The organism is Stenotrophomonas sp. JAI102 (assembly GCF_013409105.1).
GTDB classification, from domain to species: domain Bacteria; phylum Pseudomonadota; class Gammaproteobacteria; order Xanthomonadales; family Xanthomonadaceae; genus Stenotrophomonas; species Stenotrophomonas maltophilia_AA.
Genome location: NZ_JACCCI010000004.1, coordinates 1 through 57671, shown reverse-complemented (window position 1 = coordinate 57671; position 57671 = coordinate 1). Strand labels below are relative to the sequence as shown.

At 67.9% G+C, this 57671-nt stretch carries 40 protein-coding genes and 1 riboswitch (1 of these 41 running past the window's edge); of the genes, 4 read left to right on the top strand and 36 right to left on the bottom strand.

Going from position 1 to position 57671, the window contains the following annotated elements:
- The 8 genes from ribB to HDC96_RS15200 form a co-directional block, all read right to left on the bottom strand.
- Positions 1-1004, bottom strand: partial view of a 3,4-dihydroxy-2-butanone-4-phosphate synthase gene (ribB, locus tag HDC96_RS15235; RefSeq protein ID WP_179460751.1) — the 5' portion only. 112 nt of this gene lie to the left of the window's left edge; only the first 1004 of its 1116 coding nucleotides appear in the window; the start codon lies at positions 1002-1004; its stop codon lies beyond the left edge, outside the window.
- Positions 1001-1633, bottom strand: coding sequence for a riboflavin synthase (locus tag HDC96_RS15230; protein ID WP_179460750.1), 633 nt, complete (start codon positions 1631-1633; stop codon positions 1001-1003). Before HDC96_RS15230 ends, ribB begins: the two co-directional genes overlap by 4 nt.
- A gap of 75 nt (positions 1634-1708) precedes the next feature.
- A riboswitch (FMN riboswitch) is annotated at positions 1709-1852 on the bottom strand.
- A 188-nt stretch (positions 1853-2040) separates the two neighbouring features.
- Positions 2041-3123 carry a bifunctional diaminohydroxyphosphoribosylaminopyrimidine deaminase/5-amino-6-(5-phosphoribosylamino)uracil reductase RibD gene (gene ribD, locus HDC96_RS15225; RefSeq protein ID WP_179460749.1) on the bottom strand — a complete coding sequence of 361 codons (1083 nt, stop codon included), beginning with the start codon at positions 3121-3123 and terminating at the stop codon, positions 2041-2043.
- 69 nt (positions 3124-3192) lie between these two features.
- A complete protein-coding gene (gene nrdR / locus HDC96_RS15220; protein WP_019182518.1) occupies positions 3193-3714 on the bottom strand; it encodes a transcriptional regulator NrdR in 522 nt (173 codons plus the stop codon).
- Positions 3715-3822: 108 nt separating this feature from the next.
- Entirely contained in the window at positions 3823-4266 is a 444-nt protein-coding gene (locus HDC96_RS15215) for a hypothetical protein (RefSeq protein ID WP_179460748.1), read from the bottom strand.
- Positions 4267-4269: 3 nt separating this feature from the next.
- Positions 4270-4695: a hypothetical protein gene (locus tag HDC96_RS15210; protein ID WP_179460747.1), complete on the bottom strand. Its 426-nt coding sequence runs from the start codon at positions 4693-4695 to the stop codon at positions 4270-4272.
- A gap of 1 nt (position 4696) precedes the next feature.
- Complete coding sequence (gene glyA / locus HDC96_RS15205; protein WP_179460746.1) at positions 4697-5950, bottom strand: serine hydroxymethyltransferase; 1254 nt, start codon at positions 5948-5950, stop codon at positions 4697-4699.
- A gap of 202 nt (positions 5951-6152) precedes the next feature.
- On the bottom strand, positions 6153-6623 hold the full coding sequence (locus HDC96_RS15200; RefSeq protein ID WP_179460745.1) for an RcnB family protein: 471 nt from the start codon (positions 6621-6623) through the stop codon (positions 6153-6155).
- Positions 6624-6859: 236 nt separating this feature from the next.
- Here HDC96_RS15200 and ettA point away from each other — a divergent pair, with 236 nt between their 5' ends.
- Entirely contained in the window at positions 6860-8524 is a 1665-nt protein-coding gene (ettA, locus tag HDC96_RS15195) for an energy-dependent translational throttle protein EttA (protein ID WP_176990420.1), read from the top strand.
- Positions 8525-8676: 152 nt separating this feature from the next.
- Positions 8677-9993: an NCS2 family permease gene (locus HDC96_RS15190; RefSeq protein WP_179460744.1), complete on the top strand. Its 1317-nt coding sequence runs from the start codon at positions 8677-8679 to the stop codon at positions 9991-9993.
- Positions 9994-10030: 37 nt separating this feature from the next.
- Here the strand turns inward: HDC96_RS15190 and bcsZ are convergent, their stop codons facing one another.
- The 26 genes from bcsZ to purL form a co-directional block, all read right to left on the bottom strand.
- On the bottom strand, positions 10031-11194 hold the full coding sequence (bcsZ, locus tag HDC96_RS15185; RefSeq protein WP_179460743.1) for a cellulose synthase complex periplasmic endoglucanase BcsZ: 1164 nt from the start codon (positions 11192-11194) through the stop codon (positions 10031-10033).
- Positions 11178-14759: a cellulose synthase complex outer membrane protein BcsC gene (gene bcsC, locus HDC96_RS15180; protein ID WP_179460742.1), complete on the bottom strand. Its 3582-nt coding sequence runs from the start codon at positions 14757-14759 to the stop codon at positions 11178-11180. Before bcsC ends, bcsZ begins: the two co-directional genes overlap by 17 nt.
- A 1-nt stretch (position 14760) precedes the next feature.
- On the bottom strand, positions 14761-17142 hold the full coding sequence (bcsB, locus tag HDC96_RS15175) for a cellulose biosynthesis cyclic di-GMP-binding regulatory protein BcsB (protein WP_179460741.1): 2382 nt from the start codon (positions 17140-17142) through the stop codon (positions 14761-14763).
- A complete protein-coding gene (gene bcsA / locus HDC96_RS15170; protein ID WP_179460740.1) occupies positions 17139-19757 on the bottom strand; it encodes a UDP-forming cellulose synthase catalytic subunit in 2619 nt (872 codons plus the stop codon). The genes bcsB and bcsA overlap by 4 nt, the downstream gene beginning before the upstream one ends.
- Positions 19754-20515, bottom strand: a complete 762-nt coding sequence (gene bcsQ / locus HDC96_RS15165; protein WP_218842291.1) for a cellulose biosynthesis protein BcsQ — start codon at positions 20513-20515, stop codon at positions 19754-19756. The genes bcsA and bcsQ overlap by 4 nt, the downstream gene beginning before the upstream one ends.
- Complete coding sequence (gene bcsR / locus HDC96_RS15160; protein WP_179460739.1) at positions 20512-20718, bottom strand: cellulose biosynthesis protein BcsR; 207 nt, start codon at positions 20716-20718, stop codon at positions 20512-20514. The genes bcsQ and bcsR overlap by 4 nt, the downstream gene beginning before the upstream one ends.
- Positions 20718-22337 (bottom strand): cellulose biosynthesis protein BcsG, encoded by a 1620-nt coding sequence (gene bcsG, locus HDC96_RS15155; protein WP_179460991.1) that lies wholly within the window; start codon positions 22335-22337, stop codon positions 20718-20720. Before bcsG ends, bcsR begins: the two co-directional genes overlap by 1 nt.
- A 5-nt stretch (positions 22338-22342) precedes the next feature.
- Entirely contained in the window at positions 22343-22531 is a 189-nt protein-coding gene (gene bcsF / locus HDC96_RS15150; protein WP_179460738.1) for a cellulose biosynthesis protein BcsF, read from the bottom strand.
- Positions 22528-24066: a cellulose biosynthesis protein BcsE gene (gene bcsE / locus HDC96_RS15145; protein ID WP_179460737.1), complete on the bottom strand. Its 1539-nt coding sequence runs from the start codon at positions 24064-24066 to the stop codon at positions 22528-22530. The genes bcsF and bcsE overlap by 4 nt, the downstream gene beginning before the upstream one ends.
- A 164-nt stretch (positions 24067-24230) precedes the next feature.
- Positions 24231-25412: a nicotinate phosphoribosyltransferase gene (pncB, locus tag HDC96_RS15140; RefSeq protein WP_179460736.1), complete on the bottom strand. Its 1182-nt coding sequence runs from the start codon at positions 25410-25412 to the stop codon at positions 24231-24233.
- A 108-nt stretch (positions 25413-25520) separates the two neighbouring features.
- Positions 25521-26357, bottom strand: a complete 837-nt coding sequence (locus tag HDC96_RS15135; RefSeq protein WP_179460735.1) for a glycosyltransferase family 2 protein — start codon at positions 26355-26357, stop codon at positions 25521-25523.
- Positions 26354-27220 (bottom strand): glycosyltransferase, encoded by an 867-nt coding sequence (locus HDC96_RS15130; RefSeq protein ID WP_179460734.1) that lies wholly within the window; start codon positions 27218-27220, stop codon positions 26354-26356. The genes HDC96_RS15135 and HDC96_RS15130 overlap by 4 nt, the downstream gene beginning before the upstream one ends.
- Positions 27221-27335: 115 nt before the next feature.
- Positions 27336-29534 (bottom strand): type II secretion system secretin GspD, encoded by a 2199-nt coding sequence (gene gspD, locus HDC96_RS15125; protein WP_179460733.1) that lies wholly within the window; start codon positions 29532-29534, stop codon positions 27336-27338.
- Between the two features lie 9 nt (positions 29535-29543).
- Positions 29544-30341, bottom strand: coding sequence for a general secretion pathway protein GspN (locus HDC96_RS15120; RefSeq protein ID WP_179460732.1), 798 nt, complete (start codon positions 30339-30341; stop codon positions 29544-29546).
- A complete protein-coding gene (gene gspM, locus HDC96_RS15115; RefSeq protein ID WP_257018777.1) occupies positions 30331-31089 on the bottom strand; it encodes a type II secretion system protein GspM in 759 nt (252 codons plus the stop codon). Before gspM ends, HDC96_RS15120 begins: the two co-directional genes overlap by 11 nt.
- A complete protein-coding gene (locus HDC96_RS15110; RefSeq protein WP_179460730.1) occupies positions 31064-32212 on the bottom strand; it encodes a PilN domain-containing protein in 1149 nt (382 codons plus the stop codon). Before HDC96_RS15110 ends, gspM begins: the two co-directional genes overlap by 26 nt.
- Positions 32209-33072, bottom strand: coding sequence for a type II secretion system protein GspK (locus HDC96_RS15105; RefSeq protein ID WP_179460729.1), 864 nt, complete (start codon positions 33070-33072; stop codon positions 32209-32211). The genes HDC96_RS15110 and HDC96_RS15105 overlap by 4 nt, the downstream gene beginning before the upstream one ends.
- Positions 33069-33707 (bottom strand): type II secretion system protein J, encoded by a 639-nt coding sequence (locus HDC96_RS15100; RefSeq protein ID WP_179460728.1) that lies wholly within the window; start codon positions 33705-33707, stop codon positions 33069-33071. Before HDC96_RS15100 ends, HDC96_RS15105 begins: the two co-directional genes overlap by 4 nt.
- Positions 33704-34123, bottom strand: coding sequence for a prepilin-type N-terminal cleavage/methylation domain-containing protein (locus HDC96_RS15095; protein WP_179460727.1), 420 nt, complete (start codon positions 34121-34123; stop codon positions 33704-33706). Before HDC96_RS15095 ends, HDC96_RS15100 begins: the two co-directional genes overlap by 4 nt.
- Positions 34120-34539 (bottom strand): GspH/FimT family pseudopilin, encoded by a 420-nt coding sequence (locus HDC96_RS15090; protein ID WP_257018782.1) that lies wholly within the window; start codon positions 34537-34539, stop codon positions 34120-34122. Before HDC96_RS15090 ends, HDC96_RS15095 begins: the two co-directional genes overlap by 4 nt.
- A gap of 90 nt (positions 34540-34629) precedes the next feature.
- Positions 34630-35061, bottom strand: a complete 432-nt coding sequence (gene gspG, locus HDC96_RS15085) for a type II secretion system major pseudopilin GspG (protein ID WP_176990440.1) — start codon at positions 35059-35061, stop codon at positions 34630-34632.
- Between the two features lie 48 nt (positions 35062-35109).
- Positions 35110-36330: a type II secretion system F family protein gene (locus HDC96_RS15080; protein ID WP_179460725.1), complete on the bottom strand. Its 1221-nt coding sequence runs from the start codon at positions 36328-36330 to the stop codon at positions 35110-35112.
- A 37-nt stretch (positions 36331-36367) separates the two neighbouring features.
- Positions 36368-38101 (bottom strand): type II secretion system ATPase GspE, encoded by a 1734-nt coding sequence (gene gspE / locus HDC96_RS15075; RefSeq protein ID WP_179460724.1) that lies wholly within the window; start codon positions 38099-38101, stop codon positions 36368-36370.
- Positions 38102-38221: 120 nt separating this feature from the next.
- Positions 38222-40075, bottom strand: a complete 1854-nt coding sequence (locus HDC96_RS15070) for a S8 family peptidase (RefSeq protein WP_179460723.1) — start codon at positions 40073-40075, stop codon at positions 38222-38224.
- A gap of 157 nt (positions 40076-40232) precedes the next feature.
- Positions 40233-47804: an ESPR-type extended signal peptide-containing protein gene (locus HDC96_RS15065; RefSeq protein WP_179460722.1), complete on the bottom strand. Its 7572-nt coding sequence runs from the start codon at positions 47802-47804 to the stop codon at positions 40233-40235.
- Positions 47805-48254: 450 nt separating this feature from the next.
- On the bottom strand, positions 48255-52139 hold the full coding sequence (gene purL / locus HDC96_RS15060) for a phosphoribosylformylglycinamidine synthase (protein ID WP_179460721.1): 3885 nt from the start codon (positions 52137-52139) through the stop codon (positions 48255-48257).
- A gap of 290 nt (positions 52140-52429) precedes the next feature.
- Here purL and HDC96_RS15055 point away from each other — a divergent pair, with 290 nt between their 5' ends.
- Entirely contained in the window at positions 52430-54538 is a 2109-nt protein-coding gene (locus HDC96_RS15055; protein WP_179460720.1) for a glycosyl hydrolase family 18 protein, read from the top strand.
- 113 nt (positions 54539-54651) lie between these two features.
- On the opposite strand, the gene HDC96_RS15050 is transcribed toward HDC96_RS15055, so the two are convergent.
- Positions 54652-55431 carry a thioredoxin fold domain-containing protein gene (locus tag HDC96_RS15050; protein ID WP_179460719.1) on the bottom strand — a complete coding sequence of 260 codons (780 nt, stop codon included), beginning with the start codon at positions 55429-55431 and terminating at the stop codon, positions 54652-54654.
- 104 nt (positions 55432-55535) lie between these two features.
- Positions 55536-56513, bottom strand: coding sequence for a site-specific tyrosine recombinase XerD (xerD, locus tag HDC96_RS15045; RefSeq protein ID WP_176990448.1), 978 nt, complete (start codon positions 56511-56513; stop codon positions 55536-55538).
- 59 nt (positions 56514-56572) lie between these two features.
- Here xerD and HDC96_RS15040 point away from each other — a divergent pair, with 59 nt between their 5' ends.
- Complete coding sequence (locus tag HDC96_RS15040; protein WP_179460718.1) at positions 56573-57061, top strand: RDD family protein; 489 nt, start codon at positions 56573-56575, stop codon at positions 57059-57061.
- Positions 57062-57671: the final 610 nt, after the last annotated feature.

The following is a 57671-nucleotide window of genomic DNA, read 5'->3' as shown; positions in this document are numbered from 1 at the left end:
AGGTCGGACAGGATCTGCGCCCCCGCGCCGTTGCGGCGCCACTGGCTCACGTCCTTGTCCTTGCCGGGGGCGACCGGCGCCGGCTGCTGGCGCAGGCGGGCCAGCAGGCTGTTGGTATCACGCGGCGCGGACAGCACCACCATCACGCCGCGCTCGGCGGCGGCAATGGCGCGCAGGGCGTCGGTGGACGCCACGCCGAAATCGTCACGGCGCCAGTGCAGCAGGTCGGCCAGCGGGTTTTCGACCTGCACGCGGACCAGGGTCGGCTCGGCATCCGGGGTGCCGCGGACCAGGGCGAAGTGCAGGTCGTGGGCGATCCGGTCGCGGTAGGTGACCAGGGTGAACGGTCCGAACTCGGTCTCGATCCCGCGCTCGTCGACGCGCTCGACGGTCTTCTCGGTGGCCAGGCGGTAGGCGATCAGGTCGGCGATCGAGCCCATCTTCAGGCCGTGCTCGCGGGCGAACACCTCCAGCTCCGGGCGGCGCGCCATGCTGCCATCCGGGTTCAGGATCTCCACCAGCACACCGGCCGGCTCCAGGCCTGCCAGCAGGGCCAGATCGACGCCGGCCTCGGTATGCCCGGCGCGGGTCAGCACGCCGCCCGGCTGGGCGATCAGCGGGAAGATGTGGCCCGGCTGGTGCAGGTCGGCCGGCTTGGCGTCCGGTTTCACCGCAGTGCGGATGGTGTGCGCACGGTCGTAGGCCGAGATGCCGGTGGTGACCCCTTCGGCGGCCTCGATGCTGACCGTGAAGTTGGTCTGGAACTGCGCGGTATTGGCCTGCACCATCGGGGCCAGGCCCAGGTCGGCGGCGCGCTCGCGGGTCAGCGGCAGGCACACCAGGCCCCGGCCATGGGTGACCATGAAGTTGATGTCCGAGGGCTTGACCAGCTCGGCGGCCATGATCAGGTCGCCTTCGTTCTCGCGGTCTTCGTCATCGACGATGACGACCATGCGGCCGAGGCGGATGTCCTCGAGGATCTCGGGGATGGGGGCGAAATTCATGCGCGTGCTCCTGCACCTTGTAGCTGCTGGCCGTTGGCCGGCATTCCGATCAGACGCTCTACATAACGGGCAACCAGATCGATCTCGAGATTGACCGCACTGCCGACGGCCGTCGCGGCGAAGGCGGTGTTGGCCACGGTGTGCGGGATCAGCGCGACCTCGAAGCCCTGCTCGTCCACTTCGTTGACGGTCAGGCTGACCCCGTCCACGCAGATCGAGCCCTTCTTGGCGATGTAGCGCAGCAGCGCGGCCGGCGCAGCGAAGCGCCAGCGCTGGGCACGCGCATCGTCATGCACCGACAGCACCTGGCCGAGACCATCGACATGGCCGCTGACCAGATGACCGCCGAGGCGATCGGTCGGGCGCATCGCGCGTTCGAGATTGATGACGGCGCCGACGGCCAGCTGACCCAGCGTGGTCAGGCCCAGCGTCTCGGTCGAGGCGTCGGCCTGGAAGCGGGTGGCGTCGTGCGCGATGACGGTGAGGCAGACCCCGTTGATGGCGATGCTCTCGCCCATCTGCACGTTCTCGAACGGCAGGGTGCCTACGTCAAAGGTAAAGCGGACATCGCCGCCAAGGGTGTCGCGTGCGGCCAGACGGCCGACGCCTTCGATGATTCCAGTAAACAAGGAACGTTCTCCGCGGAAAGTGAGCGAAAAACGCCGCAAGGCATATAGGTGCACGCCGAGCGCAAGGCCCGGCCGCACCGTCTTCTTTCATCCGGACTATACCGTCGGCTCCGGCATCGGACCGGATCTGCTGACCTTCCCGGGAACGGGAAGCGCTCGCGGGCTCGTGCTTGCGCACCTACCGCCGGTGGGGAATCGCACCCCGCCCTGAAGACGTTTGTGTACCGGCGAACCGGCCCGGCTAGTGTAACAGGGCACCCTGACTGGGGGCTTTAAGTTAAATAAGTGTTAAGCTCGCCGACTGAGCGCTGCGCCCTTGGAGAGAGGGGTGCCTGCGTCGGTTACTGATCGGGCCGCGGCGTCCGCGCCGCGCCATGATCGAACGGGTCCCGCAAGGGACCCGTTTTTTATGGGCGCAGCAGCAACCGCAGGTCGCCGCCCACCTGGCGCTGATCCACCACGCGCATCCGGCGCTGATCGTCCATCGCGTGGATGCCCAGGCCCGACAGCAGCGGCAGGCCATGCTCGCCGAGCAGCGTCGGGGCCTGGTAGAGCAGCAGTTCGTCGACCCAGCCGCCGGCCAGCAACGCGCCCGCCAGGGTCGCGCCGGCCTCGGTATGCACCTCATTGATGCCGCGTTCGGCGAGCAGGGCCAGCATCGCGCCCAGATCCAGTCGCCCGTCATGGCTGGGCACGCTGGCGAATTCGGCGCCGGCAGCCTCCGGCGGACGGACCGCGGCGTCATGCAGATACAAGGTCGGCGCCCCGCCCTCACGCACGCGCGCGCAGTCCAGCGAGCGCAGCCGCGCATCGAGCACGACGCGCAGCGGCGGCAGCACCTCGGTATCGGTCAGCCTGACAGTCAACATCGGGTCGTCGGCCAGCACCGTGGCGGCACCGGTCAGGATCGCGCCGGCACGCGCGCGCCAGTGCTGGACGTCCTCGCGGGCGGCCGCACCGGTGATCCATTTGGAGCGGCCATCGGCCATCGCCGTGCGCCCATCCAGGCTGGCGGCGAGCTTCACCCGCACCCAGGGACGGCCGCGTTCGATGCGGGAGAGGAAGCCCTGGTTGAGTTCGCGCGCCTGCGCGGCCATCAGCCCTTCGGCCACCGCGATGCCGGACTCGCGCAGCAGCACGAAACCGCCGCCGTCGACCTTCGGAAACGGATCGCGCATCGCCGCGACCACCCGGCTCACGCCCGCCTCGATCAAGGCCAGCGCGCACGGCGGGGTACGGCCATGGTGCGCGCACGGCTCCAGGGTGACGTAGGCGGTGGCGCCACGCGCCTGTTCGCCGGCCTGGCGCAGCGCGAACACTTCCGCGTGCGGGCCGCCGGTGCGCTGGTGCCAGCCCTCCCCCACCACGACCTCATCGCGTGCGATCACGCAGCCGACCATCGGATTGGGCCGCGCGGTATACGCGGCGCGCTCGGCCAGGCGCAGCGCATGCGCCATGTGCTGGTGGTCGAGAGCGGTGAAGTCAGTCATGGCGGTGGGCGTCCGGCGGCAGGCAGCCGCGATGGTAGCCCAGCCGTGGCGGCCGTGATGCGGCGCGGCTCAGCCTTTCTTTTTCTTGGTCAGCGCGATCACATCGCCGAGCAGCTGGAGCTGTTCGGTGCTGGAGGGCAGTTCGCGCTCGAGCTTCTCGATCTCCTCGCGGAAATCGGCCACGTCCTCGAAGCTGCGGTACACCGAGGCGAAACGCACGTAGCCCACGTGATCGAGCTTGCGCAGTTCGTTCATCACGAACTCGCCGACCTTGATCGAGGGGATTTCACGTTCGCCGCAGATGCGCGCCTGCTGCATCACCGCGCGCACCGCCAGTTCGATCTTGTCTTCGGGCACCGGCCGCTTCTGCAGCGCGCGGTCGAAACCACTGCGCACCTTGCGGGCGTCGAAGGCCTCGCGGCTGCCGTCGCTTTTCACGATGGCCGGCAGTTTCAACTCGATGGTTTCCAGAGTGCTGAAGCGCTCGTTGCAGGCCTCGCACTCGCGGCGACGCCGGATCGTCGCGCCGTCTTCGGAGACGCGCGAATCGATCACACGGGTGTCGGCATGCTGGCAGAACGGACAGTACATGGAACGCCTTGCATCAGGAAAACGTCATGCCGTGGTCACGGCAGCGTCGCAACGGTACCTGAGAGGGACCGGCTACAGCAAATGGACAAGGGGAGAGGCCAGCCCTGTCTAGCGGGCCCGCAGATGCAACCACAGCAGGTGCGCCGCGCAGGAGAGCAGCGGAAGCCCCGCCACCAGGACCAGGGCAGCCGCTGGCAGGGCCGCATCGGACAGATGAAGGTGGAAGATCGACCGCACCAGGCCGGTCCAGGCAATGCCCGTTGCCACCAGGGCGAGCAGCAGGCCTGCCCACCAAGCCGTGGACGCCGCCGGAACCGTGCCGGGGCCGCCCTGCCACCACCGCCGGGCAAGGGTGAGCCAGGTCATGACGATGAGGCTGGCGGTCCCGAACCACGCCGCTGCCCAGCCCGGCGCGTCGCCCGCCCCACCGTACTGGTGGAGCACGTCGCGCAGGCAAAGACCCACCAGCACGAACGCGGCCACGGCATGGGGGAGTCCAAACAGACCGAGGTGCAGCAGCAGGGCACGCTGCTGCCTGCGATGAAGCGTCATCCGTCAGTGGCCCCGGCTGCGCCGCAGCCGCACCAGCATGACCGCAGGCAACATCAGCGGCGGCCCCGCCAGCAGCAGGACCAGTGCCATCGGACTCGCGGTGGCCTGCCAGAACGCCATTCCCACGACCGCCACGGCGGCAAGCGCGCCGAGGGCCAGCGCACCCCACGCCCAGCGCCCGCTGTCCTGCAGACCTGCGCGGCCGTGCCGGAGATAGCGGCTGCTCAACCACAGCCAGCCACCTACCCCGATCAGCCCCGCCGCGCCCCAGCCGCCGATCAACAGGCGCGAGGCCCGGTCCAGATAGGCCGGTTCGACGAACGCGACCCAGACCCCGATGGCGGCGAAGGTGCCGCCGCCGGCCATCCCCACGATGCCGCAGACCAGGGCCAGCACGGCGTAGGTACGCCGTTGCCGGCCCGCGTCCATATCAGCCGTAGACCGGATACTTGCGGCACTGCGCGCTGACCGCGTCGCGGACGCGGGCGATCACGGCCTCGTCGGCCGGGGCGTCGAGCACGTCGGCGATCCAGTTGGCCAGGTCCACGCAGTCCTGTTCCAGGTAACCGCGCGTGGTGACCGCCGGGGTGCCCAGGCGCAGGCCCGAGGTCACGAACGGCGAACGCGGGTCGTTCGGCACGGAGTTCTTGTTGACGGTGATGTGGGCCAGGCCGAGCGCGGCTTCCGCATCCTTGCCCGAGACATCCTTGCCGATCATGTCGACCAGCATCAGGTGGTTCTGGGTACCGCCGGAGACGATCTTGTAGCCGCGCGCGATGAGCGTGTTGGCCATCGCCTGGGCGTTCTTGACCACCTGCTGCTGGTAGGCCTTGAAGCCCGGCTCCAGCGCTTCCTTGAAGGCCACGGCCTTGCCGGCGATGACGTGCATCAGCGGACCGCCCTGGATGCCCGGGAACACGATGGACTGCAGCTTCTTCTGCAGTTCTTCGCTTGCCCCCTTGGCGATGATGATGCCGCCACGCGGGCCGCGCAGGGTCTTGTGGGTGGTCGAGGTGACCACGTGGGCGTGCGGCAGCGGGCTCGGGTAGACGCCGGCGGCGACCAGACCGGCCACGTGCGCCATGTCCACGAACAGGTAGGCACCGACCTTGTCGGCGATCGCACGGAAGCGCGCCCAGTCGATGACCTGCGAGTAGGCCGAGAAGCCGGCGACGACCATCTTCGGCTTGTGCTCCAGGGCCAGGCGCTCGACCTCGTCATAGTCGATCAGGCCGGCTTCGTCGACACCGTACTGGACGGCGTTGAACAGCTTGCCCGAGGCATTGACCTTGGCCCCGTGGGTCAGGTGGCCGCCATGCGCCAGGCTCATGCCCAGGATGGTGTCGCCCGGCTGCAGCAGCGCGAAGTACACGGCCTGGTTGGCCTGCGAACCGCTGTGCGGCTGCACGTTGGCGTAGTCGGCATCGAACAGCTGCTTGAGGCGGTCGATGGCCAGCTGCTCGGCGATGTCCACGTAGTCGCAGCCACCGTAGTAGCGCTTGCCCGGATAGCCCTCGGCATACTTGTTGGTCAGCTGGCTGCCCTGGGCTTCCATCACCGCCGGGCTGGTGTAGTTCTCGCTGGCAATCAGCTCGACATGGTCTTCCTGGCGCTGGGTTTCGGCGGCAATGGCCTTGGCCAGTTCGGGATCGTAGCTTTCGATGCGGACGTCACGCGGGAACATCGGTTACTCCAGGCAGGCAGAGGGGGTACAGCGCGAGCCTTGGATTGTAGTCCGCGGGGGCGGGGCTGACCAATGGCGCCGCCCACCGGCGGCAGCGCCGCATGCAGACCAGGACGCCAGCCGCAATGGCCCGCCGGCGAAACCAGAACGGCGCCCCGAAGGGCGCCGTTCCTGTTCACTACCGCAGGGACCTGACCCGGCCTTACCGGTTGTTGATCACGTAGTCGGCAATGATCCCGGTGGCGATGGCGACCAGCAGCAGGTTGCCGCGGTCGTCGCGGATCCAGTGGTGATCGCGCGGCGGGCGTCGTACCGAGTAACGGCTGTAATCGTTGACCACGTACACCGGGCCGCCGTAGTACTCACGGTAACGGTGGCCGCGGGCCCACCCATACGAACCGTACCCGGGGCCCGGGCGATAGACCACGCGCGGCGGCGGTGCCGGGCGGTAGTAGCCGCGGTTGTCGTAACGATGATCGTAGCGGCGGTCATGACGCACTTCGCGGCGGTCGTCGCGCCAGTGGCGGCGATCGTGGCGGTTGTCGCGGCGGTCATCACGCCACTCCCGGCGGTCGTGACCGCGGCCACGGTGGTCATCGGCAAAGGCCGGGGCCACGGTGCCCAAGGCCAGCAGCGAGGCAACGGCCCCGACTACAAATCGATTCATGCGCATGACTGGCCTCGCTTGGTGGGTTGATGGCTCCATCATGCGGACGGCGTCTGAACGGTCTCCGGCTGGAAACGGTTTCCAATTCAAGGGCTTTGACCCCGCATTCAGGCGGCGGCAAGCCCCAGGGCCGGTGGCTCCCGGCGGTCCTGATCGCTTCCGGCTATAATCGGGCCATCCTTTTCTTCCATCTGTTCCTGTTCCGTATGGAACGGGCGCAGGGTTGCGCCTTCGGAGACCTCATGTCCTCGCAATACATCTACACCATGAACCGCGTCAGCAAGGTGGTCCCGCCCAAGCGGCAGATCATCAAGGACATCTCGCTGTCGTTCTTCCCGGGTGCCAAGATCGGCCTGCTGGGCCTGAACGGCTCGGGCAAGTCGACGGTGCTCAAGATCATGGCCGGCGTGGATACCGACTTCGAGGGCGAAGCCCGTCCGCAGGCCGGCATCAAGGTCGGCTACCTGGCGCAGGAACCGGAGCTGGACCCGACCAAGACCGTGCGCGAGTCGGTCGAGGAAGGCGTAGGCGAGGTGCTGCAGGCCCAGGCCGCGCTGGACGCGGTGTACCTGGCCTATGCCGAGGAAGGCGCCGACTTCGACAAGCTGGCCAAGGAACAGGAGCGCCTGGAGGCGATCCTGGCCGCCGGCGACGCGCACACCCTGGAAAACCAGCTGGACGTGGCCGCCGATGCGCTGCGCCTGCCGCCGTGGGAAGCCGTGGTCGGCACCCTGTCCGGTGGTGAAAAGCGCCGCGTGGCGCTGTGCCGCCTGCTGCTGCAGAAGCCGGACATGCTGCTGCTCGACGAACCGACCAACCACCTGGACGCCGAGTCCGTGGAATGGCTGGAACAGTTCCTGGCGCGCTACACCGGCACCGTCGTGGCGGTCACCCATGACCGCTACTTCCTGGACAACGCCGCCGAGTGGATCCTGGAACTGGACCGCGGCCGCGGTATTCCGTGGAAGGGCAACTACACCGACTGGCTGACCCAGAAGGACGACCGCCTGCGCCAGGAAGACAACCAGGAAAAGTCCCGCCAGAAGGCGATCCAGAAGGAACTGGAATGGTCGCGCCAGAACGCCAAGGGCGGCCGTACCAAGGGCAAGGCGCGTCTGGCCCGCCTGGAAGAACTGCAGTCGGTGGATTACCAGAAGCGTAACGAGACCAACGAAATCTTCATCCCGCCGGGCGAGCGCCTGGGCAATGCGGTGATGGAGTTCAAGAATGTCTCCAAGAAGTTCGGTGATCGCCTGCTGTTCGACGACCTGAACTTCCTGGTGCCCGGTGGCGCGATCGTCGGCATCATCGGTCCCAACGGTGCCGGCAAGTCGACCCTGTTCAAGATGATCACCGGCCAGGAAAAGCCGGATACCGGCGAGATCGTGGTCGGCCCGACCGTCAAGCTGTCCTACGTGGACCAGAGCCGCGACGCGCTGGAAGGCAACCACAACGTCTTCCAGGAAATCGCCGGCGGCCTGGACATCCTCAACATCAATGGCGTGGAGATCCAGTCGCGCGCCTACATCGGCCGCTTCAACTTCAAGGGCCAGGACCAGCAGAAGCTGGTCGGTTCGCTGTCCGGTGGTGAGCGTGGCCGCCTGCACATGGCCAAGACCCTGCTGCAGGGTGGCAACGTGCTGCTGCTCGATGAGCCGTCCAACGATCTGGACATCGAAACCCTGCGTGCGCTGGAAGATGCGCTGCTGGAGTTCCCGGGCAACACCTTCGTCATTTCGCATGACCGCTGGTTCCTGGATCGCATCGCGACCCACATCCTGGCCTTCGAAGGCAACTCGCACGTGGAGTTCTTCCAGGGCAACTACCGCGAGTACGAAGAAGACAAGCGCCGCCGCATGGGCGACGACGCCGCGCCGAAGCGGCTGCGCTTCAAGGCGCTGAAGTAAGGGGATGAAGAACGGCCGCGCACTGCGCGGCCGTTTGCATTCCGGTAGGTCACGACCGTGGGTCGTGACGCAGACGCGCACCGCGCGGCTGTTTTGCATTCTGGTAGGTCACGACCGTTGGTCGTGACGCCTTATCGCCACGAGATTCCACCATGTCCCTCCCCGAACGCCTGTTCCAGCTGCAGCAGCACGGCACCACCGTGCGCACCGAGTTGCTGGCCGGCCTGACCACCTTCCTGACGATGTCCTACATCGTCTTCGTCAACCCGGACATCCTGGCCACCACCGGCATGGACCCGGATGCCGTGTTCGTCGCCACCTGCCTGGCCGCCGCGCTGGGCTCGCTGGTGATGGCGTTCGCCGCCAACTTCCCCGTCGGCATGGCCCCCGGCATGGGCTTGAATGCGTTCTTCGCGTTCACCGTGGTCGGCGCGGCCGGCCTGCCCTGGCAGCAGGCACTGGCCGCCGTCTTCATTTCCGGACTGGTGTTCCTGGTGCTGTCGCTGACCGGCGTGCGCGCCTGGCTGGTGGCGGGCATCCCGCCCTCGCTGCGGGCGGCGATCGTGGCCGGCATCGGCCTGTTCCTGGCGATCATCGCGTTGCAGAAGTCCGGCGTGATCATTGCCAACACCGACACCCTGGTCGCGCTGGGCCCGCTCAATACCGCACCGCCGCTGCTGGCACTGGCCGGTTTCCTGCTGATCGCGATCCTGGAAGCGCGCAAGGTGCGCGGCGCGATCCTGATCGGCATCCTGGCGGTAACGGGCGCCGCATGGGCCTTGGGCGAGGTGCAGTACACCGAGCTGATCTCGCTGCCGCCGAGCCTGGCCCCGACCTTCCTTCAGCTGGATCTGCCCGGCCTGCTGCACCACGACGGCGGCGCGCCGATGGCGGTGCTGCTGCAGGTGGTGCTGGTGTTCGTGCTGGTGGAAGTGTTCGATGCCACCGGCACGCTGTACGGCGTGGTCGGTCGTGCCGGCCTGCTCAAGCTGCCGGGCGCACAGAAACGCTTCGGACGGGCCCTGTTGGCCGACAGCACCGCGATCGTGGCCGGCTCGCTGCTCGGGACCAGCAGCACCACCGCGTTCGCCGAAAGTGCCTCGGGCGTGCAGGCCGGTGGCCGCACCGGCCTGACCGCACTGGTGGTGGCCGCGCTGTTCCTGGCGGCGCTGCTGTTCTCGCCGCTGGCCAAGATGGTGCCCGGTTATGCCACCGCGCCCGCCCTGCTGTTCGTGGCCGGGCTGATGCTGCGCGAACTGGTGGACGTGGACTGGGGCGACCTGACCGAGTCCGTCCCGGCTGCGTTGTGCGCGTTGGCGATGCCGTTCACCTACTCGATCGCCAATGGCCTGGCGTTCGGCTTCATCGCGTATGCGGTGCTGAAAGCCGGCACCGGGCGCTGGCGCGAAGTGCATCCGGCCGTGTGGCTGGTGGCCGGGTTGTTCGTGCTGCGCTACGCGCTGGAATGAGGATGGGCATGCCGAGCCATGATCGGCATGGGGCGGATCAGGCCCAGGACGGCCGCAATTGGCCGTCCGCGCGGAAACGGTAGCGGCGGTCAAACCAGCCACTTCCGAACAGGAGCAGATTGTGTGAGTAGTACGCCGGCGGATCGGCGCGGAGTCGGGCCACCTCCGGCAGCGTCGCGCGTAGTCGCGTCGCCAGTGCGCTTTCCCCCTGCGCCTGCAGGTAGGGCAGGACCGCGGCGGTGAATCCGTAAGGCCCGGTGCCGGTCTGGGTGCCCGCGCGTGTATCCACGCGCTCAACCATCGTCGCCTGCTCACGCAGCCGGGCCAAGGGGCCATGCAACGCGGCCAGCGTTGGTTTGAACGCTGGATCGCGCGGGTCGGTCATGCCTGCCCACAGGTACACGCGGATCGCATCGTAGCTGCCCATTGCACCTTTTACGGGATCGGCGAAGAAGCCGCTGGAGCGCCAAGCCGTCCAATCCGGGGCGAACCCTTTCGGGGCCGTGTCCCGCAGCATGCGCAGCGAATTTCGTGCGATTGTCGGCCACGGACCACGGGTGTCGACCCCCGCGAAACGGCGCAGGAGCGGCATCGGCAGATAACTGGGGTTGAGACGCCAGTAATCATCCTCGACAAATCCCTGCGCCCCCGGAAGGAGCATCGGCCCCAGGCCGGGCAGGTCGACGATCTCGCGCTCGCGCACCTGGGCCAGCATGCCCTTGGCCACCTCCAGCAACCCGGGTCGGCGCCACAGCCGGGCCGCTTCAATCAACGTGTAGGCCAGCCACAGGTCAGAATCGGAGGCAGGGTTGTCGTCCAACACCCTCCAGCGCCCTGCCTCGTCGCGTCCCCACAGCCAGGCCGGCAAGCGCCTGGACATGTCGCCCCCGGCAAGGTTATCCACCGTCCAGCCAAGGATGCGGTCGAATTGCGCCTGATCGTTGCTGACCAGTGCGAAGAACAGCGCGTAGGACTGCCCCTCTGAGGTTGTCCGCAGGTCCGATGCGCTACGGTCGATCATGCGTCCGTCGCTGCTCAGACTGGAATCGGCCAGGATCCCCCATTCCAGCCAGGCAGCCTTCCCACGCGCCGACCCCGTTGCTGCGCGCAGGTCCGGGAGGTTGGCAGCAACGCCCACCGCAGCGATCGCCTGCATGAGACGACGGCGGCGCAGACTCGGAAATTCAGCGGAATTCGCCATAGGGCACCAGTGGCGCAACCGGAAGCGGCAGGTTTCCCTGCCAAGGATTGAAGGTATACCGCAGGTAGAGCTGGAACGTGTTCGGCGCGAAATCTTCGCTGCGCTGGAGGGTGCCGGCCGCGCCCAGTACCAGATGGTCGCCGAGCCGGCGTTCGACCGCCGCATAGAATCGGTAGCCGGTTCCACGGCTGCGGCTTTCGCCGGTATACAGCCCGGAGGGATCCAGGGTTACCGGACCATAGGTGTCGGCCAGTCCGGCCAGGATCGCGTCCATCAGTCCCACCTCTGGATAGCGACTGTAGCTGTCGGTTCGCGAGCGTGACCAGCTCACCGAGCCATCCAGGCGCACCGACCAATCATCATTGCGCCAGGCGAAACTGACCGGCAGGCTGAGGGAGGTGTACTGCTGCGGGCTGTAGTAGCCGCCCTGCCCCAACGAGTAGCCGCCCAGATCGTGCCGATAGCGCCAGTACATCGCGGTCACTCCAGCGTCCAAGCGCATGTCGGTGCGCACGATCAGCTTGTGGTACCACCCCGCCATGGCGCGCGCACGGTCATTGTCGGCAACGTTCTCTCCCAGCAGGCGATGCCAGCTCCAGTTCGACCACACGCCGTTGCGCCCGCCACGGTCGTAGCCAAGGCTGAAGGTCGCGCCGTTGGCTGTGACGCCGCCCCAGCGGATGCCGCTACGCGGGTCCACCGCCCCGGCCTGCGACAGCAGGGAGTTGGTCATCGGTCGCCGGGATGCCGTGGCAGACCAGCCCAGCACGCCGAGATCCCCCCCTACCGTCACCCCCCCGAGCCAATTGCCGACCGGATAACCGGATGCGGTGTGCCCGACGTCAACGCTGAAGGTATCGTCCAGCGTGCGCCACCCCACCGCGAGTCCCGCGCCGGAATTCATGCGCTGGTGGACGTTGCGATTGCATCCCGGAGCCCGCACGCGGGTACCGTCCGCCTGTATCAGATCAAGTTGGCAGGTCCCGTAATCTTCGTCGTAGCTACCGTCGGCGTCTGTCTGGAAGCTGCGGGCGTTCAGCGACACCTGTTCGATCCGTGCGAAGCCCAGGCCCTGTGCGACAGGCGCGTCCAGATGCACGATGCGGGTATCACGGGCCAGTCGCGAGATGCCGGGCGTGCCATCGCTGCGGCGTCCGGAATCCTGCATCACGGTCAAGGTAGGATTCTGCTGCTGGTACAAGGTTTCCACATCGCTGCGGATGCTGCGCCGCAGCCAGTCGTCCTGTGCGTTCTCGCGGGATGCCAACGTCAGCGCGCGGTCATCGCGAGGAAGTGCCTGGGCCGGGGCAAGCACTCCGTTGTCCTGCATGGACAAGGCATACAGATCCAGCGATTCGCTGGGTGCGCCGCGGCGTACCAAGCGTGCAGTATCACGGTATGTCTGCGCGTCCGGTCCGGCCTTGCGCTGGATCAGCTGGCGCAGAATCGCCAAGGCCTTTGCATTCTCATGCAGGTCGGTCCAGATACCGGCAAGTTGACGCTGCTGTCCAACCGCATCGTCGGCCACGGCCGGTGGTGTGCTGGCCATCGCCTGCCGCGCCCTCGGCAGGTCGCCGATCCCTATCCAGGCCTGGATGCGGCCCAACTGCGCATCGACGTTTTCCGGCTCAGCCTCGAGCACCCGCGCGTAACGCGCCGACGCGGCCTCGAAGTCGCCGCGTTCGCGCGCCCAGTCGGCCAGGATCAGCAGGTTATCCGCGCTCGGCGGCTGCGCTTCCAACAGGGCAATCGCCTCCGCCTCACGGCCGCTGCCACGCAGTGTCCATACGGTGTCGATGAGCTGTTGGCGGCGCAGCCGTGAATCCAGTGCTCGAATGTCCTCATCCCACGCCGTGGCGGGGACCTGGGCCAGAGCCGCCAAGGCGGCATCGAGGTGGCCGATGGACGACAAGTACAACGCCTGCGCATAGCGCGCGACCGGATCGCCGGCCGTGTGTGACAGCATGTCGGTGATCACCGCGTCGGCGTCGGCATCTTCACCGACGGCGCGCAGATCGTTGGCCAGCCGATAGGCCAGCCACGGATCTGCGGGCCGCTGCAGGCGCATCTCACGCCCCAGAACGATTGCCTCCCTCACCTCGCCCTGTGCGTGCGCGAGGTCCAGCCGCTGCTGTAGTCGCTGCAGGCGCAACTGCAGCAGATCAGCGGTGTACAGCGTGCGCTGCGATGCAGGCAGCTGTGCGATGTACGTCTCCAGCCGGTCCGGATCGGTGCGCCCATACAGTTGCACCAGCTTGCGGATCACATTGGCATCTCGCGGCGCGGTGCGCTGAGCAGCCAGCAGCTGACGCTCGGCCCCAGCATCGTCCTGCTCTGCCACCGCGACGTCGGCCAGACCCAGCATCGCGTTGACCTCGCGTGGCTGCCGGCGGTGCGCCTGGGTATAGAGGCTGCGCGCGCTCGCCGTATCGCCGGCGGCCATCGCGGCATCCGCCCGCTCCAGCAGCAGCCAGTAGCGCGTGCTCGCGATGAGGTCCTGCCATTTTCCGCTGGCGCCATCGGTGACCGCGCGCTGCGCCTGCTGGAAGTAGTCCAGGGCCTGGCTTCGATCTCCTTGGCGCATCAACGCAAGGCCCAAGCCACCCAGAAAATCGGCTTCCCGCGGATAGCGCTTCAATGCCTCGCGAAAGCCTGTCTCTGCGGCAGCGTTGTTCCCGCGTTCCAGCTGCTGCTGGGCTCGAAGGCCGGCCCGCCAGGCCGGGTCGCTGACCAGTTTGTTCTGCTCGGCGTAACGCTTTCGCGCGTCGTCCAGCTGCGCCCAGGCCGGATACCGGGTAATGAAGGCGCGCAGCAGCCGCACACTTCGCTCGGTCGCCGGCTGCGAAGACAAGTACGACCACTCGCTCTGGGCAGCCAGGGTGCGGGTCTCAGGATTTCGTGAAATGCGTTGCAGCACGGCCAGGGCTTCATCATCGCGACCGGCGTTGAACAACAGCTGCGACAGGATCTGCAGCACGTTCGTGTTGCCCGGGTAGCGCGCATCGAGTGCAGACAACCGGGTGATCGCCAGGCTTCGTCCCGTGGGCTGGGCGCCGCGCAAGCGCCAGTACTCGATGCCCAGCTGCAGCCCGGGCGGGTTGTCGTCGAACAGGCGTCGGTAAATCACCATGGCCTCGTCCGTCCGCCCGCCGGTGGCGAGCAGGCGCGCTTGCTGCAGTTCCTGCTGCAGGTCGCCGCGATAGGCACGCCACAGGCGTTCGGCAGAGGCCAATTCCGCAGTGCCGGCACCGATCTGGCGCAGTCGCTGCAGGGTTGCGGTGGCATCATCGACTTTCTGTTGCGACAACTGGACTTCCACGATCGCGAGCAGTGTGTCGCGATCATCCGGGGCAAGCATCCGCAGACGAGCCAGCGCATCTTCGATCAGCGCCTGGCGGCCGGTCGCCTCGCCCACCCGCACCTGCTGCAAGAGCCACTGGCGTTGTTCGGCGAGGGTGCCGTTGACCGGTAGCGGAGCATCCTGCCCCCACGCCATGCCAGCACCGGCCAACCCCAGGAAGACCAGGCTACCGGCAACGGCGAGCGGTCGTGCGGCTGGCTTCATCTCACGGCTCCGGATTCAACCGGCGCAACGACACCCAACGCAGCAGACGCCACAGCAGGAACGCAGCCAGCAGCACCACCACCGTGGCGAGTACGGCCAGCAGGGCAGGATGGTCGGCCAGGTGATACCAAAGCAGCAGCCACCACGGTAGCGAGCCCACGTAATAGTGCTCGCCGACGAACTGACTGTGGATGCCGGAACTGCGAAGGATCGCCACGGAGCCGGCGATGGCCGCACGCTTGCCGATGTCGGTCAATGCGTCATCCAGCAGCGCGTAATCGGCCGACTGGTTGGCCGCCAGCGACACGATACTGCGCTGTGGATGGGTCGGTGACTGCATGCCGATGATCGCCGCGAAAGGAGCATCGGCAGTGACCGCGACCCGATTGATGGGCGCGTCCGCACCGCGGCTGCCCTGGCGCGCCTCGGCCACGGCAGTCTGCGGCGACGGTACGCGGCCGTTGAGCAGCGTACTGCGCTGATTATCGATCAACAGCGACAGCTGGTCGCTGCCACGCAGGTTCTCAGGCAATGTCCCCAGCACCAGCAGGTCCGCATCCAGCGTCACAGCCTGCTTCCAGTCATCGCTCACACGCAGCGCGTAAGCCGGATATCCGCTTTGCACGCCAAGGCCGCCGACCGCATTGAGCAGCATCCCGACCTGAGCGGCGTTGGCCTGCGGCGGCACCAGCACCACGGTCTCGGAGAGATCGGCCATGCGCGTGAAAGGAAAGCCGCTCAGCGCAAATGCCGACAGGTCCGGAAGCCCGATGTAGTGGTGGAAGCCGGAGAAATCGATGGTCGAGTCTTCTTCGATCGCCGCCTGCAGATTGGGGGGCAACGTGGTCTGGCAATGATCGCGCTGCGCACTGCCCATGACACTGGCAAAATTGAAATCGAAGCGCAGTTGGTTGCGGTTGCCGATCTTCAGCGCCGGAATCAACAGACTGCCGTCGCCGCTACCCGCATCGCTGCCCATGACAGGCAGACGGATCTCTTCCAGCCCCTGTTTCCCGGTGCGCTTGATCAACGGAAAACTGGAGATGAACTGGTCGTTGATGCTGACCCCGAGCCGCGACTCGTCACTATTGAAAGGCGGGGTATAGCGATAACGCAGGTTCAACGGAATGCCCTGGTTGCGCCAGATGAACAGATCCGGCGGCAGGTTGAGGTTGAGCGTGATCGGCTGTGGGGATACCCCTTGCACCCGCAGCTGCTGCGGGTAGTCGAGCAGGTCGGCGAAGCGTACGGCGCGGTCCGTGCGCATCCAGTTGGGCGCATCGTACGGTTTGCGCGGCGCCAGCGCCTTGACCTCGTCGACCTTGACCACGTTGCCACGGAACAGTGCATTGCCTGCGGCCATTGCCGCCACGGCCGTCTGCAGGTCCGCATCATTGCGACCCAGCACCAGCAACAGCTTGCGCTCCGGATCCGAAGGAAGCGAGACCAGCTCGATCACCGGTCCCTGCACCGGTGCATGCCCGGCGATGACGGAGGGGAACCTGCCATTGACCGCAAACACCACGGCGTGGCCTTTCTCTGGCAGTTGGTCGAACGACACGGGGAATCGCGCCTGTCGCCACCACCCTGCCATGCTGCCGAAGTAGGACGCCATCACGGCTGCGGCGCGTTGCTGCTGCAGCGACGGCGCACCGGCAAACAGCACGGGCAGCTCCAGCCGCGCGCTGTCGCGCGGGTCAAAGAACGGCAGCGGGAAGTTGGCCAGGTCATCCTGCATTGCCAGCGGCTGGCCGCCCAGGCGCACCACGCTGCTGCTGGCCACGTTTACCCAGAGTGAGCTGTGGGTCGGCTCTTCGCAGATGTCGGTGTAGTGACCGACAAACTCCAAGCGCAGTTGATTGAAATCGCCGATCAACCGAGCGTCCAGTGCCACTTTTGCCTGGACTGGCTTGCCCAGTTGGCTGTCGCTGATCGGTACAACGTCCATCAATGCATCGTTGAGGAATACGCGCAGATGCGACAGGGTCGGCAACAGCGCGGGCGAGGGAGTGAAACTCAGATCCAGTTCCGCATCACGGGCCAACCGATCCCGACGGACCTGGAACTCGTACGTCGCCGCATTACGGACGCCGGACAGCATGACATCCTGTCGTCGGCCGAGGTCAGCGAAACTGCTCGCACGCTGCCACGGCCACGCCTGACCTCGCCAGCTCTGCGCCTGCGCCGCCACCGTTGACGTTGGGGACGCAGGGACCGACGCAACAGCGACCGGCGTTGAAACTGCGGCCGGGGCGGAGGTGGACTGATCAGCCGCAGGGGCGGGGCGCGCGGATGCCGGGGCAACCGGTGCGCTGCTGCCGTTGGCAATCGGCAATGCCAGCAATGGCAGCAGCAGCCAGCGCAGGGAGGTAGGCAAGCTCATGGACGGGGCCCTGTGTGGACGGCTGGGTCAGCCGATGGAGAAGGAAGTGGTCGTTGCGGTGCGAAGCTGGCCAGCCACTGGAGAGCGTTACGTGTCCAGTGCACGGGGCGCTGAGCATCAAAGGGCGCGAATTCACCCATACGGCGATAGCCTCGCCAGCCGAGCGAGAGAACGCTCCACAAGCTGCGCGGCAGGCTCATCGCTTCATATCCGGCGTGCCAGTCCAACCAGGCATCGGCACGGGCGAAGGTGCATTGGGCGAACTGCACCCGCTGCTGCTCGGTATCGAAGCGCAACAGGATGCCCAAGCGCTGACCGACGTTGCGCTGGACGATGCCGGGGAACGCGAACTCCCGTCGGCCACGACCCAGCAACAGGGTGACTTCACTTCCGTCGGCGAGGCCCACCGGCTCGGAAAGCTCGATACCAACACCGTCGTTGGAATAGTCGCGCAGCACGCCCGTGCAACGGCGGCCACCTGGGAGCTGCAACGCCGCGGGCAGATCGGTGGTGACCCGATGCGTCTTGCGTACCTGCTGCACCTCGGCTGCCACCGCGAGCGCGCCGCCGATGATCAGGAGGTTGTAGAGCACCCAGAGTGAGCTGACCACCACCGTACCGCGCTCATCCACCGGCCCATCCAGGAATCGCCACACCGCGAAGCAAAGGCCGGCGACATTCAGCAGAGCCAGCACCAGATAGGGACGCGCGACCCGCCAATCGAAGGTGTCCTGGGCCTGCATGCCGCCCTTGTCAGTGACGTTGAACTTGCCACGGCGGGGACTGAACAGCGCAACCGTGGTGGGCCGTGCGATGTACCACGCCAGGACCGTTTCATACACCTCGCCCCAGAACGGCCGACGGTACTTGCCTTGAATACGCGAGTTGGTAAGGCTGGCATGCGCCATGTGTGGCAACACAAACAGCATGATCGCCAACGCGGGCGCATAGATGATGTAGACATGCATCAGCAGGAACGCCAGCGGGGCGGTCAGGAACACCAGGCGTGGGATGCCGGCCATGAAATGCAGCATCGCATTGGCGTAGCAGAAGCGCTGGAACAGTGACAGACCTTTGCCGAGCAGGGGATTGTCAATGCGGAAGATCTGCACCATGCCGCGGGCCCAGCGGATGCGCTGGTTGACGTGCGCACCCAGGCTGTCGGTCGCCAGCCCGGCCGCCTGTGGGATGCGCAGATAGGCCGAATTCCACCCATTGCGGTGAAGACGCAATGCGGTATGTGCGTCCTCGGTGACGGTTTCTGTGGCAAAGCCACCGATGGCATCGATCGCCTCTCGACGCAGAACCGCGCATGAGCCGCAGAAGAACGCGGCATTCCACAGATCATTGCCATCCTGGACCAGGCCGTAGAAAAGCTCGCCTTCGTTTGGATCGCGACGGAATACCCGCAGGTTGCGCTCGAAGGGATCCGGCGAGAAGAAGTGATGCGGCGTCTGCACCAGCGCCAAGCGCGGGTCGCGGCGGAACCAGCCGGTGGTGATCTGCAGGAACGAACGCACTGGCAGGTGGTCACTGTCGAAAATCGCCACCAGCTCGCCATCTATCTGGGTCAGGGCATGATTGAGGTTGCCGGCCTTGGCATGCTCGTTGGTGCTGCGGGCAATGTAATTGACACCGACGCGCTCGGCGAAGGCGCGGAATTCGGCGCGCCTGCCGTCGTCCAACACATGGATGCGCAGCTTGTCCGCGGGCCAGTCAAGGCCCATGGCGGCGTAAACGGTATGTCGCACCAGGGCGAGATCTTCGTTGTAGGTCGGGATCAGCACATCTACCGTCGGCCATTGCGACGTGTCGGCCGGCAGGGGCGCCGGCTTGCGGTTCAACGGCCACGCCACCTGCACGTAGCCCAGCATCAGCACCAGCCAGGAATAGGTTTCAGCAGCCAGAAGGATGACGCCGCAGATGAGATCGAAGGTGCTGTTCCAGTTCAGCGTCGCTGTGTAGCGCCACCACAGGTAACGACACGACACGGTGATCGACAGCACGACCAGAATCAGGGTGGCATACCGTCCCGGCATGCGCCGCACCAGCAGAGCGATACCCCACAGCAGCAGCACGAAAACGAACTGCGCCATGTAATTGAACGGTTGGGTGATGCACACCACGGCGAGGACGGCGGCAAGGCCGCCGATCAACAGCGTGATGATCCGGCGTGCACGCGGCGAAAGGCGGTTGAGCCGCGCCCAGAGCCATTGCCAGGGAGCACTGTTCCACAGACTGGGGGGCGCGTCCTGCATGGTCCGCAGGTAACGCAGGCGGCCACGCCCGGCGACACCACGCAGGCGCGCAAGACGCTTCCGCTGTGCCAGGCGCAATCGTGTCCGCCGCGGTGACATCTTTGGCGTGATACGAACCAGCGCGATCCAAGCGGCCTGGATAAGCAGACGCAATGGATCGCCGACACGCCAGTAGCGCTTCTCACGCAGCTGCGGAAATCCACGTTTGACCAGCGCCGCCTGCTGTTGCCAGGCAGGGCCCTCAAGGCGCAGGAACAGCCAGCTCACCTGCTGCAGCAACCACAGCCACCACAATGTCGGACGACTGGCGCTGACGTTGCGGCGCAGGTGCGCGTAGGGCAGGTAATGCAGATTCATCCGCGTGCCTCATCCGGGTCCAGGTTGGCACGGGTCAGGCACCAGACCGCCAGGCTGTCCAGGTCCGCAGCGGCAAGCGAGGCCGGTGCATGCCGACGGATCGGCAGCTTGCTGGCCAATGCCTCCGGCGCACTCCCGTCCTCATGCACAGGCTGCGGCACCAAGCGCGCGTCGAAATCGTGCAGCCACAGCTGCATCAGGTCACGCTGCAGCTGCCTGCCGGGATCGTAGCGATTGACCAGCAGCCAGTCCTGCGCACGATCGCGCAGCTCGGGACGCTGCAGCAGCGCATGGCTTCCACTGTCTACGTTGACCACCTGCAGCCCCATATCGCAGCGCGCGTGGCGGAGGATCGAGGCCGCGTGGGCGGGCAGATGTGACGGCAGGTCGAACAGCAACCAATCCACGTCGGCGGACAATGCCTCAATGCGTTGGCCCCACAGCTCGGGGCGCGCAGCCAGCTGTTGTTCGACCGCCGAGATGCCGCCCAGGTCCAGGCGTCCATAGGGCACCACTGTCAAGCCATCTTCCACGGCGAACGCGGCATCGCGCCAATCGCTGCCCTCCATCTGAGCACGTGCCCAGCCGGTCGGCTCGATGAACGGCAGGTTGAAATGCAGGCCAAGCAGATTGTCCGGACTCATGTCGACCAGCAGTACGCGCTGCTGCAGCGCGTGCAGCGCGTCGGCCAGGCCGGCCAACAGTGTGCTGACGCCAGTTCCACCGCGCAGCCCATACATGGCCAGGACGGTACTCACCGGCGCACCGGATCGAGGTCGATGGTCGGCATGCCGGCCAGCTCACGCAGCAGCGGCCAGCGGGATAGCGCCTGCATGCGCTCCTGCTGCGCGGAAAAATCCACGTACGGCAGTTCTGGCATCTGCAGACTGCGCCGCAGGTAGGCGATATCGTCGTCCTGCACCGAACGCGGTGTCAGTACAGGCTGGGGATGGCTGGGCATCAGCGTGCGTCCTCCGGGTACGGCATCCAGCTTTGGTTGCCCTGCAACTGCAGGTAAGGTTTGCCGTCGTAGTCGAGCACCTTGGCACCCTCGTTCTCCGACACCATGGGCGTCACCGGCAGGCGTTGCAGCAGTGCGCTCCAATCGCGATCCTGGGCGGGTACCTGTGCATTGAGCGCGTACACCCTCGAAACCAGTTCGGACAGCGCGAGATAGCTGCTGGGCTCGGTGACATGACGGGGACCGCCCCCCGCTGGCGCACCCATCCCCACCAGCTTGACCCCGACAGGCACATGGGTGATGGAGGGACTGGGAATCTCACGCATCCCGGGGATCTGCATGCGATCTCCGTGCAATGCAGCGCCATGCTCCGGAACCACCACGATCATTGCGCGGCGCCCGCTCTTTTCCACAGCATCGACAAAGCTCGCCATGTCACCGAGCACCATGTTCGCGCGGGCCTTGTAGTCGGCCGCGGCTGCACGTCCATCAGCACCCACGATGCGATTGCCGTCATGCAGGGAGATGGTGTTGTAGAACAGGGCGACCTGCGCGGCAGGTTCGGCCTGCCGGCGCTTCAACCAGCTCATCAGGACGTCACCATCCCGGTGCAGAGGCGTGTTGTCGAACGCGACCAGGGCCCGCGGCAATGCACTGGTATCCATCGGCTTGGCCTGCAGTCCGCCATAGCTGGACAGCTCACCGATGAAATCATCGAAATGGCCGTCGTGGTTCATGGCCAGCTCGTTCTGGAAGCCCAGCCGCTGCAGATTGGAGAACAACTGGCACTCAGCCGGCACGGGATCAAACAGACGCGTGTGCGAGGTCTGCCCGCAGCTCGCGCGCAGCAGACGGATCGCCGCGGGGCCGCTATAAGCCGTTGCAGAATTGAACGAATCGAACACAACGTCCATGTGGTCCAACAGGTCGTTCTGGCGCATCCCGACCTCGTCCAGGTCGCTCCAGGCCAGAGAGCACACGTTGAGGATGATCACATCGAAGGGGGCACCCGCCGAGGGGCCCGGGAAGCTGGTTTTGAGTGTGTCCTGCTGCTGGTAGAAATTGGCCAGGTAGGCATTGAGGCTATCGGTATTGGCCGGGCCGCGCGGAGCCGTGGAACGGCCAGGCGTCGGGTCGGTGGAGGCCACGTCAGTTCGCTCTCCCCATTGCAGCCCTGCCGGCAGCGGCAATGCGATGAGTGCCAGACCCAGCATGCCGATCACACTCAGCGTGGTCATCCGCAGCCAGGGCTTGAGCAGCAGGTAAGCAACGACCAGCAGCGTCAATGCGCCTACCATGGGCCAGTTGACGAAGCGGGACATCAACTCAAGCCAATACGAGGCCGAGAAATCCAACACGCCCGGCTGCGCCAACAGGCGCTGGAACGGCGGCCACCACGTGTCCTGATAGTAGAGCGCGACGCCGATCGGCAAGGCCAGAACGCTGCGCGCGATACGCGCCCAGCGCCACCGCAGAGGCACCAGCAGCGCGACCAGGAACAGCAGATTGGGCAGCACCTTGAGATTCAGCGCCCCCATCCAGGCCAGGACGACCTTGGACAGGAAATACAGGTTCCAACCGCGCAGGTCCGCCCAGGCATACGGTGCTGCCGGCACCACGCCGGTCAACGTGCACCTCCCACATCACGCGTGGCCGTACGTCTGCGTACGCCCACTGCTTTGAGGTATCGAGGCGGCAGAGCATCACGAATGCGGGCACTGACCCAGCGGTACAGAGTGCCCAGCAGAGCGCCCAACGGAATCATCACCAGCGCGCACACCATGATCAGGCCGAACACCTGTTGGTAGTTCATGTGGAATCCCCCAGGCGGGTCGCGCGTGGGCGAAGTGGCCCGGAAACATCCGCCGCCGGCTCGGCTTCAGTCGCCTCCAACGCATCGTCCATGTGTGTGTCCAGAACGGTATCCGGCTCCAGCTCAGTGGCATTCATTGCGGCGACGTCGTACTCGGCAAGGCGTTGATACCCATCGAACATTTCCTGCCACGGCAGGCGGAAAAGATTGCCCAGAGCGCGTTCGATACCATCGCTGCGGCACGCAAACAGGAAAAGACGTATCTGCCCGCGGTACACGCAGGCCAGGTCGCCACGGCGACGGATCGTACACTGCCGCAACGCCTGCTCCGGGCGCAGCCCGGCGACGGGCTGCAAGACCAGCAGGGCACTTTCGACACGCTGATCCTCAGCCGCCAGGAGTGCGCCAACAATCTGCCGGAACTGCATCGCCGGGACGACTCCGCCAACGTCGGGCGGACGGTGCGCGCGGATGAGGCGTGCAGGATCGTCCGGCAACGCCCCTTGCCAGCGGTGCCCCTGCAGCGTATCCAGCAAGGACAGGAAACGGGGCAGACGGGTGCTCGGCGGTACGACAAGATTGGCGCCGCACTCGAGCAGCAGGCGTTCATCGGCATAGCGCAGACACGGGGCCATTTCGCGCACCACCAGCTTCAACGCATTGCCGCGCTCACGGCGCAGCCGATACAGGCTGCGCGCAAGATCGTCGACCTGACCGTTCTCCGAGATGCCAAACAGCACGCTGGCCGACTGCGCCTGCAGCGCAGGAACGACAAGGGTCGACCAACTGTCGTACAACCGCCACGCCGGCGACAGTGGCGGCGCCCCTTCCAGAACTGCGGTGTGGGCCAGGTACAGGAAGCGGTCACTTGCCTCTTGCGCAGGCTGCAGGAGGGACTCTTCGGCGGCAACGCAGTGCAATTGCTGATTGACGATTTCCACGCGGAACTCGCGTTGGGCGACGACACCGAGCGCATTCGCCCAATAATGCACCAGGTATTGCAGCGCACCACGATGCGGATGCAACTGGGCCACACCCGCGCAGTAACGATTCAATGGCACCAGCCGAGGCGCCAAGGTCGCCGCATCGCCATGACCAAGCAGCACTACCGTGCTACCGCGGGTCAGTGCCCATTGCTTGAGCCGCTGACACCACAGCGCCAGTTGCGGATCGCTCAGTGCATCCAGCAGGACCGCTGGCAACTGGACCAGGCACAGGCTCGGGTATCGGCCCGCCGCCCGCGACAACTCTGTCTGCAGGTTCGCGAACGCCGATTGAAGATGGGTCTGCGGCACCTGGTAAAGCTGGATGCGTGACGGCCCCTCACTGGCCTCAAGGCGATCAAGCATCGGCTGCGGCGAACGCCCCATTCCAACCACCACGGCCCGGTCGACTGTTCCCGAAGCACCCAGCATGCCGGCACCCACCAGGTCTGCGTGCTCCAGTACCGAGCATGCCAGCCAGTAAACACCCCCCTGCCGAAGACGGGTGAACTCAGGCTGCAACTGCGTGATCGCAAGCGAGATCGACTGCAAATCGGTTCCTTGTTTCCCCGCCGGCCAGCGCCGGATGACGCCATTGCTGGCCCCGCCCCCCAGAAAGGAAGGCCCCTTGGCCGCATTTTACACGACGCGCGTCACACTTATGAGGTAAATGCCCGCCATGCTTCAATGATGACCGGATCGAGATCAAGACCCGATCAAGATCCCTCGGCCGGCAGCTCGAACACCTGCCGCAGATATGCCAGATAGCCCGGATCGTCGCACATGCTCTTGCCCGGCGAATCGCTCAGTTTGGCGACCGGCTGGCCGTTGCAGCGGACCATCTTGATCACGATGTTGAGCGGAGTCGGCCCCAGGTCGTTGGTCAGGTGCGTGCCCACCCCGAACGCCACCTGGCAACGGCCACGGAAGTAGTCGAACAGTTGCATCACTTTTTCGATGTTCAAGCCATCACTGAAGACCAGCACTTTGCTGCGCGGATCCACGCGGCGGCTGTGGAAGTGCGCCAGCATGCGGTCGCCCCAGGTGAAGGGGTCGCCGGAGTCGTGACGGACACCGTCGAACAACTTGCAGAAATACATGTCGAAGTCGCGCAGGAAGGCCTCCAGCCCGACCACGTCGGACAGCGCGATGCCCAGGTCGCCCCGGTACTCGCGCGCCCACGATTCCAGCGCGGCGACCTGCGAATCGCGCAGCCGCGGGCCCAGCGCCTGGAACGCCTGAAGATACTCGTGCGCCATGGTGCCATGCGGCGTCATGCCGTACAGCCGGGCGAAATGCACGTTGCTGGTGCCCACGAACTGGTCACCGAGCGCGTCGCGCAGCATCGGCAGCATGCGCGCATGCCACGCGCGCGAGTAGCGGCGGCGGCTGCCGTAATCGGCGATCCGGCACAGCTCGAAACCAGGGGTATCGCGCAGCAGCGCGGTCTTGGCCTGCAGGCGGCGCTCGCCTTCGCTGAAATCGGCGTCGGTGGTGTTGCGGAACCAGACCTCGTTGATGATCGCCAGCAGCGGGACTTCGAACAGGATGGTGTGCAGCCACGGGCCGGTGATGTCCAGCTCGATCTCACCGGGGACGGTGGTGGACGGCCGCAGCGCGATGTACTTGCGGTCCAGGTGGAACAAACCGAGGAAATCGGCGAAATCCGGTTTGACGAAGCGCAGGCCGCGCATGTAGTCCAGCTCTTCGGCGCTGAAGCGCAGGCTGCACAGGTGGTCGATCTCGGCGTTGATCTGGTCGATGAACTGCGCCAGGTCGATGCCCGGGGTCCGGCACTTGAACCGGTACTGCACCTGCGCGCCGGGGTACTGATGCAGCACCGCCTGCATCATGGTGAATTTGTACAGGTCGGTGTCGAGCAGGGACTGGATGATCATGCCGACGATTATGCGCCTGCCACCGTGTACGACCAACGGCCGGTGCCCTCAGCGCGGACTGCGTTCACGGCACGTCTCGCCCGGGTGTCGGCGCGCGTGCGCGGACATCTACCGGCGACGCAGCAGGCGCGGCACCTGCACCAGGGCATGGGCCCAGATCGCGCCCCACACCGCGCAGCGCACCGGCCAGGGACGCTGCGGCGCCTCGAACCGGCGGAAGTACCGCCACAGGCCGCGGTGCTTGTGCCACTCCACGAAGAACGGCCGCGAGCGGCTGGAGACACCACGCACATGGGTGACCTGCAGGTCGTTGGCGATGGCGACCACCGCCCCGGCCTCGCGCGCGCGACGGCACAGGTCCAGGTCCTCGGCGTGCAGGCGATAGCCGGCGTCCCATCCCCCGATCCGGTCGAACAGCGCGCGCGGCATCAGCAGCAAGGCGCCGGACAGGGCCGGCACGGTCTGCAGCGGCTGGCTGCGGTCCACCGGAATGGCGAGTTTCCCGCCCTGCCCGGGGCTGCGCAGCATCGCGGCGAAATCCGGATCGCGACGGCGCACCGCATCGTCCGGGCGACCGTCCTCGTCGACCTGCTCGACACCGAGCACGCAGTCCCCCAGCGGCAGCGCGCGTTCGCGCAGCAGGGCCAGGGTTTCGGGGCCAACCATCAGGTCCGGATTGATGAAGGCCAGCCACGGCGCCTGGCTGTCGGCCACGCCCTGGTTGTTGGCCGCGGCGAAGCCAGGGTTGTCCGGGTTGGCGATGAAGCGCACCCGCGCATCCGCGCTGGCATGCCGCTGCACGATCTCCAGCGTGCCGTCGGTGGAGTCGTTGTCGACCACGCGGATCTCGGCGATGTCGCGCGCCTCGCGCAGGCGCAGCAGGCAGGCGTCCAAGGTGCTGGCGCTCTGGTAGCTGACGATGATGGCGGCGATGGCAGGGCTCAAACAGGCGACTCCGGGGCAGCGATGACGGGTGGCGCGAACAGATCGCCCTGCGCCCTGGGCATTATCGCCTGCCGGTGATGCTGCTGCAGGTCGTGGCGGGCCTGCTGCAGTGGATCGGCCATCAGAAAGCCGGCCAGCCGCGGCGGCCAGGCCGGCCAGCGCGTTGCCAGCGCCTCCATGTCGCCCTCGCCGGTCACGCCTTCGGCGACCCGGGCGACGAACGCGGTCTCGCACAGTGCATTGCGCCAGCCGAGCCCGGCCATGCGCAGGCTGAGGTCGATCAGGGCCGCATTCCACGAGGCATAGCTGTGCATGTCCAGGCCGCCCGCCTTGCGCCGCGCGTTGCCGCGCAACAGCACCGCGTGGGTCACCGCGGACGGCAGCTCGGGATGCAGCGGCGGCATCGCCGCGCAGGCCTGCGCCAGCGGGGCCAGATCCAAGTCGTCCGGAAGAGGGTTGATCTCGCCCAGCCGCGGCCAAGCGGCCGTCTCACCGGCGTTGCACCATGGCGTGGCGGAGCCGATCGAGGGATCGCGGGCCAGGCAGGCCTGCAGCTGCTGCAGCCAGCCCGGTGCCGGGATCGCATCCGGGGCGAGCACCACGACATCGGCGCCGGTGCACGCGGCCAGCATCTCATCCAGGTGGGCCACTTCACCGATCGCGCGGGCGCGGCGGGTGTACTCGGCCTGCAGGGGCGTCTGTGCAAGCCAGTGTTCGATCACCGCCTGCGCGCGTGGCCCGGCCTGGCCATCGTCGGCCAGCCAGATCGCGGTGGCGGGCGCAGTGCCGGCATCGAGTGCGGCCAGGCAGCGGTCCAGCGCGGCATCATCGACCCCGATCGGCAGCAGGATGACCGTACTCATGCCGACCTCCGGGTGCTGCCGTCCTCGCCGTGTCGCTGTGTCATCGCAGCCTCCCTTGGGCGCGGCCAGCGTAACAAGATCGGCCCCCGCGGTGACAGCGGGGGCCGGCCTACACTCAACGCTTGGCCTTGGGCTCGGGGAACGGCTCCATCGCGCGGAAGCGGCTGCTGTATTCGTCGGTCAGGTTCCGCGACTCCTGCGCGTTGCGCACAATGGTCGGGGTCAGCAGCACGATCACCTCGGAGCGCTCGGACTTCTTGGTCTTGCTGCCGAACAGCGCGCCGATCACCGGGATCCTGCTTAACCCCGGGACACCCCTGGCGCCGTCGTCGTCGGAGTTGGTGATCAGGCCGGCCAGCATGATGGTGTCGCCACTCTGCACCGCGGCCTCGGTGGAGATCTTGCGGGTATTGATCGGCGGATTGCAGGTGGTGCGGGTCGCATCGCACCCGGCCGGGATCGCGCCGGCCGAACTGACCTCCTGCACGATATCCAGGAACACCACGCCATCGCGGGTGATGCGCGGGCGTACCTTGAGGATCACGCCGGTATCGAGGTACTGGACCTGGCTGTAGGTGTTGTCGCCGCCCACGCCGGTATTGACCGACACCGAATTGATCGGGATCTGCGTACCCACGTTGAGCGTGGCTTCGGCGTTGTTGCGCACGAACAGCGATGGGGTCTGCAGCAGGCGCAGGTTGCTGACCTTGTCCAGTGCGCTGACCACGGCGGCCGCGTTCTTGCCGAGGAAGGTCCAGCCCACGCCGTCGTTGCCGACGGTGCCGGAGATGCTGCCCCAGATCGAGCGGCCCAGCGCGCTGGGCAGGTCGATGCCGCTCTCGGTCTTGCCGGTGGCGACGGCCTGCTCGAAGAACCAGTTCACGCCGTAGCTCAGGTCGCCGGTCAGTGCGACTTCGGCCACCTGCGCCTCGATGTGGACCTGCATCGGCATCACGTCGAGCTTCTCGATCACCTCGCGGATCGAGCGCCAGGCCTGCGGGGTGGAGCGCACCAGCAAGGTGTTGGTTTCCTCCACCGCGGAGACACCGACGGTATCGCCCTGAACTTCCAGGCTGAAGCTGGCATTGCCGGACTGGCGCTGCGGCAGGCTCATCGTGCCGTCGCCCAGTCCGCCGCGGCTGCTGCCACTGCTGCTGCCGGTGTTGGAGAAGTTGCTGGTGTTGCTGTTGCCATCGCGGCTGCCGATATCCATCGGCGACGCGCCCGGCGCCAGCGAACTGCTGCCGCGCCCACCGCGGCCATTCTCGTTGGCGAAGGCCTCGGCCAGGCGCTCGGCCAGGTCCTTGGCCTTGACGTAGCGCAGTTCGTAGGAGAACAGCCGCGCATTGCCGCCGGCGGTATCGATGCGGTCCAGCCACTGCTGGATCTGGTCGAGGTAGCGCGCCTGCGGGGTGATCACCAGCACGGCATTGGCGTTCTCCAGCGGCAGGAAACGGAACATGCCGGCGCTGGGCGTCTTGCTCTCCTCGCCGAACACTTTTTCCAGATCGGCGGCGACCTGCTCGGCCTTCCCCGACTGGATCGGGAACACGCCCACGGACATGCCCGAGAGCCAGTCCACGTCGAAGATCTCCACCGTGCGCAGGTAGTTTTCCAGCTCGCTGCGGGTGCCGCCCAGGGTGATCACGTTACGGCCATTGTCGACGTTGACGATCGCGTTCGGGCGCGCGTACGGCTCCAGCACTTTCTTCATCTCGGTGGCGGAGATGTACTGCAGCGGCACCACGCGCACTTCGAAGCCACGCGCATTGGCCGGCGAGGCGGTGCTCGGCGAGACCGTCCCGGCCAGCGCCTGGTCGGCGGCCACGATGTTGTAGCGGCCCGCGCTGTAGACCATGCGCGCGTTGTTCCAGCCCAGCACCATTTCCAGCAGGTTCAACGCCTGTGCGGAGGACACCGGCTTGGGCGTGGCGAGCGTCACGGTGCCCTGCACGCCCGGCGCGATCACGTAGTTCTGGCCGAGGAAGTCGCCGAGGATCGCCTTGACCACCGCATGCACCGATTCGCCTTCGAAGTTGAACGTGGCGTTGCCGGTGGAGGCATTGCCCAGCGAGGGTTGCGGTGCGGCCGCGGCGCTGCGGTTGATCATGGTGCCGGTGCCGCGGCGGATCACCGCCTGCGGGGCACCATGGTTGCCCAGCGGTTCGGCCTCGATGCCCGCGCGGGAGCCGTCGCCGGCAACCACCTGGTGACTGTCGAGCACCGCATCGCGGCGTACCTCCGGCGCGGGCACGGTGGTGCAGCCCACCAACAGGGCGACAAGGAAAGACACGGGGAAAAGGCGCAGGGTCATGCTGTCACTCTAAGGGTTGTGGCCGGAGCCGCCCGCAGGCGGTTGCTGCGACTGCTGTTGCTGTTGCTGTTGCTGCTGCTGCAGTTGCTGGCGGCGCGCCTGGATGCGCTCGCGGATCGCCTTCATCTGCTCTTCGCTGGGCCCCTGCGGATTCTGCGCGGGGAGCGCTGCATTCGAGGGTGCGGCGGCGGCCTGGGGCGCAGGCGCGGGAGCCGGCGGTGGCGGCATCGGTGCTGCCACGCTGTTGATCGGACGCGCGCCGGTGCCGGCCGGCGGTACCGAGGTGAGTGGCGTGGCGCCCAGCACGGTCGGCGGTTCACCACCCTGCCCGTTGAACACCGGCAGCTCCAGCGTCTGGGTGCCGCCCGGGCCGCTGACGGTGGCGCGGCGCGGTTCCAGCGCCAGCAGCTGCCAGCCGTTGACCGCTTCACCGTTCAAGCGCAACCGCAGCGACTGGCGCTGGTCGGTGGTCAGGATCGCCATGCCGAAGCCCGGGGTCAGCAGCACGCCGGTCAGCGATACGCTGCTGGCCGTGCCCTGCTCGGTGCCACCGAGCAGATACGGACGCGGCTGACGGTCTTCGGCGAACAAGGGCCGCGCGCCGATCTGTGCATAGGTACTGGCCGAGGCCATGCGCTCGGGCGCAGCGGGCGCGAGTCGCGGCAACGGCACGGCCCCGGCATCGCCATCGGTGGCCGGAGCGATGCGGCTGCCCAGCCCGAACAACGTCGCCACCCAGATCGCCAGCGCCCACAGCGCGATGCCACCCAGCCACCAGGTGCGCAGGCCGGCTGCTTCAAGCTTCATGCTCGACCTCCTCGGCAGCGGCCGGTGCAGGCGCTGGGTCGGCGGCATCACCCGACGGGGGTTCTGCCGCATCCGCGGGCGGTGCAGCGCCCGGGTCGGCGTTCTGCCGGGCCGGCAACGGCGATGGCGGCGGTGGTGGTGCCGCACCGGGCTCCAGCGCGGCGCCCGGGCGGAGATACCCGACCAGTTCGAACGACACATCCAGGCCGGTGCCGGTTTCGCTGGGGGATTGCTGGAAGCGCTGCGCGAGCAGATTGAGGTTGTCCACGAACAGGCGCGGGGTGCCCGTCTCCAGCGTATGCAGCACCGCGGCCATTTCCGGCACGCCACAGCGCAGGCGCACCTGCAGCGCCACGCGCGGGAACGCCGGCTCACGGCTGGCATCCGGCAGCGGCGTGCGGTTGCTGATGGTGCAGCTGCGGTTGCCCGGGCTGACCGAGGCCACGGCATCCTCCAAGCGGCTGGAGAGCGCGGCCGCGGCCGATTCGGCGGTGGCTTCGCGCAGGAAGCCGGGGCGGCCTTCGAGCGCCGCCTGCACCTCACGCAGCTGGGTGGCGATCTGCCCACGCTGCGCCAACTGGGTATCCACGCGTTGCTGGCGCTCCTGCACGGCGGCGATATCGGCGTTGATCGCCAGCAGCGGGCGGGTCAACCACGGATGCACCAGCAGCAGGTAGGCCACGGCGATCACCGCCAGCAGCAGACCCAGCGCCAACCAGCGATCACGGCGCGTCGGTTGTGCTGCCATCGGCAACCTCCTTCGCAGGTGGCGTGGCGCCGGGCAGCGGCTGCAGCTCGGCCGTCAGCGTGAACCGGTCGCGGCCACTGGTCGCGCCATCGGCCTGCAGCACGCCGGTCAGGTTGACCTTGCGCCACAGCGGCGAATCCTGCAGCAGGGGCACCAGCTGCGAGGCTTCGCGGCTGAGTCCGATCAGCTGCAGCGTCGTGCCTTCGATCGACATTTTTTCCAGATAGGTGCCGTCCGGCAGCAGGCGCGTGAGTTCATTCCAGATCTCCACCGTGCTGGCATGTTCGGCGCGCTTGCCCTCCAGGAACGCAGCGCCTTCGACCAGGCTCTGCACCTGCTGCCGCTCGGCGGCAACCCGGCGTGCATCGCGTGCGGCCTCATCGACCTGCGCGCGCAGCGCATCCGCCGCCGCCTGGCGATTCTCGAGCAGCTGATGACCGGCCAGCGCGATCAGTACGATCGCGCTGATCGCCAGGATCACGTTCCAGCGCGCCATCGGGTCCCGATACGGTTGCCGCTGCGCGACCGGCAGCAGATTCACGTCCAGCGGACGCCCCTCGGCGTCGACCGCATCCACGCCGGCCACCGCCTGTGCCCAGGGCCCGGCCTGCTGTGCCCACTGTTCCAGCTGCGGACGCGGGATCACCACCAGCTCCACCTGCAGCTGGCCATCCGGCAACGCCCCCAGCTCGCGTACGTCATAGCTGACCTGGCTCGCATCGAACGGCGTCTGCCGGTCGATCTCGAAACCGACCACGTCGCGCAGCCGCTCGGCGGCCGCCGCGGGCAAGCGCAGTGGGCGGCGCAGCACCGTGTCGGCGGGCAGCAGCCAATGCCGCGGCAGGCCCCGCAGGCGTGCATCCAGAACGCCGTCGACCACGGCGGGCGAGACCGGCCACGGCAGGTCGGCGATCGCCTCGATCTGTTCGCCGGTCTGGCGCCGCAGGCGCAGCACGTCACCATCACGCTGCAGCAGCAGCCGCGAGCGCGACCAGCCCATCGCCCATTGCCAGCGCACCGGCAGCCAGGCCAGCAAGGATTGCCGCCACCAGCGCAGGCTGCTGCCCACGCCAGGCGACACGCGCCCCCGGGCCCGCACCAGACTTTCACGCCATGCCGTCATCTTGCTGCCATTCCCTGTTCCCAGCGAAGTACTGTGTATGCCGTTCCCGGCGTGCCTGCCGACCCCATCCTCACCACGGCGCGCAGTACCGATATCCGGCCGCGTTCGTCCGTGGCGCGACTCTCGATACTATAGGTGCCGCTGCCACCTGCAAGCGGCGCGACCGGCAATCCGGCGTCATCCGCGGCCGCGGCGCGCTCGCGTTCGGCCAGCAGGCGTTCTGCATCGAGCCCCAGCGCGGTCAACACCGGGCCGGCCGCGAACCGCGGGTCCGGCCGTGCCTGGCGGCTGTACAGGGTCAGCATCGGTTCGATCCGCGCATACAGGTCCGCATCCATGCCGAGCACGCGCTGCAGTTCCCCCACGGTCTCAAAGCGCGCATTGCGTGCACCATAGGGCAGGCCGGCCGCGAGGTAATCCGGCGTCTCCGCGCCCCCGCCGGGCTGCTTGAGGCTGTCGGCATCGCGCCAGTCGACGATGGCCCCGGCCAGCAGCTGCGCCCGGTCCGGCGCTTCACCCATCGCGCGCAGGAAGGCGCTGAGGAGGCTGGCATCGGCCAGATTCAGGTTCACTTTGCCGTTCTCATCGAGGATCGCCAGATCGATCCGGCGCGCATCGAAGGTCCACCGGTAGCGGCGGCCGTCGGCCACCCATGCCGGCTGGCTGGCGCGCGGCTGCAGGCGATGCAGGGCGTATTCCAGCCCGGCACGCGCATATTCCTGGCCGATGGCGTCATCGCCGATCACCCGCTGCTGCATGTGCTCCACGCGCGCGCTCAGCGCGAATGCGCCGATCACCGCCGTGAGCAGGGCGATCAACCACAGCACCAGCACCAGCGCCGCACCGCGCGCCGGCCTCATGGGCGATCCGTCCGTGGTGGCGGCAAGGCGGCGATCATCGGCGGCCACGCCGGCCCCTGCAGCGGCACGATCTCGATCGAGACCAGCAAGGGCAGGCGCCGGGTGTCCTCCCAGCGGTCCAGCCACTCGGTGAGCTGGCCGGTGCGCGGATCCGTGCCGCGATAGCGGAAACGGACCTCGCGCAGCTGATCGGCCAACATCTCCGGCGGGCGCGGCGGAGCTTCTTCGATCGCTTCGCCGTTCTGCAGCAGGGTCAACCCGACCTCCAGCTGCTGCTGCCCCCCCACGCGTCGGACCTGCAGCTCATGCGCATACGGCCCGCCCCGCCCGAGATACCCGGGCAGATCGGAGACGAACAACATCCGCTGCGGCTCGCCCAGGAAATACACCGGGTCGCGGGTGGGATCCGGCGGCGACGTCGCGATCACCAACGCGGTCGACAGACGGCGACGCAGGAAGCCTTCGACCGCGCGCATGCGCTCGTTCTGCGCGGCCATGCGCTCGCCGCGCTGGCTGATCGCCATCGCCGAGCGCACGGTGGCGAAGGCCAGTGCCAGGCCGCCCACCAGCAGCGCGGTGGCCAGCAGGATTTCGATCAGGGTGAAGCCGCGGGCACGGCGCGCGCGCAGCGTCATCGCGGTGTGCCCGGTACGGGGGACAACAGGCGCAGGCTGCGCCACTGCAGCTGCTCGCCGTTGCCCTCGCCCCAGCGCACCTGCAGGGTGATCTGGGCCAGGGTGGGGCCGCCGACGTCGGTCGTCACCGGCGCGGTGGTCGTGCGCGGCTCCGCATACGGCTCGACCTGCAGCCGCCAACGGTACTTGCCCTGCTCCCAGTCGCCCTGCGTGCTGCCCTCCTGCAGCGGCGCCTCCACGCCGGTGCTGGCCAGCAACGACTGCGCGTACAACGTGGCGCGACTGCGCACCTCGGCCTGCCCGACCTGGCGCGCCGCGCCGGACAGGCTGCCCAGCAGCAGCGTCAGCGCCAACGCCAGCAGGGCGAACGCGATGATCACCTCGAGCAGCGAGTAGCCGCGCTGACGCTTCTTCATCGGCCCTCCCGACGCGGGCCCGCACGGACTTCGCCGGTGATCCACCCCACCTGGATGTCCCACACCGCACCGCGCGTGCTCAGCGCGATGCTGCCGCCACTGGCGGCACCGTCGGCGAAGAAGGCGATGCTGCCCCGCCCCGGCGCGGTGCTGAGCTGGCCCGCGCCGCGGAACTGCACGTCCAGCGCGGCGGGAATCTGCCCCTGGCGACCGTTCGCGGCCTGCCAGCTGCGCGCGCGCGGATCGATCACGAAGCGCTGAGTCTGCCCGGTGGCGATCGCCTGGGTGCGCGTGTAGCGCAGTTGGGTGGCGATCTCCTTGCCGGCATTGCGCAGGCGCAGGCCCTCGATGCCACCGTTCATCGCGGTGGCGGTGACCACGCCGATGATCGCGATCAGGGCGACCACCAGCAGCATCTCCAGCAGCGACAGACCGCGTGCACGGCTGCCCGCGGGCACGCGATGCGGCGGTCTGCTCGGCACGGGCCAGGGCGCTCCCAAGGCCGGTTACTCGTACCGGATGTCCGCGTCGTAACTGCTGCCGCCCACCTTGCCGTCCTTGCCCAGGCTGATCAGATCGTAGGGCTGGCCCTCGCCCGGCACGCGGTACTCCAGCGCGTGACCCCACGGATCATTGAGGTCGGCCGGTTTGGCATACGGTCCGAGCCAGCCGGCGCTGCCGCCCGGCTGGGTGACCAGGTCATCCAGCTTGGCCGGGAGCTTGCCGGTGTCCAGCTGGTAGTTGTCGATCTTGCCGGCCATGGTCTGCACCTGCGCCTTGGCGATGTTGGCCTTGCCGCGATCGGCGCCGCCGAGCACGCGGCTGCCGACCAGGGTCAGCACCGCACCGATCAGCACGATCACGATGATGATTTCCAGCAGGCTCATGCCGGACTGGTGGCGCGCGGAAGTGAAGCGGGTCAGGCGACGACGTTGCATATGGCAGGCTCCTTGCATCGAATCACAGGGGTATTCTCCAGCGGCCGGTCAGCCGATGGCATTGGTCAGGTCGTACAGCGGTACCAGCACGGCCACGATCACCAGGCCGACCACCGAGGCCAGCACCAGGGTGATCACCGGCACCAGTGCCGACAGCAGGCGGTCGATCGCACGCGCGCTTTCCTGCTCGAACGTATCGGCGGTCTTGAGCAGCATCGTATCCAGCGCACCGGATTCTTCGCCGACCTGGATCATCTGCAGCGCCAGGCGCGGAAAACGCTTGCCGCGCGACAGCGACGCCGACAGGCCGTTGCCGTTCTTGACCTCGTCGCTGGCGGTGTCGACATCGGCGGCCAGCGCGCGGTTGCCCAGCACGTTGCGCGCGATCCCCAGGCCGGACAGCAGCGGCACGCCGTTGCGCAGCAACGTGCCCAGGGTGCGGGCCAGGCGCGCGGTCTCCAGCTTGGCCAGCAGCGGGCCGATGCCTTTGCGCTGCAGCAGCCAGCCATCCACGGCCAGGCGCGCGGCCGGTTGCCGCAGGCGGCGCTCCACCACCAGCGCGATCACCGCGGGCACCACGATCATGATGATCCAGCCTTCGCGCACGACCAGGCCGGCGGTGAGGACCCACTGGGTGAACCACGGCAGGGCGACGTCCAGGCTCTCGTACATCAGCGCGAACTGCGGCACCACGTAGCCGAGCAGGAACAGCAGCGCGCCGCCGACCACCGCCAGCAGGATCGCCGGGTAGATCAGCGCGTTGATGACGCGGCCTTTCAGTTCGGCACTGCGCTCCAGGTAGTCCGACAGCCGTTGCAGCGTGTCGTGCAGGCTGCCCCCGGCTTCACCGGCGCGCACCATGTTGATGTACAGCCGCGAGAACACCCCGTGCTGGCGTTCCAGCGCGGTCGACAGCGGCGCGCCACCGCGCACGATGTCGCGGATGTCGGTGACCACCCGGCGCGTGCGCTCGTCTTCGGGCAGCTCCAGCAGGATGCTCAGCGCGCGGTCCAGCGGCTGCCCCGCACCGAGCAGGGTAGCCAGCTGCTGGGTGAACTGCACCAGCCCGCCGCCGTCGAACGGCTTCCGGCGCAGCAGCGCCGCCCAGGATGAGGCACCGGCCACGCCCTCGCTGGCCAGCCGTGCTTCCATCGGCATGTGGCCCTGGTCCTGCAGGCGCGCGGCCACCTCGGCTTCGCTGGCCGCCTCCATCTGGCCATCGAACAGTTCGCCATGGGCGTTGAGCGCCTTGTAGCGGTACTGGGCCATGCTCAGCCGTGCTCCCGCTTTCGGTCGCGCACGCGCATCAGGATTCCTCCGTCACGCGCAGCACTTCTTCCAGCGTGGTGTGGCCCTGCAGCGCCTTGGACAGGCCATCTTCGTACATCGTGCGCATGCCGGCGGCGCGGGCGATCTGCTCGATCTCGCCCATTCCGGCGCGACGCATCACCGCACTGCGCAGCGCATCGTTCATCACCAGGAATTCGACGATGGTGGTCCGGCCGAGGTAACCGGTCGGCGCGATCGCCGAGGGCTGCGCGCGGTACAGGAAGATCTCGCCGTCCGGCTGCAGCCGGCGCAGACCGAACTTCTCGATCTCCTCCGGCGAGGCGGCATAGCGCTGCGCGTGCTGCGGCTCCAGCCGGCGCACCAGGCGCTGGGCCAGGATGCCGTTGATGGTGGAGGTGAGCAGGTAATCCTCCACGCCCATGTCGAGCAGACGGGTGATGCCGCCGGCCGCGTTGTTGGTGTGCAGCGTGGAGAGCACCAGGTGGCCGGTCAGCGCGGACTGGATCGCGATGCGCGCGGTTTCCAGATCACGCATTTCGCCGATCATGATGATGTCCGGATCCTGGCGCACGATGCTGCGCAGCGCATTGGCGAAATCCAGCCCGATCTGCGGCTTGGCCTGGATCTGGTTGATGCCTTCGATCTGGTACTCGACCGGGTCTTCGACGGTGATGATCTTGACGTCGGCGGTATTGAGCTGGCTCAGCGCGGTGTACAGCGTGGTGGTCTTGCCCGAGCCGGTCGGGCCGGTGACCAGCAGGATCCCGTGCGGTTGCTCGAGCACTTTGCGGAACTGCGGCAGGAAGGCGTCGGTGAACCCCAGGCGATGGAAATCGAACACCACCGTATCGCGGTCGAGCAGGCGCATCACCACGCTTTCGCCGTGCGCGGTCGGCACGCTGCTCACGCGCAGGTCGAGCTCCTTGCCCTGCACGCGCAGCATGATGCGGCCGTCCTGCGGCAGGCGGCGCTCGGCGATGTTCAGCCGCGCCATGATCTTGATGCGGCTGATCACCGCGGCGGTCAGGTTGACCGGCGGGCTTTCGCCCTCGATCAGCACGCCATCCACGCGGTAACGCACTTTCAGGCGATTCTCGAACGGCTCGATGTGGATATCCGAGGCGCGCAGTTCCACCGCGCGCTGGATGACGAGATTGACCAGGCGGATGACCGGCGCTTCGGAGGCCAGGTCGCGCAGGTGTTCGATGTCGTCGACCGCGGCACCCTCCCCGTCGGCGGTCTCGATGATCGCGCCCATCGCACTGCGGCCCTGGCCGAACCAGCGCTCGATCAGGTCATCGATCTCCGAGCGCAGGCCGACGTGCAGGCGCACCGGCAATCCGGTCGCCAGCTGGACCGCATCGGCCGCATACGGGTCCTGCGGGTCGGACACCCACAGATCGATCGCGTCGTCGTGCAGCGCCAGCGGGCAGACATGGAATTGCTTGAGGAACCGCAGCGTCAGCGGCAGCCCGTCGAGCAGGGCTTCGGGCGGCGATTCCGGCACGGCCTTGGCGTCGAGCAGGGGCAGGCCGAGCACCTCGGCGCTGGTCTGTGCATGGTCGCGCTCGGAGACCAGCCCCAGCCGGACCAGCAAGCCCAGCAGGCTGCCGCCGGATTCACGGTGCAGCGCGCGCGCGCGGGCCAGGTCGCCATCCTTGAGCCGACCTTTCTCCAGCAATACCGCAACGATGCGGGATTCGGCCGGGGATGCTGCAGTGGAATCCTGGGCAACCGCGTTCAAGCACATTCTCCTGGCAACCGCTGCGACTTTAGCAGTTCACCGCGATCCTACGCGGTATTGCACACCGTCCAGATGCAAAAACGGGAGCCCGTCACATGACGGACTCCCGTTCGGGGTGCTGCGGTATTACTGGTTGGCCAGAATGCTCACGCCGCTGAACGCGGACTCGCCGACCACCTTGATGTAATACGTGCCGGCCACCGGCGCGGTGAAGCGCACCGTTTCACTGTTGCCCGGGCGCGTGGACTTGGCGTCGAACGCGGTGGCGGTCGGCTCCTTGCCCTGGCTCACGTACACCGACACGTTGCCACTGCCACCGTAGGTGAGCAGGCTCAGCACCTTGCCGGCCTGTGCCTCGAAGCTGTACAGCGCTTCGCTGCCACCGGCGCCGCTCAGGCCACCGACGGCAACCTTGTTGGTCAGCGGCGTGGCGACCGGGCCGCAGTTCTCGGTGCACTCCTCTTCCAGCGCCTTGTCGAGCGCGGCCTTGGCATCGACGATGCCGGAGCCGATCGGCGTGGCGGTCGGGATGGTCACCGGGAAGGCGCGCGCGGTCTGCTTGAGCAGCGTTTCCAGCGCGGCCGGGCTGAGCGGGTCCTTGCCGGCCGCGGTGACCGCGCCCTGCACCAGGGCTGCTACCGCCGCCACGTGCGGAGACGCCATCGAGGTGCCGGCCATGCCCATGTAGCTGTAGGCACCGGAGGTCGGCGTGGTCGCGCCGTCATAGCCCGCCTGCCACACATAACCGCCCGGATTGCCGTCCACGCTGCCGCCGCCGCCCGGGCCGGACAGGTCCACCACCGTGCCGAAGTTGGAGTAGTAGGCGATGCCACCAGTGATCCGGGCCGCACCGACCGCCACCACGTTGGCGCAGCTGGCCGGACGGAAGTTGGCCGCGTTGGAGGCCGAGTTGCCGGCCGCGACCACCACGGTCGTGCCCCGCGAGACGGCACCGTTGATCGCATCCTGGTACAGCGCATCGCACGCGCCGCCGCCACCCAGGCTCATGTTGATGACCTCGGCCGGATTGGCATTGGCCGGCACGCCGGCGACGGTGCCACCGGAGGCCCAGGTGATCGCGTCGGCGATGTCGGACAGGTAGCCGCCGCACTTGCCGAGCACGCGCACCGGCAACACGCGCGCCTTGTAGGCGACACCGGCCATGCCCACGCCATTGTTGGTGGACTCGGCGATCGTGCCGGCCACGTGGGTACCGTGCCAGGAGCTGTCCTCGGCCAGCGAGCCCGCGTAGCACTCGTTGTCATTCTCGACCCAGTCGCCGTAATCCAGCGCACCCGGGACGCGGTCATCGGTGGCGCGGCGGGAGGTTTCCGCGTCGCTGATGAAGTCGTAACCCGCCAGCAGGTTGCCGGAGAAATCCGGATGCTGCGGCAGGATGCCGGTGTCGAGCACCGCCACCACCACGCCTTCGCCCTGGGCGACGTCCCACGCAGCCGGCGCATTGATGCCGCCGGTGGCGCTGTTGAGATGCCACTGGTACTGCGCGTAGTACGGATCGTTCGGCACCAGCTGCGGCGTGGCATCACGTCGGCGCACATCGGTGCGCTGCAGCTTCACGTCCACTTCGGCGTACTGCACGGAGGGATCGGCCTTGATCTCGGCCAGCACCTTCTGCAGTTCGGCCGGGCTCAGACGGCCCTGCAGGCGGATCAGATCGGCACCGACGCCGAGTTTGCGCACGATCTGCGGGTTCACCGCACTGGCACGCCCGGCGGCGGAACCACCGACGCTGGCGCGGGCGACCGCCGACTGCACGGCCGTCAGCTTGGCCGAACGATCCGTGGCCGCCGCGGTGCCCGTGCGGTACTTGACGATGATGCGCTCTGCGCCCTGGGCGGCCGCCGGCTGGCGCACCGGCTCCTTGGCCGGCAGGCCCGCGGCATAGGCGCTGGCGCCTGCGGACAACGACAGCACGGCGGCTGCCAGCACATTGATGCGAAGGTTCTGCTTACTGGTCACGTTGACGTCCTCTTCAAGGTCATGGATCAAACGACTGTTCAGGCCAACACTCCATGCGAGCTCCCTGGCCGGCCCTGGCCAGGGTTCCCGTGACCCGCCCCCTCAGGCCTTGCATTACGTTGCAGCGGGGCCGCGCACGGCCCCGCGTTGAAACGGCTTACCAGCCAAAGCCGGCACCCACGCCGACCGAGCTGTCATCACTGCTGAAGGCACCGCCCAGGGTCACCGTGGCGCGCTCGCTGAGCGCGCGCTGGTAGCCCAGCGACAACGCAGATTCGCCGCCCTGGAAACCGACGCCGACACCGACGCGGTTCTGGGTGCGCACGCCGGCGGCGCTGGTGGCCATGTTGAGCATGGCCGCGCTCATCGCCCCCTGGCGATCAATGCGACGGTCCTGGTGGCGCAGGCGCTGGTCGATCTCGCCCTTGTAGATATCGAAGCTGTCGGCCATCGAGGTGAAGCGCTGGTCGGTGTAGCTGTTGGCGGTCGCGATGCCACCGTCCAGCTGGCCCTTGTTGACCGCATCGGTGGCCTGCGTACCGGCCGCGACGTTGGCGACCTGACGCTCGTTGCCGACGCTGCCGACCGAGACCGTATCGGCACGATCCGCGACCGAGCCCTGCCCGAGTGCCACGGAGTTGGCGGCCGAGGCGGTCGCGCCCTGGCCGATCGCCGTCGCCGACGCCCCGCTGGCCACGGCACCGTCGCCCATCACCACCGCATTGACCGCGGCCGGTGCGGCGGCCGGCGCGCTGAGCGGCTGACTGCTGCCCACGCTCGCCGCGGTCGGCGTGCCCTGTACCGTCGCAATCGCGTCCTCACTGGCGGCGCTCATGACACTGGTCTCCGGTGCGACGCTGGCGGTGGCCACTGCGGCGGTGCGTGCACGTGCACCGCCACTGCTGCCACCAGCCACGCGCTGGTCCAGGTCGCTGACCTTGCGGTCCAGCGCACCCAGTGCGTCGCCCACGTTGCTGTACGTCGCCCCCTGGATCACATAGTTCGGCGCAACGAACACACCCTGCATGCCCACGCTGGCACCACCGCCGAGGAAGGTGGCGACATCGGTCAGCGACTGGAACAACTGTCCGCCGTTGATCGCCTGGCGGCTGCCGGACGCGATCGAACCGCTGCCGACGTTGTCCAGCGTGGTGCCCTGCAGACCCGACAGGGTCAGTGTGTCTCGGCTGCTGTCGTCGTAGGTCAGCGCATTGGCGGTGACGTTCTCGACCGAGCCGATCCGGGTGTCGATATCACCGACCCGGGTTTCCACCGCACCGACACGCTGGTTGGTGGTGTTGAGCTGGCCACCGGTCACCGCATCGGTACTGCCTGCCGCGATGCGGCCGGCGCCGACGTTGACGATGCGGCGCGTGGCCGGGCCGTCGGTGCCGTTGCCGCCACCCACCGAGACCACGTTGGCCTCCACTGCGCGCGACCCGGCACCGAGCGCCACGGCGTTGGCACCGGAGACGCCCGCCGCCGAACCGATCGCGATGCTGTTGGCCCCGTTGCTGGCGAACGCGCCGTTGCCGATCGCCACACCGTTGGTGGCGTTGGTCGAGGCCTGGCGGCCGAGCACGGTGCTGTTGGCACCGCGTGCCGAGGCATCCGCGCCGACTGCGGTGGCACCGGCCGCCGAGGCGATGGCGGCGGTCCCCAATGCACTGCTGCGGGTTGCGCTGGCGGTCGCGCCGGAACCGGCGGCGAGCGCATCGCTGCCGCTGGCCGTGGCCACGCCGCTGCCGCTGGCCTGGAAGTGCTTGCCGACCGCATCGGCGGTCGCAGCCACGGAATCCAGCTGCGACTTGGTCACCGCGTCACTGGCATTGACCGCATCCCCGACATTGGTGATGCGGCGCGTAGCCGGGCCGGTGGTGCCGTTGCCGCCGCCGACCGAGACCACGTTGGCCTCGCTGGTGCGGGCACCGGCGCCCAGCGCGACGCTGCCTGCGCCACTGGCCGACGAACTGGTGCCCAGCGCGGTGGCATTGATCCCGCTGTACGCGTAGCTGTCCTGGCCGATCGCGGTGGCGCCCTGGGAGGTGGCCCAGGCCAACTGCCCGACCGCCGTCGTGCGTGCCGCGGTGGCCCAGGCGTTGGAACCGGCAGCCACACTGTTGTCGCCGCTGGCCTGCGACGCGTAGCCCAGTGCATTGGCGTAGCTGCCCGAGGCGGTGCTGCCCCAGCCCAGTGCGGACGCGTAATCCCCACTGGCTTCGGCGCCGTAGCCCAACGCCGTGGTGCGCACGCCGCTGGCGGCGCTGAAGGTACCGACCGCAGTGCTGTAGTCGCTGCCGGCTTCGGCGCTGTAGCCGAAGGCCGAGGACTGCAGCCCTGCTGCCGTGGCGCCGGCACCGGTGGCGGTACTGAAGCTGCCGTCCGCCTGCGCCCCCGCACCGAGTGCGGTCGCACCGACGGCGCTGGCACTGGTGGCCTTGTCCAGCAGCACGTTGCCATTGTCATCTTCGTAATACAGCGCACCACCGATGGCGGTCGCCGAATCGGCCGTGGCCGAGGCGTTGAAGCCCGACGCCGAGGCGTTGCGCCCGGAGGCGAGGGCGCCGCTGCCATAGGCCGAGGCACCGGTGCCGAACGCATTGGCCGCCTCGCCCGCCGCGGTGGCATACGCCCCATCGACATAGCTGCCGACGTCATCGCCATTGCCGCTGCCCGACGCCTGGAAGTACCGGCTGGTGGTTTCCGCGACATCGGCGACCGCATTGAGCTGATCGACGTTCACCGCATCGGTGCCTTCAGTACCGGCAGCGACGTTGGTGATCTGCCGCTGCGCGGTGGCCGTACCGACCGAGACCGAGTTGTCGCGATCCGCGGTGGAACCGGCGCCGAGCGCGACGCTGTTCACGCCCTCCGCGCTGGCACTGGCGCCCAGAGCGGTGGCATTGCCCGCATCGGCCCACGCGTTCCAGCCGATCGCGGTGGCGTAATCATCGGTTGCCCACGCACCTGCACCGAAGGCGGAAGCACCGGTGCCCGAGGCGCGCGACGGCAGCAGACCGTAGAAGGTCGTGCCACCGATTGCCACGCTCTCATCGCCGGTGGCTTCAGACGATTCACCCACCGCCACCGCACCCGCGCCGGAGGCGGTCGAGGCGGCACCCACCGCCACGGCATAGGCGTTGGAGGCAACCGCCCCGTAGCCCAGCGCGGAAGAGAGCTGCCCGGTCGCTTCGCTGTAGCTGCCGAAGGCCGATGCACCGGCTTCGGAGGCATTCGCGCGGAAGCCGTTGGCGGTGGCCTGCTGGCCCGCCGCCGTGGACTGGCTGCCGGTCGCCGTGGCGTAAGCACCGCCGGCCTGCGCACCGGCGCCCGTGGCACTGGCACCGATCTCGCTGGCAGTGGCGCCGTTGCCGACCGCGACACTGTCTTCGCCGGTCGCCTGCGCGTCACTGCCCAGGGCCGCGGCGCCTTCGGCGCTGGCCAAGGCGTTGAAGCCGACCGCGGTGGCGTTGTCGGCGACGGCCGTTGCCCCGCTGCCGAGCGCGCTGGCGCCATTGCCGATGGCGTTGGAGGCCTCACCGGCGGCCAGCGCGTTGTCACCCTCCACGTAGGCACCGGCATCGCTGTCGGCGCTGCCACTGGCCTGGAAGTACTTGCTGGTGGAGGCGGCCGCATCGGCCACTGCATTCAACTGGTTCACGTTGACCGCATCGGTGCCGTCGGTGCCCGCCGCGACGTTGGTGATCTGCCGCTGCGCATCGGCACTGCCGACCGAGACGCTGTCATCGCGGTCGGCAATCGAGTCGGCGCCGAGGGCGACGCTGTTCGCCCCGCTCGAAGTGGCCGCATTGCCGAGCGCGGTGCTGTTGACGCCCGGCGACCATGCACCACCGCCGACGGCTGTGGAGTAGTTGCCGGAGGCCTCGGTGGGCAGCAGGCCGAACAGCGCACCACCGACAGCCACGCTGTTGATGCCGCTGGCCAGGCTGCCCTGGCCGGTGGCGGTGCTGTACGCACCGGAGGCTTCGGCATCGCCACCGAGTGCCACGCTGTTGGAGCCGGTCGCCTGCGCGAAACTGCCCAGTGCGGTCGCGTTGAAGGCCGACGCCACCGCGTAGCCACCGATCGCGGTGGTGTAGTTGGCGGTCGCTTCGGAGGCGAACCCGTAACCGGCCGAGAGCGTCCCGCTGACCACGCTTTCCGCACCGACCGCGGTCGCACCCTCGCCGCTGGCACTGCTGAAGTAACCCAGGGCCACCGATTCCTCACCGGCGGCCTCCGACAGCGCGCCACCGGCCAGGCTGCCGGCGCCGGAGGCGACACTGGCCGCACCGGTCGCGGTGCTCTGCTCGCCGGAGGCCAGGCTTTCGGCACCGGTCGCCGTCGCGTATTCGGCAGTGGACTGCGCATTGACGCCGACCGCGATCGCATTGGCACCGCTGGCGACGGCATTGAAGCCGACGGCACTGGCGTTGTCGGCCAGGGCGAAGGCGCCACTGCCCAACGCCGACGCGCCTGTGCCTGCCGCGAAGCTGGTTGAACCGACCGCGGTGGCGTAATCGCCATCGGTGGCCGCGTTCGCACCGGCGGCCACGCTTTCCTGGCCACCGGCGACGGCAACACCCTCGCCACTGGCCTGGAACTGGTCGGTCGCCGCGGTCAGCTGATCCAGATTGACCGCATCGCTGCCCTCGGTACCGGCGGCAACCTGGGTGATCTGGCGCTGCCGGTCATCGTTGCCGACCGAGACGGTGTAGGCCCGGTCGGCGACCGCGCCCGCGCCGAGCGCGACCGCATTGGACGCCGTCGCGCTGCTGCCGGCACCGATGCCGATCGCACTCTCGCCGCCGGCGACCACGTTGGTGCCGATGGCGATGCTGTTGATGCTGTTGCCCAACGCCTGGAAACCGACGGCCACGCTGTTGTCGCCGTAGCCGAAAGCACCGCGGCCGAGCGCGGTGGAACTGCTGCCACGCGCCCAGCTGTTGTAGCCGATCGAGGTCGAGCCGGTTCCGCTGGCCCAGGCCGACTGACCGACCGCCGTGGCGTTGGCTTCGGTCGCCCACGCACTGGAACCGAAGGCGGTGGCGCCATTCGCGGTGGCCCACGCATACGCGCCGGTCGCGGTCGTTTCTTCGCCGCTGGCGAAGGCGTTGTCGCCCTGCGCCACGCTGTAATCGCCCGTGGCGCGCGCCTTGTAGCCGCTGGCCAGGCTGTTGCTGCCGGTGGCCTGCGCACCGCTGCCGAACGCATTGCTGGTGGTGCCGGTGGCCTGCGCACCGGCACCGACCGCGACGCTGTCCGGCGCCGCGGTGGCACCGATCAGGATCGCATTGCCCTGGTCATCCACCAGCGGCTGGTTGTACTCGTCATACGCCTGGCCGAGGCCACCAATGGCCACGCTGCCGTTGCCGGTCGCGCTGCTGTTGCGGCCCAGCGCGACGGTGTCATCGCCGACGGCGGTCGCACCACCACCGACCGCCGTTGCCCCGGCGCCCAGCGCATTGCTGGCTTCACCGGCCGCCAGCGCATCCTCGCCATCGGCGAATGCACCAACCGCACCGCTGGCCGCACCGTTGGCCTTGAACTGCGCCGAGGTCGCAGAGGCCGACGTCGCAACCGCATCAAGCTGCGCCTTGTTGACCGCATCGGTCGCTTCGCTGCCGGCGGCGACGTGGGTGATCTGGCGCTCGTTGCCGACATCACCGACCGAAACCGTGTTGTCGCGGGTGGCGGTGGAGTTCGCCCCCAGCGCGACGCTGTTCGCGCCGCGCGCAGTGCTGTAGAAGCCCACCGCGGTGCTCAGTTCACCGCTGGCCCAGGTCTCCGCGCCAAGCGCCGTGGCGCCCTCGCCCGGGGCATAGGCGAAGTAGCCCACGGCGGTAGCTTCGGTGCCCGAGGCTTCGCTCAGGGTGCCGTTGGCCACCGCGTAATCGCCACTGGCAATCGCGCCCGCACCCACCGCGGTGGCCGCTTCGCCACTGGCCTGGGTCTGCACGAAGAAGCCCAGGCCCGGCAGCAGATCCGCCGGCCCGCCGATGGCAGTACTGCTGTTGCCGGTCGCCACGCTCTGCGTACCGACGGCGGTGGAATAGTCGCCGGTGGCATTGGCCACCGCACCGAACGCCGAGGACTGTGCACCGGCCGCATAGGCGCCGACACCGTACGACGATGCAGCGAAACCCGAGGCTTCCGCGCTCGCACCGACGGCCGTGCCGCCCACGCCGGCGCTGGTCGCACCGGTATCCACGGGCACGCCGCCGTTGGTGATCAGCGGGTTGCCGTCGGCATCCACCGCTGCACCGCCCATTGCCACACTGCCCGGACCATTGGCCTGCGCATTGGTGCCGAACGCCGCGCTGTTCTGCCCCGTGGCGCTGGCGTTGTAGCCGACCGCCGTCGCGTTCTGCGCGGTGACCGTAGCGCCGCTGCCGAGCGCGGTCGCACCGTTGGCCAGCGCGTTGGCCGCTTCACCGATCGCGGTCGCGTTGTCGCCTGCCGCGAGGGCACCGGCATCGCTGTCGCTGCTGCCGGTGGCCTGGAAGCGCTTGTCCGTGTTGGCCGCGACCGCACCGACTTGATCCAGCTGCGCCTTGTTCACCGCATCGCTGTCTTCGGTGCCATCGGCAAGATTGGTGATCTGGCGACGCAGGCCGTTTTCCGCATTGCCGACCGATACCGTATCGACGCGATCGGCATACGAACCGGCGCCGAGCGCCACGCTGCCCACCGCCACCGCAGCGGAGTTCGCGCCGAGCGTCGCGCTGAAATCCGCGACCGCGACGCTGAACGCGCCGACCGCGACCGAGGCTTCGCCGGCACTGGCCGCACCGCGGCCGAGCGAGGTGCTGCCCGGGCCGATGGCCAAGGCACCCCCACCGATCGCGGTCGCGCCATCGGCGCTGGCTTCCGCCAGGCCGCCGATCGCAGTGGCTGCACCGTTTTCACTGGCCGCTACGGCCGATGCACCGAGCGCGACATCGCCCAGACCGAAGGCCGCGGCACTCTGGCCCAGCGCGATGCTGGCGTCGCCGAAGGCCATGCTGCCCTGACCGAACGAACTCGCCCCGAGGCCGATCGCGAGCGCTTCGCTGCCCACGGCCGTGGTGGCATTGCCGACCGCCTGGCTGCTGCGACCCAGCGCGGTTGCGCCGTCGCCATCGGCGTTGGCACTGGCGCCTGCGGCCAGTGCACCCTCGCCATCGATCTTCGCCGCATCGGCGTCGCTGCCGTCACCGTCGGCCTTGAAATAGCGGGTCGCGCCTTCGGCGGCGACCGCCACCTTGTCCAGCTGTGCCTTGTTCACCGCGTCCGTCGCGGCCGTGCCGGCGGCCACGTTGGTGACCTGGCGTTCCTTGCCGGCATCCCCGACCGACACGGTGTTGGCCCGGTTGGCCTTCGAGCCGGCGCCGAGCGCCACGCTGTTGGCCGCCGAGGCGGTGCTGTTGCTGCCGATGGCGACCGCGTTGGTGCCCGATGCCGTGGCGTTGCCATCGACCACGCAACTGTCGACGATGCCGCTGTTGAGCACCAGGCAATTCGCATTGCCCCCCACTTCCACCGATTGCGCGTGCGCCGTCTGCACGGCGCCTGCCGCGCCCCATCCAAGCGTCAACGCGATGGCGGCCGAGAGCAGTGCGGTGTTGCGTCCGCCAGAGGTTCGGCGCTGATCGATGACGACACCCGAGGACTGGCTGCTGGCCAATTCCGAGGCGACGACCATCTGCCCCAGTGCTTTGTTCCAGACCTTGCGATAAATCCGATTCATCGATGCGGCTCCTGATTAGGCTGGTTTTAGGCAAAGCGACGCCAACGCCGGACCGCGTGGTCCAACGTCCCCTGGGGGCGTTTTTTCGCTTGATTTACTGCGTTGTGCGCAATGGCTGGCAGATACCTACAGCGTGCACGCCATCCATGCGCTTACTGCGGAACTGAACGCTGTCGAAATGAGCATGCAGTGTTAACGTACAGTTTGAACAACGTCAAGACTTTGACATCGAAATTCATATGACCGCGAATTGCGTCACAGAAACGACGTGTTATTGCGTGATTTTGTTAGAGGTATGTGAGCAATCGCCATAACGCGTTTTCACGCTGTAACGCGATGTAACTCCTTGCTGTCGATCAGTTTGTCGGCCATGCAAAAGAAAACCGCCGGACAGGCCGGCGGTTTCTTCACGCGATTTTCACCGCATCGCATTCGATGCGGTGCGCAGTATCAGCCGCACCATACTCTTGCGTTGCGGAACATCCGCAGCCACGGCGAATCGCCGTTCCAGTCGTCCGGATGCCAGCTGTGGTTGATCGCACGCGGGGTGCGTTCCGGATGCGGCATCATGATCGTGGTGCGGCCATCGGTGGTGGTCAGGCCGGTGATGCCGTCGGGCGAGCCGTTCGGATTCAGCGGGTACTGGGTGGCCACGTTGCCATCGCCATCGATGTAACGCAGCGACACGCGCGCCGCGGCCTGATCGACCGCAGTGGCGAAGACGGCCTGGCCCTCGCCGTGCGCCACCGCGACCGGCAGGCGCGAGCCGGCCATGCCACGCAGCAGGATCGATGGCGATTCCACCACTTCCAGCAACGCGGTGCGCGCTTCGAACTGCTCGCTGCGGTTGCGGCGGAACTGCGGCCAGTGTTCGGCACCGGGAATGATGTCCTTGAGCTGGCTCATCATCTGGCAGCCGTTGCACACACCCAGCGCGAAGCTGTCCTCGCGGGCGAAGAACGCCGCGAAGGCATCGCGCAGCGCACTGCGCTCCAGTACCGAGGTGGCCCAGCCGCGGCCGGCACCGAGCACATCGCCGTAGCTGAAGCCGCCACAGGCCACCAGGCCGGTGAAGTCGGACAGCGCGACGCGGCCTTCGATCAGGTCGCTCATATGCACATCGAACGAACTGAAGCCGGCACGTTCGAAGACGTTCGCCATTTCGATCTGGCCATTGACGCCCTGCTCGCGCAGCACCGCCACGCGCGGACGCGCGCCGGTGTTGATGAAGGGCATCGCCACGTCTTCATTGATGTCGAAGGTCAGCTTGGGCTTCAGGCCCGGCGCGTTGAAGTTGCGCGCGATCGCACGCTCCTGGTCGGCGTTGTCCGGGTTGTCGCGCAGCTTCTGCATCGCGTGGGTGACCGACCACCAGGCATCGAACAGCGCTTCCCAGCGCCACTCGACCAGGCTGTCGCCCTGCAGCGAGACGCGCACCACCGGGGCGGTGGTCGGGCGCGCGATGCGCTGCGCGCATTCGGTCAGGGCATGACGCTCGACCAGATCGGCGAACGCCGCGCGGTCTTCCTTGGCGATCTGCACCACCGCACCCAGCTCTTCATTGAACAGGCTGCGGAACGGATCATCACCCCAGGCATCCAGGGTGATGTCCAAGCCGAGACGCGACGCGAAGGCCATCTCGCACAGCGCGGCGAACGCGCCGCCATCGCTGCGGTCGTGATAGGCCAGCAGCAGGCCGGCCTGGCGCGCGTCGCGGATTAGTTCGAAGAAGGCACGCAGGCGCTGTGCATCATCCAGGTCCGGCACGGCACCGGCGAAGGCCGGCAGTGCGGAATGGTCGGCGTGCACCTGGGCCAGGATCGAGCCGCCCAGGCGCTGCTTGCCGGCGCCCAGGCCGATCAGCCACAGCTCGCTGTCGGCATCGCGGTCGAGCAGCGGGGTCAGCTGGCCGGTGGCATCGGCGACCGGCGCGAACGCGGAGATCACCAGCGACACCGGCGACACCGACTTGTGCGCCTGGCCGTCGGCCTGCCACTGCGCCTGCATGGACAGGGAGTCCTTGCCGACCGGAATGCTCAGGTCCAGCTGCGGGCACAGTTCCATACCGACCGCACGCACCGCGTCATACAGCAGTGCGTCTTCGCCGTGGTGACCGGCCGCGGCCATCCAGTTGGCCGACAGCTTCACCGTTTCCAGCGCATCGACCGGGGCCGCGCACAGGTTGGTGATCGCTTCACCGACCGCCATGCGCGCCGAGGCGGCCGCATCCAGCAGGGCCAGCGGGGTGCGCTCGCCGATCGCCATCGCTTCACCGGCCACGGTATCGAAACCGGCCAGGGTGATCGCGACGTTGGCCAGCGGCAGCTGCCACGGGCCGATCATCTGTTCGCGTGCGGTCAGGCCACCGACGCTGCGGTCACCGATGGTGACCAGGAAGTTCTTCGAGGCCACCGACGGATGCGCCAGCACGCGCAGACCTGCCTCGTGCAGGTCCAGCCCGGCGGTCTTCAGCGCCGGCCAGCGCGGTGCAGCCGGGTGCACGGTGTCGCGGTGCATCTTCGGCGCCTTGCCGAACAGCACGTCCATCGGCAGATCGATCGGGGCATCGGCCGGGGTGTTGCCCACGGTCGCGCCATAGGCCACGACCAGACGCTCTTCGGCGGTCGCGACACCGACCGCGGCGAACGGGCAACGCTCGCGCGCGCACAGCGCGGCGAACTCGGCCAGGCGCGCCTGCGGCACGCCGAGCACGTAACGTTCCTGCGATTCGTTGCACCACAGCTGCATCGGCGACAGCGACGGGTCATCGGCGGGCACCTTGCCCAGATCGATCACGCCACCCACGCCGGAGTCGTGCAGCAACTCGGGAATCGCGTTGGACAGGCCACCGGCGCCGACGTCATGGAACCAGCGGATCGGGTTGTCCAGGCCGAGCGCGACGCAGCGGTCGATCACTTCCTGGCAGCGACGCTCCATTTCCGGGTTGTCGCGCTGGACACTGGCGAAATCGAGGTCCTCGGCGCTTTCACCGGAGGCCACCGAGCTGGCCGCACCCCCGCCGAGGCCGATCAGCATCGCAGGACCGCCGAGCACGATCACCGCATCGCCGGGCTGCAGGCGCAGCTTCTCGACCTGGTTCTGGTCGATCGCGCCCAGGCCACCGGCCAGCATGATCGGCTTGTCGTAGGCGCGGGTCAGGCCCTCGCCCTCGGGCAGTTCGAAGCTGCGGAAGTAGCCGAGCAGGTTCGGGCGGCCGAACTCATTGTTGAACGCAGCGCCGCCGAGCGGGCCGTCCAGCATGATGTCCAGCGCCGGGGCCATGCGCGGGTTGAGCGCGCGCGGCGCTTCCCACGGCTGCGGCAGGGTCGGGATGCGCAGGTGCGAGACCGAGAAACCGGTCAGGCCGGCCTTGGGCTTGCCGCCGCGGCCGGTCGCGCCTTCGTCGCGGATCTCACCGCCCGCGCCCGTGGCCGCACCCGGGAACGGGGCGATCGCGGTCGGGTGGTTGTGCGTCTCGACCTTGATGCAGAACGCCGAATCCACCACGGCCTCGCTGCGGTACTGGCCGGTGGCCGGGTCCGGGCGATAGCGGGCGGCCGGGAAGCCGGCGACCACCGCGGCGTTGTCGCTGTAAGCGCTCAACGTGTGCTGCGGGGTCTGCTGGTGGGTGTTCTTGATCATCCGGAACAGCGAGTGCGACTGGTCGGCGCCGTCGATGGTCCAGCTGGCATTGAATATCTTGTGGCGGCAGTGCTCGGAGTTGGCCTGCGCGAACATCATCAGTTCCACGTCCGACGGCTTGCGGCCCAGGTCGCCGAAGCGCTGGCGCAGGTAGTCGATCTCGTCCTGGGCCATGGCCAGGCCGAGGCGGCTGTTGGCCGCTTCCAGGTCATCCAGTGCGATCCGCTCCAGCTCGCCACGCGCCGGAGCGCTGAACAGCGCCTGGGCTTGGGCGGTCTCGGCCAGCACGGACTGGGTCATCGGGTCGTGCAGCGCGCGGATCACCGCTTCCTGTGCGGCCGCATCGGCCGGCCAGCCGGCCAGGTCGATGCGCAGGCCACGTTCGACCCGGCGGATCGGCTGCCCGGCACCGCGGACCAGCTCGGTCGCCTTGCTCGACCACGGGGACAGCGTGCCCAACCGCGGCACCACGAAGCGCGACACCGCCCCGTCCTCACGCCCGGCCAGCGCCGGCTGGGCTTCCAGGATCCGGCTCAGGATCGCCGGGTCCGGGGCCGCATCGCCCTCGGTCTGGATGAAGTAGACATGCCAGGCACCGGTGATGCGCAGATCGGCGGCCAGGGACTGCAGGCGGGATTCAAGACGTTCGCGGCGGAACGGCGAAAGGGCGGATGCGCCCTCGAGGACCATCATGTCCGGGGAACCGTGGTTGGGAACGGGGCCCACTATTGTACCCAAGTCGGCCGCCGCGGCCCGGCCCCGCGGATCGACCGGCCAGGGCCGGGGCCAAGCTCGTTCACACCAGAACCATGCACTGGTTCACGGATTGCACCCGGATTACATGACAACGTTATCACCACCTGGCCTGCGGCCAGGTGCCGTCCGTCCCCCATGTCGTTGCCGGCCTCTCTCACCGGCGTCCGGAACTGCTGCACGCATGCCGCCATCCCGGCGGCATGCGCCCACCTGATCGGAGACCGACCATGCCAGACCCGATTGCGCGCCGTGCAGTGACATCGTTTTCCTCTCCCGCCCCCGGCTTCCGCCGACGGCGCTGGCTGCTCGCCCTGGCCTTGGCCGCGGCCGCCGGCACGCCCACGCTGGTGCAGGCGGCGAACTGTACCGGGGCCCCTGAATGGAACGGGGCGGCCATCTATCTGGCCGGCCAGACCCTGCAGAAGGGGGGCGTGCTGTACCGCGCCAACCAGGACATCTGGAACGCCCCGCCGGATCACCCGGCCGGGGCGCCCTACTACACCAATCTCGGCGCCTGCGATGGCAGCGGCAGCAACCAGCCGCCGAGCGTCGCGCTGACCTCGCCGGCCGCCGGGGCCAGCTTCAGCGCCGGCAGCAGCATCACGGTCAGCGCCAATGCCAGCGATACCGACGGCAGCATCAGCAAGGTCGAGTTCTTCCGCGGCGGCACCTCGCTGGGCATCGACACCAGCGCGCCCTACAGCGTGGTCTGGAGCAACGCCGCGGCCGGCAGCCACACCTTCAAGGCGGTGGCCACCGACAACAACAACGCGGTGACGTCCTCGGCCACGGTCAATGTGACCGTCACCGCCGCCAGCAACGACACCACGCCACCCAGCGTCCCGGGCGGACTGGCTTCTCCGTCCAAGACCGCGACGACGGTGAACCTGGCCTGGAACGCGGCCACCGACAACAGCGGCGGCAGCGGCGTGGCCGGCTACGACGTGTACCGCAACGGCAGCCTGGTCGGCTCGCCCGGCGCGACCCAGTACACCGATGGCGGACTCAGCGCGAGCACGGCCTACACCTACACCGTGCGGGCACGCGACAATGCGGGCAATGCTTCGGCGCAGAGCGGTTCGATCAGCGTGACCACGGCCGCCGGCGGTGGTGGTGGCGGCACCAAGCGGGTGATCGGCTACTTCACCCAGTGGGGCATCTATGGCCGCAACTACCAGGTCAAGAACATCGACACCAGTGGATCGGCGGCGAAACTGACCCACATCAACTACGCCTTCGGCAACGTGCGCAACAACCGCTGCGAAGTGGGCGTGACCCAGGCCTCCGATCCGAACACCGGCGTGGGCGGCGATGCGTATGCGGACTACGGCAAGTCGTTCGCCGCCGGGGCCAGCGTAAGCGGCGTCGGCGATACCTGGGACCAGCCGCTGCGCGGCAACTGGAACCAGCTCAAGCAGCTCAAGGCCAAGCACCCGAACATCAAAGTGCTGATCTCGCTCGGTGGCTGGACCTGGTCGCGCGGGTTCTCCAGCGCGGCGCAGCCGGCCAACCGGCAGGCGTTCGTGGCCTCGTGCATCGATGCCTACATCAAGGGCAACCTGCCGGTCGCCGATGGTGCGGGCGGCGCGGGCGCGGCGCTTGGGGTATTCGATGGCATCGACATCGACTGGGAGTACCCGGTCGCCTGCGGGCTCAGCTGCGGCACGCCGGCCGACAACGCCAACTTCACCGCGCTGCTGGCCGAGTTCCGCCGCCAGCTCGATGCGGTGCGGCCCGGCCTGCTGCTGACGGTGGCCGTGGGCGCAGGCGTGGACAAGATCCGCGTGACCGATCCTGCCAGCTACCACCCGTACCTGGATTTCATCAACGTGATGACTTACGACTTCCACGGCGCGTGGGATCCGCAGACCAACCATCACTCGGCCCTGTTCGATTCACCGGCCGATCCCTCCACCGGCGACCAGAAGTTCTACAACAGCAACGATGCGATGGAGGCTTTCCTCAGCCGCGGGGTGCCGGCCAGCAAGTTGAACCTGGGCATCGGCTACTACGGCCGCGGCTGGACCGGTGTGGCCGCCGGCAACAATGGGCTCTACAGGAGCGCCAGCGGCGCGGCACCGGGCACGTACGAGGCCGGTATCGAAGACTGGAAGGTGCTCAAGACCCTCAACTGGCCGGTCTACACCGACAGCGTCGCCAAGGCCACGTGGATCTCCAACGGCACCACCTTCTGGAGTGTGGACACGCCGGCCATGGTCACCGAGAAGATGGGCTACGTGAAAACGCAGGGCCTGGGCGGTGCGTTCTTCTGGGAGTTCAGCGGCGATGATGCGCAGGGCACGCTGACCAAGGCGATCAGTGATGGCTTGAAGTAACACCGCAGCGCGGGACGCTGCGCGGCTGATCGAGCAGGGCGCGTCCCGGCTGATCGAGCGGGCACCACCCGCCCAGGGAAGAACACGCCCCGGCCTCGCCGGGGCGTGTTGTTTCAGCGGCTACCGCCTGCCGAGACGCGCTCCAGCGCCGCCTTGAGCTGGGCCGGCGGCAGGTAGCCACCGAGCTGGGTACCGTCGGCGGCGAAGATCGCCGGGGTACCGTTGACGCCCATCTGCTGGCCGAGCTTGTACTGCATCGCCACCGGGTTGGTGCAGTTCTTCGGGGTGACGGCCTTGCCGGTCTTGGCCGCGGTCAGGGCCTGCTTGCGGTCGGCCGCGCACCAGACCGAGATCATGTCGGTGTAGTCCTGGCTGCCCAGGCCCATGCGCGGGAACGCCAGGTATTCCACGGTGATGCCGTTGCGGTTGAGCTCGGCGATGTCCTGGTGCAGCTTGCGGCAGTACCCGCACTCGATGTCGGTGAAGACGCTGACGGTGTATTTGGCGTTCGGCGCGGCGAACACGATGCGCTCGTTGGTGGGCACGCCGTCGAGCAGCTTGCGCCGGTAGGTGAGCAGGCCCTGGCTGCTGACCGGCCCCTTGTTCTGGATGTCATACGGCTGGGACTGCATCAGGTAGCGGCCGTCATCGGAGACGTACAGCACCTGGCCGCCGACCAGCACTTCACGGAACCCGGCAAACGGCGCCGCACCGATGAAATCGGGCTTGAAGGTCGGGTCCAGCTGCTGGAGCGCGGTGCGCACGCGCTGGTCGGCATCGCCGGCAGCGGCCGGAGCAGCGGCCGTGGTCTTGGCCGCCGGAGCGGACGGTTGCTGCGCGCAGGCAGTCAGGCTGAGCGCGCCGAAGAGCGCCGCAATGGCAACACGGAGCATCGAGCATTCCGGTGTAAGGAGTCAGACTGGATTCTCGCACAGCTGCCTGCCCCCGCAGCTGGACCGCAGTGGAACGGCGGCGCGCGCCCCGGTCCGGCGTGGTATCAGCCGCGCGGGTGGTGCTTGGCGTGCAGTTTCTGCAGGTGCTCGCGCGCGACCAGCGTGTAGATCTGGGTGGTGGACAGGGAACTGTGGCCCAGCAGCATCTGCAGGGCCCGCAGATCGGCGCCCCGGTTGAGCAGGTGCGTGGCGAAGCTGTGGCGCAGGCCGTGCGGGCTGATCCGCGCCGGGTCGATCCCGGCCAGCACCGCATATTTCTTCACCAGGCCCCAGAACTGCTGGCGGCTGACCGGATGCAGGGAGGGCTCCAGGAACATCGGCACGGCGCCGTCCTGCGGGGTGGGCACGTTGCGTTTGCCGGTTAGCCGGGGGCGCGATTCGGCCAGGTAGCGTTCGAGCCAGTGCTGGGATTCTTCGCCGAGCGGGACCAGGCGTTCCTTGCTGCCCTTGCCGGTGACGCGCAGCACGCCCTGGCGCAGATTGACGGCATTGGCCGGCAGGTTGACCAGCTCACTGACGCGCAGGCCGGCGGCATACATGAGCTCGAGCATGGCGCGGTCGCGCAGGCCGAGCGGCGTGTCGATGTCGGGGCTGGCCAACAGCGCGTCGATCTGGCTTTCGGCGAGCGCCTTGGGCAGCAGGCGGGGCAGCTTGGGCGGATCGAGCAGCGCGCTGGGGTCATCGCTGCGTTCGCCGCGGCGGACGGCATCGGCGAAGAACGCCCGCAGCGCGGAGAGCAGGCGGGCGTTGCTGCGCGGCGACCAGCCATGACGGGAGCGCCAGGCGAGATAATCGAACAGCCCGGCGCGGTCGAGGCCGGCCAGGCCCCCTGCGGCGCCATCGCGCCAGCGCGCGAGGCCTTCCAGGTCGCGGCGATAGCTGTCCAGGCTGGCGCGGGCGAGACCGTGTTCGGCCCAGGCGGTGTCGAGGAAGCGCTGGATGCGGACGTTGTCGTCGTCGCGCAGCTCGGGCAGGTGCTGCACGAGCTGGCGGCGCAGTGCGGGGGTGGTGGCGTCGGACATGCGGACAGCATACGGAGCGGAATGATCGGGGGCCATCGAACGTGGGCGGCGGGCCGGGTATGCTCCGGGACATGACCGATGCCCCGCTGTCGTCCACTGCCGCTGACCGTCCTGCGTCGTTGCTGCTGTGGCGCTTGCTGTCGCTCCTGTACGACCTCTTCCCGGCGCTGGCGCTGTGGATGCTGCTGGGTGCGCTGTTCGTGGCGGTCTATACGTTGAGCGGCCACGCGGAGCGCGAGAACATCGCGCCGTTCAGTGCGTGGCAGTGGGCGCTGTGGGCCTGCTGCTGGGGAGTGACGGGGGTGTACGCGACGATGAGTTGGCGTCGCGGTGGGCAGACGCTGGGGATGCGGCCGTGGCGGTTGCAGGTGGTGGCGCTGGACGGCACGGTGCCGACGCGCAGGCAGTTGTGGCTGCGGTATGCGGTGGGCTCGCTGTCGGTGTTGGCGGCCGGCCTGGGGTTCTGGTGGGCGCTGGTGGATCGGCAGCGCCTGAGCTGGCATGACCGGGCCAGCGGGACGCGGGTTGTCCGGTTGCCTAAGCGCTGACGCTTTGACGCTTTGAAGCTCTGATGCCTTACAGAACAACGCGAATAGCAGCGTTTCCACTTTCCGTGCGTTTGCGGAGAGGCGCAACCCATTTCTGGGCCCGCCGCAAGTACGTCCATGTAGGCTCGTAGTGCGCCATCCATGGCGCACTACGGCCCTGAAATGGGCTGCGCCTCTCCGCATTGACAGATTGCGAAGTGCGGTTGGTGAAAGCGGGTTTTTTGCGTGGCTGACGTTTTGCACTGAATACCGGCTCTCGCGATCGAGACGCCTTAAGAAGCGCAATCTTCATCGCGAAGTCGAACCTTCGCTTAGTCGCTTAGTCGCTCAGTCGCTCAGTCGCTCAGTCGCTCAGTCGCTCAGTCGCCAAGATTCAACACGAACAGCTGCACTGAGCCAACCCATCAGAACGGTGGAGCCGGGCCATGCCCGGCTGCTCTCCCTCCCCCACCAGCACACTGTCGGAGGCGCGGCGGGATTGCCAGGCCGGGACCGTGTGCTGCCATGGATGGCAGCACACGAGCCTTATCTGTTCGGAATCTGGCAGCTTAGGTGCCGAGAGCCGGCGTGGGCCGCCGTACGAGCCTGGATCTGAGCGATCGCCATGTAG

Bases quoted from the DNA above. Each gene is read 5' to 3' on its own strand.
- ribD (WP_179460749.1), bottom strand. From the start codon at position 3,123: ATGACTGACTTCACCGCTCTCGACCACCAGCACATGGCGCATGCGCTG.
- nrdR (WP_019182518.1), bottom strand. From the start codon at position 3,714: ATGTACTGTCCGTTCTGCCAGCATGCCGACACCCGTGTGATCGATTCG.
- HDC96_RS15215 (WP_179460748.1), bottom strand. From the start codon at position 4,266: ATGACGCTTCATCGCAGGCAGCAGCGTGCCCTGCTGCTGCACCTCGGT.
- HDC96_RS15210 (WP_179460747.1), bottom strand. From the start codon at position 4,695: ATGGACGCGGGCCGGCAACGGCGTACCTACGCCGTGCTGGCCCTGGTC.
- glyA (WP_179460746.1), bottom strand. From the start codon at position 5,950: ATGTTCCCGCGTGACGTCCGCATCGAAAGCTACGATCCCGAACTGGCC.
- HDC96_RS15200 (WP_179460745.1), bottom strand. From the start codon at position 6,623: ATGCGCATGAATCGATTTGTAGTCGGGGCCGTTGCCTCGCTGCTGGCC.
- ettA (WP_176990420.1), top strand. From the start codon at position 6,860: ATGTCCTCGCAATACATCTACACCATGAACCGCGTCAGCAAGGTGGTC.
- HDC96_RS15190 (WP_179460744.1), top strand. From the start codon at position 8,677: ATGTCCCTCCCCGAACGCCTGTTCCAGCTGCAGCAGCACGGCACCACC.
- bcsZ (WP_179460743.1), bottom strand. From the start codon at position 11,194: ATGGCGAATTCCGCTGAATTTCCGAGTCTGCGCCGCCGTCGTCTCATG.
- bcsC (WP_179460742.1), bottom strand. From the start codon at position 14,759: ATGAAGCCAGCCGCACGACCGCTCGCCGTTGCCGGTAGCCTGGTCTTC.
- bcsB (WP_179460741.1), bottom strand. From the start codon at position 17,142: ATGAGCTTGCCTACCTCCCTGCGCTGGCTGCTGCTGCCATTGCTGGCA.
- bcsA (WP_179460740.1), bottom strand. From the start codon at position 19,757: ATGAATCTGCATTACCTGCCCTACGCGCACCTGCGCCGCAACGTCAGC.
- bcsR (WP_179460739.1), bottom strand. From the start codon at position 20,718: ATGCCCAGCCATCCCCAGCCTGTACTGACACCGCGTTCGGTGCAGGAC.
- bcsF (WP_179460738.1), bottom strand. From the start codon at position 22,531: ATGAACTACCAACAGGTGTTCGGCCTGATCATGGTGTGCGCGCTGGTG.
- pncB (WP_179460736.1), bottom strand. From the start codon at position 25,412: ATGATCATCCAGTCCCTGCTCGACACCGACCTGTACAAATTCACCATG.
- HDC96_RS15130 (WP_179460734.1), bottom strand. From the start codon at position 27,220: ATGAGTACGGTCATCCTGCTGCCGATCGGGGTCGATGATGCCGCGCTG.
- gspD (WP_179460733.1), bottom strand. From the start codon at position 29,534: ATGACCCTGCGCCTTTTCCCCGTGTCTTTCCTTGTCGCCCTGTTGGTG.
- HDC96_RS15120 (WP_179460732.1), bottom strand. From the start codon at position 30,341: ATGAAGCTTGAAGCAGCCGGCCTGCGCACCTGGTGGCTGGGTGGCATC.
- gspM (WP_257018777.1), bottom strand. From the start codon at position 31,089: ATGGCAGCACAACCGACGCGCCGTGATCGCTGGTTGGCGCTGGGTCTG.
- HDC96_RS15110 (WP_179460730.1), bottom strand. From the start codon at position 32,212: ATGACGGCATGGCGTGAAAGTCTGGTGCGGGCCCGGGGGCGCGTGTCG.
- HDC96_RS15105 (WP_179460729.1), bottom strand. From the start codon at position 33,072: ATGAGGCCGGCGCGCGGTGCGGCGCTGGTGCTGGTGCTGTGGTTGATC.
- HDC96_RS15100 (WP_179460728.1), bottom strand. From the start codon at position 33,707: ATGACGCTGCGCGCGCGCCGTGCCCGCGGCTTCACCCTGATCGAAATC.
- HDC96_RS15095 (WP_179460727.1), bottom strand. From the start codon at position 34,123: ATGAAGAAGCGTCAGCGCGGCTACTCGCTGCTCGAGGTGATCATCGCG.
- HDC96_RS15090 (WP_257018782.1), bottom strand. From the start codon at position 34,539: ATGCTGCTGGTGGTCGCCCTGATCGCGATCATCGGCGTGGTCACCGCC.
- gspG (WP_176990440.1), bottom strand. From the start codon at position 35,061: ATGCAACGTCGTCGCCTGACCCGCTTCACTTCCGCGCGCCACCAGTCC.
- HDC96_RS15080 (WP_179460725.1), bottom strand. From the start codon at position 36,330: ATGGCCCAGTACCGCTACAAGGCGCTCAACGCCCATGGCGAACTGTTC.
- gspE (WP_179460724.1), bottom strand. From the start codon at position 38,101: ATGTGCTTGAACGCGGTTGCCCAGGATTCCACTGCAGCATCCCCGGCC.
- HDC96_RS15065 (WP_179460722.1), bottom strand. From the start codon at position 47,804: ATGAATCGGATTTATCGCAAGGTCTGGAACAAAGCACTGGGGCAGATG.
- purL (WP_179460721.1), bottom strand. From the start codon at position 52,139: ATGATGGTCCTCGAGGGCGCATCCGCCCTTTCGCCGTTCCGCCGCGAA.
- HDC96_RS15055 (WP_179460720.1), top strand. From the start codon at position 52,430: ATGCCAGACCCGATTGCGCGCCGTGCAGTGACATCGTTTTCCTCTCCC.
- HDC96_RS15050 (WP_179460719.1), bottom strand. From the start codon at position 55,431: ATGCTCCGTGTTGCCATTGCGGCGCTCTTCGGCGCGCTCAGCCTGACT.
- xerD (WP_176990448.1), bottom strand. From the start codon at position 56,513: ATGTCCGACGCCACCACCCCCGCACTGCGCCGCCAGCTCGTGCAGCAC.
- HDC96_RS15040 (WP_179460718.1), top strand. From the start codon at position 56,573: ATGCTCCGGGACATGACCGATGCCCCGCTGTCGTCCACTGCCGCTGAC.